We start from the raw sequence: 52,669 nt of genomic DNA, 5'->3' as shown, positions 1-52,669 counted from the left end.
ATTGTTCCTTCACATACTTGGCATACGATTGTTCCCATTTTTCATTTCCCCCTAAGTTTATGGTCCTAAAAACTTTTAGCTGTCCATTTCCTATCAATTATTGGGCTTTTGTATGCTCTGTGTGCTCACATCCGCAAGATCCACATTTCCCGTAAAGTACCGTTACTTTCTCATCCTCGAAGTGTGCAATTGTACCTTCACAATCTTGACATACGATCGTTCCCATTTTTCATTTCCCCCTAAGTTTATAATCCCAAAAACTTTTGTAACCGCTTAACTTTCTGTCTTTATTTTAATATGTTATACTTTTTACGTCAATAGGTTTTTAGTATAACACATTAAATATTTTCAATTTAAATTAGTATGCGTTATTCAAACAAAAAAACAGCCATATTTATACGTACGACTGTTTTACATTAATTATTCTTCATATTCCGCATGCAAAGAAGTAGATGGGACTAAAAATTTAAAAAACTGAGCTAACTCTGCTGCTTCCTCTTCTGATCCTAATTTAAAAACTTCCTGTATATGTTGCACATTTTCTACATCATCTCGTCCAAGTAAGGTAGACCTTCCTGTTTGCATGCAAACAATGAGCGGCTTTCCAAAAAACATATTTGTATAAATAACACCAAAATCATAACGAGTATCATATGTCATAAACCCCAAAAATCGTACCTTCACACTTTCATGCTCATCATACAATTTTTCAAACATCGGTTTCCACCTTTCTACATCACCTTTCATTAGTATATTAAACAAAAAAAGGAATACTCCTTTTAATTGTCAAAAAATTCAGTAGGATGTAAAATGATGGTATTCTACTAAGTTAGGGGGAACTTATATGCAACATGCCTTTATTACGCTTGTACCTAAATCTAATCAACAATCTGTTTCAATAGATGATATAAAACAACTTTTTCAGTACTATAAAACAGTTACTTCCAAAACTGGTGTCCAAATTAATTACGCTTATACAAATACCGCTTTTCCTTATGAAATTTTAGATACATCAGCAACAACATTAAAACTACAATCTACTCACGATCGATATGACTCCATTTATGTTGGTGTTGGTATAGAAAAGGAACAATCTTTTATTCAGATTTCTTTACCACCTAATGCAACATTCGGTGATAAAGGAAAAGCAAATGAGTTTTGCCGTTTTCTAGCGAAGAAATTAGAAGGAGAGTTACAATTATTTAATGGAAGAACAATGTATTTCTATAAACGTTAATTTAAAGAATAGAAAATATGATTAAGAAAAGTATGCAATTTGAACACGTAAGGAATAAAGCCTGCTTTCTGATGTGCAATACAAAATATGCAATCACATATGCTAAATAAAGGAATACAAAAAATAGAATAACTTTGTAATGCAACTTATCACCATTTGACAATGATAATACAACAGAAAAACCACTCCATAATAAAAAATGATAAAATATAACATGTAATATTCTCATGGAATCTTCTCCTTTGACATGCTCTATTTTATTAATATATGGAATTATGTTTGAATCAATTACATATTATACGAAAGCATATATACAGCTTTTGAATTCATATATGTTTTACCGATTCATTTAAAGTATTATATATTCATTCGACAAGTACATATAAAGACCTTGCAAGCCATTTTATTAAAATAAAAAATAGCCCATCTCTTTAAATAAGAGATGGGCTATTTTCATTACTTAAATTATTTTACAATGTGAATTGGCATTCCAAGAGCAACTTCAGCTGCTTCCATTGTGATTTCACCTAATGTTGGGTGAGCATGGATTGTTTGAGCGATATCTTCTGCAGTCATTCCTGCTTCGATAGCTAAACCAATCTCAGAGATAATATCAGAAGCGCCTGCACCTGCAACTTGAGCACCTACAAGAAGACCATCTTCTTTACGTGTTACAAGTTGTAGGAAACCGTCAGTGCTGTTTAATGATAACGCACGACCGTTAGCAGCGAATGGGAACTTAGATACAGCTACTGTCATTCCTGCTTCTTCAGCTTGTTTCTTAGTGTAACCAACAGATGCTAATTCTGGATCAGTGAAGCATACTGCAGGAATTCCGATGTAATCGATTGCTGATGCATGGCCACTAATTGCTTCAACAGCTACTTTACCTTCGTAAGAAGCTTTGTGAGCTAATGGTGGTCCAGGAACGATATCACCGATTGCATAGATGTTTGGTACGTTTGTACGACATTGCTCATCGATTTCGATGATGCCGCGGTCAGTCATTTTAACTCCAACTTGCTCAAGACCGATTTCTTGAGTGTTTGGACGACGACCTACAGTTACTAATACGTAATCTGCTTCTACAGTTTGGATTTCACCTTTAACTTCAAAGCTAACTTTTACGCCAGTTTCTGTTTCTTCAACGCCTTTAGCCATAGCTTTTGTATGGATATTTACGTTACCTTTCTTTTGAAGAGCACGTTTAACAACAGAGCTCATAGCTTTTTCGAAACCAGCTAAGATTTCGTCGCCAGCTTCTACTACAGTAACTTCTGTACCGAAGTTAGCATATGCAGTACCTAATTCCATACCGATGTAACCGCCGCCGATTACAACAAGTTTTTTAGGGATTTCAGGTAAGCTTAAAGCGCCTGTAGAGTTGATAACACGTTTAGAGTATTTGAATCCAGGAATTTCGATTGGTGTAGAACCAGTTGCAAGAACAGCATTTTTAAACGTGTAAGTTTGAGCTGCATCTTCAGTCATTACGCGTAATGTGTTAGCATCTACGAAGTAAGCTTCACCGCGAATGATTTCAACTTTGTTACCTTTAAGAAGGCCTTCAACACCGCCAGTTAATTTCTTAACTACGCCGTTTTTCCATTCTTGAACTTTTGTAAAGTCAACTTTTACGTTCTCTGCAGTGATACCCATGTCATCAGAATGCATTGCATTCTCATAACGATGACCTGCATTGATTAACGCTTTTGAAGGAATACATCCAACGTTTAAGCATACGCCACCAAGGTTAGCTTTTTCAATGATTGCTACCTTTTGACCTAATTGTGCTGCACGAATTGCCGCAACGTATCCACCAGGACCTGCACCAACAACGACTGTATCTAATTCAATTGGGAAATCTCCTACTACCATTGTTATTACGCCTCCATTACTAATAATTGTGGGTCATTCAATAGACGTTTAATTTGGTTTAATGCTTTTTGAGCAGTTGCGCCGTCAATTAAACGATGGTCAAAGCTTAGAGATAATGCTAATACTGGAGCTGCAACGATTTCACCGTTTTTCACAACTGGTTTTTCAGCGATACGGCCGATACCAAGGATTGCTACTTCTGGGTGGTTGATAACTGGAGTGAACCATTGTCCACCTGCAGAACCAATGTTTGTGATTGTGCAAGAAGCACCTTTCATTTCAGCCGGAGCTAAACGACCATCACGTGCTTTACCAGCAAGATCATTGATCTCGTTAGAAATAGTGAAGATAGACTTGCGATCTGTATCTTTAACAACTGGTACTAATAGACCTTTGTCTGTATCAGCTGCGATACCGATGTTGAAGTAATGTTTATGAACTACTTCTTGAGAAGCATCATCTAAAGAAGTGTTTAACATTGGGTATTCACGTAATGCAGATGTTAAAGCTTTAACAACGTATGGAAGGTAAGTTAATTTAATACCTTTGTCAGCTGCAACAGCTTTAAACTTCTTACGGTGAGCAACAAGCTCAGTTACATCAACTTCATCCATTAATGTTACGTGAGGAGCTGTATGCTTAGAGTTAACCATTGCTTTTGCAATCGCTTTACGGATACCACTCATTTTCTCACGAGTTTCTGGATATTCACCAGCTGGGATTGGTTGTGCTTTTGGTGCTTCTTCTTTCGCTGCTGCTGGAGTAGCTTCTACTGCTGCTGGAGCCTCAGTTGCTGCTACTGCTTGTCCACCATTTGCAAATGCATCGATGTCAGCTTTAACGATACGGCCGTTCTTACCAGAACCAGCTACTTTATGGATGTCTACGCCGTTTTCACGAGCATATTTACGAACAGACGGCATAGCGATTACGCGCTCATTTACTACTTCTGCAGTTGCTGCTGGAGTAGCTTCCGCTGCCGGAGCTTCTACTGCTGCTTCTTCAGCTTTTGGAGCTTCGTCATGATCGTCACCTTTAAATTTAAGGTTTTCGTATCCAGGAGCATCAAATTTAATTAATGTATCTCCTACAATTGCAACTGTTCCTTCTTCTACAAGTACTTCAAGTACTTTACCTTTAACAGGAGAAGGGATTTCTACTACTGCTTTATCATTTTGTACTTCAAGAAGTACATCGTCTTCGTTTACTTCATCGCCTGGTTTAATAAACCATTTTACGATTTCACCTTCGTGGATACCTTCACCGATATCTGGTAGTTTAAATTCAAATGCCACGGAATTCAGCCCCCTGATTCATTTCATTATTATGGAATATGTACAAAAGAAACCAGCATGTGCTGATTTCTTTTGCACATGAAAAGCTAAAAATTAGAAGTTCATTACTTTGTTAACAGCTTCAACAATATCTTTATGGTTTGGTAACCATACGCTCTCAGCTTGAGAGAATGGGAATACTGTATCAGCAGCTGCAACACGTACAACTGGAGCTTCTAAGTTTAAGATTGCACGGTCGTTAATTTCCGCTACAACGTTAGCTGCAATACCAGCTTGTTTTTGTGCTTCTTGAACTACAACTACGCGGCCTGTTTTTTCAACAGAAGCGATGATTGTTTCGATATCTAATGGTTGAACTGTACGTAAGTCAACAACCTCTAAAGAGATACCTTCTTTTTCAAGTTCTTCAGCAGCTTTTAATGCAGCGTGAACCATAGCACCGTAAGCGATAACAGATACATCTGTACCTTCACGTTTGATATCAGCTTTACCTAAATCAATTGTGTATTCGCCTTCTGGTACATCTTGACGGAATGAACGGTACAATTTCATATGCTCTAAGTAAATAACTGGATCGTTGTCACGAATCGCAGAGATTAAAAGACCTTTTGCATCGTATGGAGTAGATGGAATAACAACTTTTAGACCAGGTTGTTGAGCCACTAATCCTTCTAAGCTATCAGCATGTAGTTCAGGAGTATGAACACCGCCACCGAATGGAGAACGAACTGTTACTGGAGCAGTCCAACGTCCACCAGAACGGTAACGCATACGAGCTAATTGACCAGAAATTGAATCCATTACTTCAAAAACGAAACCGAAGAATTGGATTTCTGGAACTGGACGGAAACCTTCTAATGCAAGTCCAACTGCAAGTCCACCAATACCAGACTCTGCAAGTGGAGTATCCATTACACGATCTTCACCGAATTCAGCTTGTAAACCTTCAGTAGCACGGAATACACCGCCGTTTACACCAACGTCTTCACCAAACACAAGTACGTTAGGGTCATTTTTCATTTCAACGCGTAAAGCATCAGTGATTGCTTGAATCATTGTCATTTGAGCCATGGCTTACTTCGACTCCTTTTCTTTGTAAATTTCATATTGTTCAGCTAAGTTGTAAGGCATTTTTTCGTACATGATTTCCATTAAATCAGTGACTTTTTGTTTTGGAGCTTGGTCAGCCTTAGCAATTGCTTGTTTGATATCTTCTTTTGCTTCTTCGATTACTTTCTCTTCAACTTCTTGAGACCATAGGCCTTTGTTTTCTAAGAATGTACGGAAGCGTACGATTGGATCTTTTTGTTCCCATTCGTTCTCGATATCTTTTGTACGGTAACGAGTTGGGTCATCACCAGCCATTGTATGTGGACCGTAACGGAATGTTAAAGTCTCGATTAAAGTAGGGCCTTCGCCGTTTACTGCACGCTCACGAGCGAAAGCAGTTGCTGCGTATACAGCTAATGGATCCATACCGTCTACTTGAATTCCGTAAATACCTGCTGCTACTGCTTTTTGTGCTACAGTTTTAGCTGCAGATTGCTTTTCTACTGGAGTAGAGATTGCATAACGGTTGTTTTGTACAACGAAGATTGCTGGAGCTTTGAATGCACCCGCAAAGTTCATACCTTCGTAGAAGTCACCTTGTGAAGCACCACCGTCACCAGTGTAAGTAATTGCAACAGATTTTTTACCACGTAGTTTCATACCTAACGCAACACCAGCAGTTTGGATGATTTGCGCACCGATAATGATTTGTGGAGCAAGTGCATTTACATTCTCAGGCATTTGGTTACCCATGAAATGTCCACGAGAGAATAAGAATGCTTGGTATAATGGTAAACCGTGCCATACTAATTGTGGCACATCACGATATCCTGGTAAGATGAAATCTTCTGCTTCAAGTGCGAAATGACTTGCTAATTGAGAAGCCTCTTGTCCAGCTGTTGGTGCGTAGAAACCTAAACGTCCTTGACGGTTTAAAGAAATAGAACGTTGATCTAGTACGCGAGTATACACCATACGGCGCATTAATTCTTTTAATTGATCATCAGATAATTCAGGCATAGCTGCTTCATTCACAACTTCGCCTTTTTCATTTAAAATTTGTAATGTCTCAAATTGAGCTGCGATAGCTTTCATTTGCTCATCAACATTAAATAGGGTCTTTTTTGTTTTAGTACCCATTCCGTTCACCTCTTCCTCTCTTGAACCATATTCTGAAACGCTTTCACTATCTATTAGCTAGACTGAAAACGCAACAATGTAAACCAACAAATTTATCTGTCGGTTGAGAATAATTTTGTGTACCTAACAATCTGTACTAATGTTTTTTCAGAAACATATTAATACAATCTTGATCACGTTTTTTAGTTTACAACTATTCTAATTACGATGTCAATTACTTTGAATACGTTTTTTTATAAATAATCTGCAGGTTTCTTCTACACAAACGTGTTTTTATTTTTCACATCTGTATTAGTAAGCATTAACCTGCTGTTATATTATTCCCTTTTTAACTTGTTTTTTCTCTTAGAATAATATGTAAACGATTTAATTCTCTTTAGTTTTTCTCTCTTCTTAACAAAAATATACAAACTCTTCTTCCTTTTATAGGTAATTACCCATACATTTCTACTCTTCCCTCCATACATTATAGTAACCGCAATATTAGCGGGAAATGATAAAGGAGGTCATCTCATGTACGGATACTCATATTGCTATCCAACTTGTTCATATCCTTCCTACGGTTATGGAGATTCTTGTGGTGGGTCTGGACGCGGCTTCGCCTTAATCGTTGTGTTGTTTATTCTTTTAATTATCGTTGGTGCTGCTTGCATTCGCTAATGTAAAATGAAACAACTATGGAAAGAAACAGACGGCTTTGCCGTCTGTTTCTTTATTACATACATAAGTATTCTATAGTAAAACGCTTTCCAAAGCGCTTCCCTACTTGTCGATGACTTTTTTCATCTCCTTTGGTAGACTAAAGAAGAAAGGAGAGATTACATATGCTTACAATGAAAGATGTCATTCGCGAAGGAGATCCTATTTTGCGAAACGTTGCAGAAGAGGTATCAATGCCGGCGAACGAAGAAGATACAACTGCCCTTAAAGAAATGATTGAATTTGTAATCAATAGCCAAGATCCTGAAATGGCTGAAAAATATAGTTTACGCCCTGGAATCGGATTAGCTGCTCCGCAAATCGGTATTTCAAAGAAAATGATTGCGGTTCACGTAACAGATACGGACGGTACATTATATAGTCATGCATTATTCAACCCAAAAATCATTAGTCATTCTGTTGAACGTACATTTTTACAAAGTGGGGAAGGCTGTCTATCAGTAGACCGCGAAGTACCTGGTTATGTCCCTCGTTACACAAGAATTACAGTGAAAGCAACATCTATCAACGGCGAAGAAGTAAAATTACGTTTAAAAGGTTTACCAGCAATCGTATTTCAACATGAGATTGACCATTTAAATGGTGTCATGTTCTATGACCACATTAATAAAGAAAATCCATTTGCTACTCCTGATCATTCAAAACCTCTAGAGCGATAATAAAAAAAGGCGGGAGTAAATCTTCCGCCTTTTTTTATATGAAATGGGTTCCATATTCACTTATAGCAATCCAGCCCATTTTAAGCCATGATATATGCCGTCTTCACTAACATCCTTTGTCACATGATTTGCAAGTTTTTTCAAGTCTTCATGACCGTTCCCCATCACAATACCTGTCCCAACTGCTTCAATCATTTCTAAATCATTTAAGCCATCTCCAAATGCATACACTTGTTCACGGTTAAATCCTAATTTTTCAATGAATTTCTCAATTCCTTTTGCCTTCGAACCACCATTTGGAATAATATCCATTGAATATGCATGCCAGCGAATAAAATGAAAGTCTGGATACTGATTAATAAACTTTTCCTCTTCATTCACTTCACAGAAAAGAAGCGTTTGATAAATATTACGTTTCTCATAGAAATCAGGTTCATATGCCGGATGCTCAAAATTTAAGCTTCCAAAACCTTCTTTCACATAATCATGGTATTCCACTGATGCTCTCATTTCTTGATGATCAAGATATACAAGTGGATATCCTTCTTGTTTTGCAAATTGAGTAAACTTATGTAAGGCAGCTGGATGTAACGGGTTATTAAATACTACCTCATCTTCAAATACAACGTACTGTCCATTAAAGCTAACATAATTGTGTATATTGAGTTCCTCACGAATATCTTCAAACATAAATGGCGCACGTCCTGTCGCAATTGCTACATGCACACCTTTTTCTTGTAAATGTCTTACTGCATCTCGTGTAGATTGCGGAATCTTCTTATCATGATCTAATAATGTTCCATCAATATCAAAAAAGACAATTTTATCATTCATTTGTCAAAATCCTTTCTGTTACTCTATATTCCTATTTTGATTATCGCTTTTCAAATTCTAAAAAAAAGTATAACATATTAAACATCTGTGAAGAAAGCGTTCACTTTCTGACCTTTTTTATAAAACCTGCATATATATATTAGTAAAAAATGTGGATACTTGTTCGTATGAATTTTCTTTTCTATTCTTTCTCATACTATACCTATAACTAACGGCTACTAATCGTTACTATAGAATAACTTTCCCTGTATGAGAAAGGACAAGATTCAACATTCACTTTTGTCTTCTTTCTTATATCGGAGACGGAGTTTTCACTAGTAATATGCATGTTTAAAATAAGGAAAGGAAGGAGTAATCATGCTGAAGAAGCTGAAGAAAAAGCTCAAGCGTTATTTAAAAGATCTAGTCCGTAAAAAGACAATCGCTTAAATTGTGCCCATTTCGGGCTTTTTCTTCATTCTCATTCGAAAAAACATGAAAATCGTGACTGTTTGCTTTATAATAAGTAACAGATAATGCAAAACATAGACAAGGAGAGGTTTTCCAAATGATTTTTAAAGTATTTTATCAAGACAAAATGACTGAGGTTCCAGTACGTGAAAATACAAAAGTTTTATATTTAGAGGCTACGTCTGAAAAGGATGTTCGTAAGAAATTAAATAAGTTCGCATATAATATCGAGTTCGTTCAGTCTGTTACTGGTGCTCATCTTGAATATGAAAAAGAAAACGCTGATTTAACATTAGCGGAAATCGTATAGTCATATGAAATTTCTAAAGAATGATCAGGCTGCCGTTTTTGCTTTAGGTGGACTTGGTGAAATCGGTAAAAATACATATGCTGTTCAATTTCAAGATGAAATTATTATTATTGATGCTGGAATTAAATTTCCAGAAGACGAACTCCTCGGAATCGATTATGTAATACCAGATTACACTTATTTTGTGCGAAACGAAGATAAAATTAAAGGATTATTCATTACACATGGTCACGAAGATCATATCGGTGGAATTCCTTACTTATTACGTCAAGTAAATATCCCGATTTATGGCGGGAAATTAGCAATTGCGCTAATCAAAAACAAATTAGAAGAGCACGGATTACTTCGTAAAGCAAAACTTTATGAAATTCAAGAAGATGATGTTATTAAATTTAAAAAGACATCTGTTTCCTTCTTCCGTACAACTCACAGTATCCCAGATTCATACGGAGTTGTTGTGAAAACACCTCAAGGACAAGTTGTTCATACTGGTGATTTCAAATTTGATTTCACACCTGTTGGTGAACCAGCGGACTTAACAAAAATGGCTGAAATCGGAAAAGACGGTGTACTTTGTCTCTTATCTGACAGTACAAACAGTGAAGTTCCAAACTTTACAATGTCTGAGCGCCGTGTTGGTGATAGTATCCAAGATATTTTCCGCAAAGTAGAAGGTCGTATTATCTTCGCAACCTTTGCATCAAATATCCATCGTCTACAACAAGTTGTTGAAGCGGCTGTTGAAAACAATCGTAAAGTTGCTGTGTTCGGTCGCAGTATGGAAGCAGCGATTGAAATCGGACAAAACCTCGGTTATATTCGCTGTCCGAAAGATACATTCATAGATACATCTCAACTAAACCGCCTACCGGCTAATAAAGTTGTTATTTTATGTACAGGTAGTCAAGGTGAACCAATGGCAGCACTTTCACGTATTGCTAATGGTACTCATCGTCAAATTCAAATCATTCCTGGCGACACAGTTGTGTTCTCTTCTTCACCAATCCCTGGTAACACAATTAGTGTAAGCCGTACAATTAACATGTTGTATCGTGCTGGTGCTGATGTAATCCACGGAAAACTGTCAAACATTCATACGAGTGGGCACGGTGGACAAGAAGAACAAAAACTAATGCTTCGTCTAATTAAACCGAAGTATTTCATGCCAATTCATGGTGAATATCGTATGCAACGTATGCATATGAAATTAGCAAATGATTGTGGTATTCCAGAAGAAAACTGTTTCATCATGGATAATGGAGATGTTCTTGCTCTTCGTTCAGATGAAGCAAGCGTAGCTGGTAAAATACCATCTGGATCTGTCTATATTGACGGAAATGGTATTGGAGATATCGGTAATATCGTATTACGCGATCGTCGTATTCTTTCTGAAGAAGGCCTTGTTATTGTAGTTGTAAGCATTGATATGAAAGAGTTTAAAGTTGCAGCAGGACCTGATATTATCTCACGTGGTTTCGTGTATATGCGCGAAAGTAGTGATTTAATTAATGATGCTCAAACATTAATTACAACTCATTTAGAAAAAGTAATGGAGCGCAAAACAACACAATGGTCTGAAATTAAAAATGAAATTACAGACACATTAGCACCATTCCTATACGAGAAAACGAAACGTCGCCCAATGATTTTACCAATCATTATGGAAATATAAGAAAAAGGACAATACCTTCATGGTATTGTCCTTTTCTCTTATCTTAAAAAGTGTTTAAAACGATCTACTTCATCGTCATGACCAATTACAATTAATATATCTCCCGCTTGAATATTTTCCGTAGCTCGAGGAGATACAATAACTTCTTTGCCACGTTTAATTGCTACAATATTCAATCCAAACTTCGCGCGAATATCTAATTCGATTAAAGAATGACCATCAATTTTTTTATTTGCAATAATCTCTACAATACTATGCTCATCCGAAAGCTCAAGATAGTCTAACACATTACTTGATGCAATATTATTAGCAATCCTTTTTCCCATATCACGCTCTGGGTGCACAATGTGGTCTGCTCCTATTTTACTTAGCACTTTTTCATGGTAATCATTTTGAGCTTTTACAGTAATATTTTTTACACCTAACTCTTTCAGAATTAATGTTGTTAAAATACTTGAATTCAAATTATCTCCAATAGCAACGACTACATGATCAAAATTACGAATACCAAGACTTTTTAATACCATCTCATCTGTTGAATCTGCGATTACAGCATGTGAAGCTATATTTGCAAACTCATTTATTTTATCCTCATCTGAATCAATTGCCATTACTTCCATACCTAATTGAGCGAGTTCTCGGCAAATACTTCCACCAAAACGTCCAAGCCCAATAACAGCAAATTCTTTCTCTTTTTCACCCACAGGAATTCCTCCAATAACATCGAATACTATGTGTTTTTATTGTAACATACTTTAGATTTGCTACAAAAACCTGTATATCATTCTTATTTTTGTTTTTGCATATAAAAATACTGTTGTAAATAAAATGCGATACTGAAAATTAACATACCAAATACAAATATATTTCCAAATGAACTAAATGTTTCAAAAACGAATAATAACGTTTCTTGTCCAAAGAAAGCAAATAATAGTTGTGTAAATGCGAATAACAATGCCAATATATAATGATGTTGATGGAATAAATAATGCGTTGCACCTAAAAATGCGATAAACGAAATGATGAAAATCCACCAATTTTCTAAAAATAATTGCCAATCAGTAAAGTGATATCCATTTACTAATATCGCAATAATTCCTATAACCGCCATCGTTGGCACACTCCAAAATAATGCTCGTCCTCTAAAGAAGAGAGTTCCTTTCACATCACCTTTTTCATGTGCAATGTATGTTAGGACTACCGTACTTATATACAAAACTGAAAGAATTGTTAAAACGATAATAAGCCAAAAATGCAATTGATAATACTCATGCTCTATGTTTGTCACGATAGCTGCTAACATACACGGGATTAACATTCCAGTCCAACCATCTACTTTTCTTTCATTCCAAAACACCGTGTTACCAATCCGTATTCCTAACAACATAAAAATAATGATACCTAGTACAAATAATGTCGTTTTATTCCCTACTAAACTTGTTGAGAAAGCAATCAATCCAATAAATAAAAAGAGTACAAACCCATTCATAATTTCTAATACAGGTGATAAATATCTCTTCACCCATTTATATGTTTCGTCATATTCATGTTTATCTACTAAACGGTAGGCATAAAAACTTATCCCAAAATACACCGCCGCAATAATAACATACGCATATAAGACGAAACACAACATTGCACTGCTAATTTGCACGTAATTCCCCACCCTTTTTTCTATGTTTCACATTGATTTTACACACTTTCTACACGAATTGTAAACATATATAAGCTAGTTAACTAATCATCTTCTCAATAAGCGATAATGAATAATGAGCAGCGGCTTAAAACCACTGCTCATTGCTTTATCCATTTGTATGCCGATGTATATCCAAAACAAATATGAAAGATGTTTTCGTCTTGGAACTAACAAGTACCCACTTTAAATTTTTGCAAATTTGGCGAGCGAGTTTACTTTCTAGTTCCTTTCCATTTCACATATTGATCTAAAAATGCGATAGCTTTCTCAATAGCCTCTTCATCTGGTTTTAATTTTGCGTGGTGTAAACCATATTCTGAATTTACCCCAAGCCAAAACATAAATCCAGGAATCGCTTGAAGCATATAACCAAAATCTTCCCCTGTCATTGCCTCAGTACATGTAATTACATTCATATCAGTTTGTTCACTTACAAACTGCATAAACTCTCTCGTTAATACTTCATGGTTATATACTTCATGATACATCGCCCCGTAGTCAATGACCGCTTCACATTGAAAGGAAGCTTCTATCCCTGCAACAATTGCCTCAATCCTACTTTTAACACGACTCATTGATTCCACTGATAACGTTCGGATCGTTCCTTCTAACCGAGACTTTTCTGCTATGATATTTTGAACTGTACCACCTGTTATTTTTCCGATTGTAATTACTGCACTATCAAGAGGGTTCACATTACGACTAATAACAGATTGAAGTTGTGTAACAAGGTGACTTGCTGCAACAATCATATCATTTGCAGTATGCGGATAGGCTGCATGTCCACCTTTCCCCTTTAAATCAACATATAACTCTGATGTATTCGCAAATAATAGCCCCTCTTTTGTTGCAATTGTTCCTACAGCATATTCAGGTGCAATATGAAGACCAAGAATTATATTCGGCTTCCATTCTTTTAGCTCTTCACTCTCTAACATAGGAAGAGCCCCTCCTGGCCCTTCTTCAGCTGGTTGGAATAGAAACACAAGGTCATCATCTATTCGTTCTGTTACAGCTGCTGTTAGAAGTCCTAAACCAATTGTTGTATGCAAATCGTGTCCACATGCATGCATCATTCCCTCATGAGTAGAAGCAAACTCATATCCAGTTTCTTCGGTAATTGGCAAACCGTCTATATCTGCGCGATAACCAATAATTTTTTCTGGATTTTTTCCATTTACTTTAACAATGACACCCGTTTTCCATACCTTCACTTCCACATACTCATTCGAAAGCGTTCCTATGTAATCTAAAATATACTGTTGTGTTTTCCACTCTTTAAATCCAATTTCCGGTATTTTGTGTAGATCTCTACGTATTTGAATGAATTTGCTTACTGCCATTTTTACACCTCTATCTATAAAAAGCGTAAGAGCCCGTTATGCTCTTACGCTTTTTTTGTTTTTATTTCTCTGGGTTTAATTGACGAAGCTCTTGTTTAATCTCAGTTTTTGCTTTTGTCTTCTCATCAATCTCTTTAATTACACGTGCTGGAGTACCTGCAACAACTGTATATGGAGGCACATCTTCTGTTACAACAGCGCCTGCTGCTACAACTGCACCTTTACCTACTGTAACGCCTTCTAACACAACTACGTTAGCACCAATTACAACATCATCTTCAACAATAACCGGTTTTGCTGACGGCGGCTCAATAACACCTGCAAGTACTGCACCCGCACCTACGTGACAGTTCTTACCAACCGTTGCACGTCCACCAAGTACCGCGTTCATGTCGATCATAGAACCTTCACCAATTACAGCACCGATATTAATTGTTGCATTCATCATAATAACAGCATTGTCGCCGATTTCAACGTGGTCACGAATAATCGCGCCTGGCTCAATACGAGCTTTAATACCTTTTAAATCAAGCATTGGAATCGCAGAATTACGACGGTCATTTTCAACAACGTAATCAACAATGTGCTTGCTATTTGCATCAAGAATTGTCTTAACATCAGACCATTCTCCAAATAATACACCAGACTTTTTATTTACAAATGCTTGTACCGTTTCAGGGAATGTTACTTCTTTTAAATCCCCTTTTATGTATACCTTTACAGGAGTTTTCTTTTCACTTTTTTGAATAAACGAAATAATTTCGTTAGCGTCCATCATTTTCATTCTTGTTGCCTCCTAAATCCATTTATAATGTTACTCTACCAAACGATAGAGCGAGTAGCAAGATAATAATCCTATTTTTCCATTTGAATTTCTTCTATAATTTCTAAAAATGCCCGTACTTGCTTCAATTGTCTGGCCGATTCACTCGTCAATAACCATGTTTCTCTCGTTAATTGAACAGGTGTTTTATACATATTTTCCTGTACTTCTTTTAAAACAGTAGAAGGTAACAGTGCATAACCTATACCATTTAAAACGAGTTGTTTGCAAGTCTCAATTTGATCAACCACAATTGTTCTCTTAGGTGGATTAGAAAATAAACCATACCACCAATTTTGTATTTGTCCATAATAAGTCGAATCACTTTTAAATTGAATAAATGGTCTATTTGTTTCTTTTAACATCGAAATATCTTTTATTTCTTTATCCACTAAATAAAGTTCATCTTCAAATAATTGTTGTTTCTGACCTTTATATTCCTGTGTGCCTCTCAATATAGCAACATGAACGTCTCCTTCATAAAATTGCTTTTGCACTTCACTACTCCAGCCAGTAAACAGCGATATTTTCACTGAAGGGTATTTATGTACAAACTTCTTCAAAACAGGAGGAAGCCAATATTGACCAATAACCGATGCAACAGCTATTTTTAACGTTCCGTGAGTTTCTGTTCTAAAAACAGCTAGCTCACTTTTAATATCCTCTTCCTTTTGTAGCATCTCTTTTGCATAATTTGCGACTTTTTCCCCTTCAGGTGTAATTGTCAATCCTTTTTGTGAGCGAATAAAAAACTTCATTCCCCATTGTTTCTCCATAGATTGTAATCGTTGACTAAGCGCAGGTTGTGAAACAAATAAACGTTCCGCCGCTTTTCTCATATTTGATTCCTGAGCTAACACAACCATCATTTGAAAATCATCAATTTGCAACTTTCTCCCTCTTTCCTTAGCTTCCATACACCTTATCTCAATAAGCTTTTCATCCTTAATTTAACTATATACTCTTATATTTTTTATCTTTTTAAATATAATACATACACAACTGATATGCACGAAAAAAAGTGACTTCTCCGCTTCTATGAAGTCACTTTTCTCACATTATCGATTATGTTGCCTTACTTTTTTATTCAACAATTTTAAAATCGCTCGACGCGTTAAAATCCCCTCAAAATACCCCTCTTCATTGACAGCGCAAATAAAAGGATGATCAATTGTCATTTCTAAAGCTTTTGCAAATGAATCTTCTAACTTAAGAACCGGAATGTCTTCCTTCATCACCTGTTCTACTTTCATTTCGTCAAGTCGCTCAAACTCAATGCGTTCTAGCCCTAACATACCGTCTAAAATCATAGCAGTACTAATTAACCCGTGCAATTTATACATCGGGTCCAAAACAGGTATCGCCGAATATCCAGATTTCACAAGAACGAGTAATGCATGCTCTAAACCATTCCCCATTTGAACATGCGCTACTTTTTCTGATGAAATCATTAAATCTTTCACAAAAATTTGTTGAAACTCGTCTTTCGGAATACTAATCATATTACATCCCCCATTTTCCCTTTTTCCTGCTTATAATCACCGACTCTATTCACATTTTATGACAGCGTTTTCATATTATTATTTTGTCCTTACATTATTTCAATAAAAACAAAATTACACAGTTATTTTAGCATACAACACAAAAAAAAGACTACCATTGCGGTAGCGCTTAATACCCTTTATTTTTTAATCTGTAAAATAACCTTGTGATTTTTTTATATTGCATCACATCTGTCTTTTTTAAACCATTCTCAATATCTGTAAGTTCCACAGCTAAAATTTCACTTGCATAATTTTGCTGAAATAAAATATCTAGTAACAAGCTCTCCTCTTCTTCCGTTAAAACAAATTCCCTTTTCATATACCCCTCTCCTTATACTCGCATCGTTACTCTTATTATATAAAATTTCCAACCTATTTAATAGATGTAATATTCAGTTTTTAACGAAAGATATATGAAAATATTTTTTATTTCGTATATCGATTTGCATAACTAAATGCCGCATAAGCATCCGGCTTAATTTTTGCAGTTAATCCCATCGCTTGAATTTTCGCTGTCATATCTAGAATAAATTCTTTTGTTAAACCATCATTTCCGATATCTAAGTGAATTTCCATTATAAATCCAGCCCCATCTTGAGCAAATGGATGCAATAAATCCCATATTGTTTGTATATGATTTGGAGTAAATAAGCATGCGATTTCTTGACTAAACTGCGTTTCTAAATATATTTTCTCACGTAAAGTTGCTGGCTTATCTTTTACTGATTTATGGTGTAAACACCCCCAGGCTCCTTTTCCAACACGATGAATATGAATTGCCGTAATAAACCTCGTATCCTTTTGATGCGCTTGTGAGTCTGTCCCAATGGATAAGCGATATAAATTTCGTGGATCCTTTTCAATGAAACTACAAATACGGCTAAAGACCATATCAAAATTTAAATGTCTCTCTGAAACATTATAAAATGTCTGTTCACCGGCCACATAGTCACGTCCTTTCAATTAGACAGACTTTTCGTATTCTCATTGTATGGGACAAAAACAAAAATTATAACTTTCTACCCTTTATTCGTTTCAATATTCCGAATTACATACTGGCAAACTTGGCACGTATAAATTACATTTTGATTCGATTGAGCCGTTAATACATGAATAATCTCAGCAGAATTGTGACAATTAGGACAAATCACAACTGGTAAACGTTCCATACAACACACCTCCTCGTTATTTTTATCCCGCTATCCGTCCCCCCCAATTGGTGATGGCTAGTAATTAGTATAGGACGAAGAAGCCCCACTGATTACAATTTCACTTTATTACCATTGTAGGAAAAATGAAAAATCCCTATACATATAAACAAAAAAGTAATAGAACTAAAAAAGGTGTTGCCATATGGCAACACCTTTTTTATATGTATCAAGAAATGATATCGTAAATCTCAATTGCAACCATGTCGATATTATCGAATTGATACACTTGAGGTTTTTCACCTTGTTGATACACTTCTAACTCATACATTTCACTTTTATCGAAAAATTTCACGCTACATTTGCGCTCACCGTTCACTTCAAAATAGCGTTGTGCTACTTCACCGCTTTCAGCTTGTTCTTGTAGACTAACAAGTCGAGTTAAAATTCCTTGGAGTAGAGACATGAAATCTCTCCTTTCTCTGATCTTCCTACCAATAGGTTTTACAGCTATACTCATTCTATCCGTCATAACAGAAAAAATGTTCCACAGTCTAGGATAAAGGTTATTGGCCAGAAACTCAACTAAAAATTTGTCGAAATGCGAAGGAAAAAACAGAAAGTGCATCTTTTGCCTTCTTTATTGCGATTTTTATACTGGAAGAATATAATAAAACACAGAAAAAAGGAGGAATTACAATGAAAAAAATTGAGGTTTACACACAACCTGATTGTCCGCCATGTGTCATTGTGAAAGAATTTTTAAAGCATAATAACGTTGTATATGACGAATTTGACGTAAAAAAAGACGCTGCTGCACGCAATCGTCTTTTATATGACTATGATTCTTATTCAACTCCAACAGTTGTAATTGATGGAGAAGTTGTTGCTGGTTTTCAAATTGAAAAATTACAACAGCTACTCAATATAGAATAGGTAAAAACCTATTCCTATTTTTATTTCGCTATTTATCGGCCAGTAAACGCCCGATTGGTGCCGGCTAATAAGCAGTGGGATATCCCCCACTGCTTAAATTTTCACTTTATAATTGTTGTAATCTTTTTATTTCAGTTAAAAGTTCTTGGCTTTCATGATATCCGGCCAATTTCCATTTCCCTTGATCTCTTTGCAATGTTACAATTTGATATTGTCCGCTTTTCGCCCGCTCATATACATATAAAATTTTATGCTCTTCATCATATGACATTTTCGTTTCTGAATGAAAAGAAAACGGTGCTTCTTTTGCTGGAAGTAAATATTCACCACTTTGTTTATCACTTCTACTATTTTCATCTGTAAATACTTGAAGGAAATTCTCTGTAAAATACGGTGATAACATTTCTATCATCTTATTCATCGGCAAATGCTTCCCACGAATTGAAAATTGGGTTTCATAGCCTTTTTGTATCGTTGTAAACACTTCTTTCTGATCAATTTTCACTTCCTCTTTTCCTAAAACAGTTGTAACACTATAACCAACTAGAAAGGCAACGCATACAAATAGAACTAACCATATTCCATATTTCCTCATTTTTTCACCTTCCCTTTAAGAGAACTTGTCTTTGTAGTATTCATTGTAACAATGATTATGCAAAGAAAGGGCTGGTTTCGTTCGCAAAATCTTTACAACGATAGACAGCATTTTCATCACCATTTTCACTATTACCAATTTATGATAAAAACAAACAAAAAATGCACGAATCTCTTCGTGCATTAAAATAAAACATCTTCTTCATATAAATATTCATACGATAAATCTATAAATAAAAAGTTTTCATCATCAATTGGGAAAGAAAATGTTCGTACCATCTCACCGGTTTCAATATCAGCATATAAATCTGAAAGTCTTGCCTTATTCTCAAAACGCATTTTCATAATATTCTCTAGAAAATACGGACGCCAACTCCAGTTCTTCATGTAATACTCAGGCATCACAATCCATTCTCCGTCTTTTTTCATAACGTTTCCTGATTGCTGGAAACCATCTTCATTACAAATAAATATGCGAAAACTACACTGTGATACACTTTGGCTAAATTGTAATAACCAATCATTTATATCTTCATTCTTTTTCTGTTTGGTTAGAACATCACCAATTCGATCACGTAACAGTTCTGTTAAATTATAAATTTTTTGTAATTTTTTCTTCTCATGTTGAATAAATTGATGGCACTCATTACCAAGTCGTTCTTTCAAAACGTTCGTTTCAATAAAATCAGGTAAGCATTCTTTCAAATAATTCCCTTGATAGTATCTACCACCGTTTTTCCAAGCATATTGTAGTTGATAAAAAGCATCTATTTCTTCATATAACAATGTCGCACCAATTCTTCTAGCAAGTAATGATAAAGAATATAAAATATCTTGATAAGATTGTAAAAGTGCAGTTTGCCTTAAGTTTGTTAAATCTACTTTTAAAATATCCGGTGCTAACACGCTAATACGTTCTAAATTACTTGTACCTGTTCCAACTTTATTAATCGAAATTTGAATACCATATGTACGATAATACATAAGCAAATGATTAAATTGCTCTATATCTTCTTTACATTCATGTTCTGTAATTTCTAAAACAATGTGTTTCAAATTTAAACCTTGCTCTTCATACATCAATAACAGTTGAAGTAAACTTTCATCATCATCGTTCATTAATACGTTCGCATTCCGATGTATAAATAATAATAGTTTTTGATCACTTTCTAAATAACGATTTAAAGCTTTTTCTACTATAATGTTATCTGCTTCCAGTTGAAACTCACTCGGAATAGAATCATCATGAAAGAAAGAAGCTAAACTTTGTATGCCCTCTTCTGTTTGAATACGTCCTACTACTTCATATCCAATTACAGTATGCTCATCAGCACTAAAAATAGCTTGATAATAAGGAAGGACTTTATCCAAGTTACTCATTACATCTAATGCATCTATCAACGTGCTTCCCTCCCTTTACTTTTCAAAGATTATAACATGATATTTACGGAAAAATAATAAAAAATCCCTTCAGTTTTCCTGAAGGGATTAGAGGGGTAAAATGCTAAGGGGAATTAGCAATTCTACTATGAAGAAAAAAGAGGTCTTAAATATAACGTATATATAACCTCTTGTAAACACTTTTCTTTCATATGTCACAATTCCGTCACATTTAACCATAAAAGAATGAATCAAACATTCATTTTCTCATCCCTTTTAAAATGGATATTGATGTAAATGTTGTCCTCCATCCATTGTCATGCAAGTTCCATTTATGTACGCAGCTTCATCGGAACATAAATAATAAGCTAAACCTGCGATTTCTTCTGGCGTGCCCAGCCTTCCAAGCGGAACACTTTTTATTGTACGCTTAGCCATTTCTTCTGAAATCCATAACTTATCAGCACCACCCGTACGTTCAATTGGTCCTGGCGCGATAGCGTTAACCCGTATTCCATATTTACGTCCCCACTCAACAGCAAGCGTCTTCGTCATTGCTAATACTCCAGCCTTCGCTGCAGCTGAATGAATAACTCCTGGACCTGCATCCCATGCATATGTTGCTACCATGTTAATGATATTCCCTTTTATACCTTTTTCAATCCAATATTTTCCGACAGCCTGGCTACAGTAGAATGTACCATTTAACACAATATTAATGACCGAATTCCAGCCATTTACGGATAAATCTTCTGCTGGACAAATAAAGTTTCCAGCTGCATTATTTATTAAAATATCAATTCGTCCAAACTTCTCATCAATCTGTTCAATCATTTTCTGAATATCATCCGTATTCCTTACATCCATTTGTACAGGTAATATTTGTCCTGGAAATTGTTCAATTTCCAATTTTGTTTCCTCTAGTTTTTCCTTTGTACGTCCTGTAATAACAACTCGTGCCCCTTCTTTTGCAAAACGAACCGCCATTCCTTTTCCCATTCCACTTGATCCACCTGTTATAATAACTACCTTTTCTTTCACATACATCCCCTCCAAAAAATGAATACACATTCATTTTATCATTTTATTTAATAGAAATCTTTATATTTTTAAACTTTTCTGATATTTTAACGTAAAGAGGTTTCTTTTCATTCGTTTTTTTCGTAATCTATACTACTTTTTTATTATTTAAAATATATTTTAAATAAACTGAAAGGAGATTTGAGTAACCTGTAAATATAACGAACACATATGATATAAGTCAAATAGGTATACTCATATTTTTATGAAGAAAATTACAAGAAGAGATTTTTTAAAAGTTGGCATGCGCACTTGTCTATATTCATTTATAACCACTAGCATCGGATACTACTACGCTAAATATATTGAGCCTCATTTACTATCTTTGACAGAGCATACACTTACATCACAACTCATACCTAAAAGTTTTCATGGTATGAAAATTCTTCAATTTAGCGATTTACATCTCGGATACTATTTCTCTCTCCAACATTTAGCACAAATCGTTTCTAAAATTAACGCTGTAAAACCCGACATTGTTCTTTTTACTGGTGATCTCATTGATAATTATCAAACATATACCGACACTCCTTTCGTTGCATCCATTTTAAAAAATATACAAGCGCCCTTCGGTAAATTTTCTATTTATGGTAACCATGATCACGGCGGATATGGAACGGAATACTACGAACACATCATGCGCGAATCTGGATTTGAATTATTACTAAATAGCGAAAAGAAAATACGTCTACTGGATAATAGTGAAATTTCAATTTTCGGTCTTGATGATATACTCCTAGGCAAACCCAAAATAGAGGAGACACTACAGCAAGCAAAGGAAAACACTTATAACATCGTTCTTGTTCACGAGCCAGATATTGCACCTCTGATTGCTACATATCCAGTTAACTTGCAACTTTCTGGTCATAGCCATGGCGGACAAGTACAAATTCCTTTTGTAGGCGCTATTATTACCCCATCACTTGCTAAAAACTATGTTGAAGGCTTCTATACGATTCAAGACTTAGCTCTCTATGTCAATCGAGGCCTTGGAAGAACACGTGTCCCATTCAGATTTATGTCAAAACCTGAAATTACGATTTTCACGCTCCAACATTCGCAATAATTCGCCTATTTTCTTACATATCCTTTCTTGTACGCGCTCATCCACGTTTCATTTACCATATGATAAAAGTGAGTCCAATAAAGGAGGTTTGTTCATGTATCCATATTATCAACCAATCCCAGTCCGTTCAGCACCTATTGGTCCAGTAGGCGACTCACGCTTCTTTCCGTTTTTTGGCGTTCCATTTCTAGCTGGCATTGCTGGTGGACTGCTCGGCGGAGCATTGGCTTTCGGTCCTAGACCGTATTATCCACCATATCCACCACCTTTCCCACCGCCAACACCTTATCCTTGTTATGGTGGACCTTGTCAACAACCATACTATTATTAACGTACTGTAACAATTCTACCAATGTTATTCCCTCTCTTGACCAATCTATGATCTATTAACATGCTTACAATAAAAACTATTCTCTCTACAGATTCTTCTATATTAGAGAACGTATAATAAGTAGAGAACAAAGTAAAAAACCTCTTAAAAAAAGAGGTTTTTTACTTTGTTCTCATTATTCAGCATCCGTGTTTTGATACGCCATTTTAAACAACTTCACTTGGCTATCAATTTCTTCTGTACTACTATTAATAACATAATAATAGTCACCAGTTTTATTTTGTTCACGCGTTTTCACATTATCAGCTAATGTAAGCTGTAAAATCGCCTTAATTCTCGCCTTCATTTCAATATCTAATATCGGGAAAGATATTTCTACTCGCTTTTCCATATTTCGCGTCATCCAATCAGCCGAAGATAAATATATCTTTTCCTCTCCATTATGATGGAAATAATAAATTCGGCTATGCTCTAAGTATCTCCCGACAACACTAACTACCCGAATATTTTCACTTACATTTGGAATACCAGGCCTTAAACAACATGTTCCTCGAACGATAAGCTCTACCTTTACTCCAGCTTGCGATGCTTCATACATTTTTTTTATTAGTGGTTTATCTGTTAATGAATTCATCTTAGCAATAATATATCCATTTCCATATTGTCTATGATAACGGATTTCTTCATCTATTAAATCCATAAATTGCTCTCTTATATCAAATGGCGCAACCGATAAATGATGAAAATGTGGCTTTGTTGTATAACCACTCAAATAATTAAAGAAATTTGTTGCATCGACTCCAAAGTCTTTTCGTGATGTAATATACCCGAAATCAGTATATAACTTTGCTGTTGCGTCATTATAATTTCCAGTCCCAAGATGTACGAACCTTTCGATTTTTCCGTTTTTTCTTCTTACAACTAGCGTAATTTTACTATGTGTTTTCAAATGACTTACACCGTAAATAACGTGACAACCTGCCTTTTCTAATTCTTTAGCCCAATGCACATTATTTTCTTCATCAAATCTTGCCTTTAACTCAACTAATACCGTCACTTGCTTTCCTTTTTCAGCCGCTACCTTTAGCGCCTGAATAATCGGCGAATCTCCGCTTACTCGATATAATGTTTGTTTGATCGCAAGTACATTCGGATCGTCTGCCGCATCACGGACAAAATCAACTACTGGCTGAAACGATTCAAAAGGATGATGTAATAAAATATCATGCTCAATTGCTTTTTCAAATACATCTTCTGCATCACCTAAGTCTTGAGGCCGTTGCGGAATAAGAGCCGGATATACTAAATGTTCATATAAAGGAGCTAGTTTTTTATATAAAGAAAATAGACATGTTAAATCTAGCGGTCCATCCATTATATACACATCTTCATCTTTTACTTCCAACACCTCATATAATAATGCTAATACTCTTTCATCAATATGCTCTTTGCCAACTTCTAAACGTACAGCAGCTCCCCACTTACGCTTCTTTAATTCTTTTTCAATTACCTTTAATAAATCCCTCGCACCTTCTTCATGAATTGTTAAATCCGCATTGCGTGTAATGCGGAAACGAGTAACTGATGATACATTATATCCTGTAAATAATTTATGAGTAAAACCACTAATTACATCTTCTAATAAAATAAATTTATGCTTTTGCCCTTCACTCGGTAAAAATATGAAACGTTCGAGTAATGAAGGAACTTGTACAATTCCTAGCTTCGTGCGGTTTTCTTCTTCCACTTGTTTTTCATCATATAAAAGAGTAGCCAAATTCAAGCTTTTATTTAATAACATTGGAAATGGACGATATGCATCGATAGCTACAGGTGTTAAGACTGGGAAAATTTGCTCATCAAAATACTCTTCTATAAATTCTCTCTGTTCTTTCGTCAAATCATGGAATGTTAAACGCTCAATTCCTTCTAGCTCCAGCGCTGGCAACACATAATTTTTAAACGTATTATATTGTACAGTCATTAATTCATGGGCCTTTATCGCAATTTTGTTTAATTGCTTTTTTGGTGTTAAGCCAGCCTTATTTTCTGGTTGGTTAAACCCCGCACTCACTTGATCCTTCAATCCTGCCACGCGTACCATAAAGAATTCATCTAAATTCGAGCTGAAAATGCTAATAAACTTTAATCTTTCCAAGAGCGGATTCGTTTCATCCTGTGCTTCTTGCAGTACACGTTCATTAAATGCTAACCAACTTAATTCTCGATTATTGTAATAAGCTGTATCATTTAAATTAACTATATTCCCCTTCAACATTTCCATCCTCTTCACACTTCCCTTGAAACTTTTTTACTATAATTTAGTTACTTTCATTTTAGCAAATTACAATATTCCAAAGTGTTAATTTTTTGTAAAGACATCCGTACAACTTAACAGTTTGATTCGAAGGATAAGTGAATAGTCGTTTTCAACACTCTTTCCAGCTGCTTTTTTTGCTTTTCAGCTTGCACTTTTTCCGCTAATGCCGATTGCTCACATACAATTTTAAATGTTAATCCGTCTTTACTATCCGTTATAGATATCGATTCAACAAGTGATCTTTGTCTTATATTTAGAGCTGCTGAAAATTGTAAAACAGCCCCTAATAGACGGATTTTTTTTTGTTCATTTTTATCGAACCATCCTTCAAATGGGGACAAGTGTTGTTTGAATAACATTTTTGATTTATAAGACGCAATAAGCGCTAATCTAACGCGCTCTTTATGCATCATACCATCAATTGTTTTATTCGCTAATAAATAAAACGTATGTAAGCGGCTCGCTTCTTCGTCTATATATTTACCTATATTAAATACTTTCGCCGCTTGATGGAATACTTCCCAGTCTTTTGCTGACATAGAAATTAGCCCTGTTTCCTCAAGCTGTTGACAAATCAATCTTCCATGTTTAATAAGCTGAATTACAAATTCCATATCCATTTCATATTCATGTGATAATAAATGCAAGCTTTCTTCGACTACGTTCGGATAATATGAAATCCCCAAATCTTTTGTCAACTCTTCATAGAAAACACCTTCTCGTAACCCTTTTCTACTTAATACAAATGCTGGTGCCTCTATAACGTTAACAAGTGTATGAAAAACTTCGACTGCTGGAATAATTGTATCTGCTCGATCTTTTGCCAATCCTTCCAATTTTTGAAGTTCTATGAACGACAATGCTTCCAATTCTTCTTTCACATTTTTAATATCTGCTTCTTTCATTTTATATAAATGTACTCCTGCTATAGGATAACAAATTAAATTTTGATGGATTTTCACTAAGTTCCTCGCACTACCACCAATTGCAATAAGAGGCAATTTCTTATCAATTAACCATGGTAATGTTCGAAATTGATATTCTAAGTACGTTTGAATCTTTTCTAACTCGTCTTCAGTAGGTATATCCTCTTTAATAAATTGTTGCTTTAAAGAAAGTGCTCCAAAAGGAAAGCTATGGTACTCTAAAATTTCTCTATTTCGAAAGTATGTAACTTCCGTACTTCCTCCACCAATATCTACTGTAATTCCTTCAGAGAACGAAGTTGAATTCATAACTGCTAAATAGCCGTAACGCGCTTCCTCATATTCTGATAATACTCTAAGAGTAAAGTCTGTTTGTCCTTCAACAAGCTTTATAATAGCCTCTTGATTCTCAGCCTGTCTAATTGTTGCTGTTGCAACACAAAGTACATGATGCAACTGGTGGAATCGTGTACTTTCTTGAAATTGAAATAATGTTTGTAACAATACATCTATTCCTTCTTCAATCAACACACCATCGATTAAGTAATTCCTTAACCGAGCAACTACTTTCGTATTTTCAATTTCCTTATAAAAACCTCCGTTTTGCTTTTCATAAATAACTAAACGCATTGTATTAGATCCAATATCTATAATGGCATATTGCTGTTTTAATATTTCTTTCAAACTTCTCACTCTTTCATTATCAAATTTCTAAAGCACATTCTATTACTATTATACAAAATAGTTGTTTTTTGTAACAATATTGCTTTAATATTGAAAATATATACAATCACTTTTTGCATATAATAAAAATCTATTTTATTTATGTTATAATAATGAAAAATTGAAAGGAGATTCCATATGAAACCTTCACAACCACAATCTCAATTACAAAACCAACATTCTATTAATCGACTAGCTCAATCTATTTTCGTTGTGAATCGTCATGCTAAAGCTGCAACTAATCCGAAGTATTTATATTGGTTAAAAAAGACGGCTTTAGAACGCTTAATTGCTGAAAAAAAAGCTATTAAAGAAGGATTACATTTTTCTAGAAACCCACGTTTTAGCCAACAACAATCCGATGTTCTTATACGTTTAGGTGATTATTTTTTCCATATTCCTCCTACAAAAGAAGATTTTCGAATCCTACCACATCTTGGTCACCTTGAATCCTCCTATCGAAATCCGAAAACAAACTTATCTTTAACAGTAGCAAAAAAGACACTTCAAGATTATATTGGTCCTGAAGCACTGAAACAAGAGAAAAAATTAAGTGAACCTGTCCCATGGTATAGTCGTACTTATACAAAAAAATAAAACAGTTTGGCCAATTGTAGGCCAAACTGTTCTATTTTTTCTCTTCTTTAATTTTAATATTTGCTTGTTTATAAAAGGCTATTTTTTCGGTATTATACGATTTCGTAAATTCATTAAACTTGTCTTTTTCTGATTCAATATCTTTATAAGATTGATTTACTACTTTTACTTTTTCACTAATATCTTTTAATTTAGTACCTTTATCTTGTAACATTGTATATAGTTCTTTTTCTTGTTTTAACGATTTACTATAGCTATCATACATTTTGTTAAATGAGTCATGTCGTTTCTCATATGTGCTTTTCACTTTATCCGCTTGATCTTTCAATTTCTTATCTTCAATTTTCTTCACATATTTATCTGCTGATTTCACTTCTTCTTGTGCCTTATTTAAAGATTCTTTTTCTTTTGTAAGCACTTTTTCTCGTTCATCTGTATTTTTTACTGCTTGATTCAGTTTTTCCTTAACAGTTTGATTATTATCTTTTCCCTCTTGAACAATCTGGCTATATAATTCTTGTCCCTCTTTCTCTAAAGTTTCAAGTTTTTTTGCATCTTCAAACATTGTTTTTTCTTGTTTTGCAGCATTTTCAAACGCAACATATAATTCCTCTTCTGGTTTCGGCCCGAAACAACCGGCTAATAAAATCATTGATAATGCAGTTACAATTGCTAATTTACTATACTTCAACATCTTTTCCTCCTACTTATATACGATCATCGTGTAAAAAGCTATGAAAATTATATATCCTTCTATAAACTCCACACTCGCACCTTTTTTACGAAAATCATTGATATTGTTTATAATGCTTGTACAAATTGTATTACTTGAAATTACAATTTACGTTTTGAACTCAATAGCAGTTTCGTATCCATCTTTACATATACTTTTACTTGCCACCTTTAACTTGTTCATACTATGTATGACATAAAAGTACAACGGAATTCATCACAGCCATAATATTTGAAGAACAGCAGTAATAGTTCACCTGATAAAAGATGTTCGTTGTTCTCTCACGTCTATCATTCTATCATTCCCTTTCCGGTTTCTATCAAATAATTTCTTTGTTCATTTTACACAGTTTAAATGCTACCTTGCAACAACTTACAATTACTCTTGTCATTCCCTAAAAAGGAAAAGTGTAGAGCATGCTTTCCTCTACACTTTTAAAATGAAACACATTGTGCAAAATGCATTGACACATCCATCATAATTATATGCTTATTCCATATGTTTTTAAAGACTTTTATTACAAAAAAAGTTCTTTTTGTAATAAAAGTCAAAAAAATGTTACATTAAAAAATTCTTCATATCATATTTCTTTAAATCAAAGTTTTACTTATTTCCTTACAAATTCCTATGCTGGTACAATTGATTTTGTGCCTTTCTTAACAATTCTTCAAAAGTTTTTCCTTCTACCGGATAACTAGCAGCTCCAAATAATAGAGTCATACTTAACAAACCATTTTCTATTTCGCTTTCAATATTTTTCATTAATCGGTTTGTTATTGTCGATTTTTCATGTCCGTTATCAATTGCCACAATAACATACTTATTTTCGTCCCACTTAGTAACGACATCCCCTTTACGAATTGTCTTTACAATCGTACTCTCCAATTTTTGTACTAACACCTCCAATTTTTTTTCTTGCACTGTTTCTTTTAGTCCTTTCCATTCTTTCACAGAAAGAATGTACACTGTAATATTATGAGAATCTCGCTCTGATAAAGCAGCTACTTTCTCAAAGAAATCAACTACAAAATCATTACTTGCCATTCCTCCTACTTCCGTATCCAGACGCCCACTCGCTCTTTTATCATACCAATGTCCAAAATAATAGCTCAGTATCATTTGCAATATATAAATAATAAAGACGGTATAAAATGATCGCGAATCCAGTTTTGTAATTACATCCTGAAGCGCAATCCATTCTGTAACTGCCACTGTATTCCCAAGTAATAATCCACTAATTTTCCCTTTATGTTTCATACTTCCCCTCCCTTCTATACCAATATATGTTTCTATAGCAATTATGTTTTTCTACAAAATAAAAAATGTACATATTGGATGTACATTTTCGCTTAAACTTGTCTACCATTTCTATTCTATTTCATATATATACTATATATCGTTTTAGAAAGAGGTGATCTATATGCTACAAAAAGAAAATCTATCAGATATTATACGTTTACTAGCAGGCTTTCTGTTATCGTTAAAATTATTATGTAATTCTTTCGGAGTGAACTTTATTACAAATGATCAAATTGATGCTATTGTAAATGTTGCTTCCTTTCTTTTCATTTTATATTTTGGTTATAAAAATAATTATGTGGGAAAAAAAGGAATCGAGCAAAAAAAAGTACTCAAAAAACACAACCTCCAATAAAAAAGGAACCTTTCGTACAGGTTCCTTTTTATCATTGGCGCACTACAACTTCATTTGTTTGCAGTGGACCATGTGATACTCCTTTATATTGGAATGTATATGTAGCCTGAAATAATGCGTTTTTAAGTGCTTTATCTTTATTGGCTTTTATTTTACAAATTAGTTCTACTTTCTCATTCGGTAATAAATTATCAATCCGCCACCTTACAAGCTGAAACAAAAACTCACTCATCCCCTTATCAGCCTTTAATGAGTTTGGAATATAGGCAAAATAATCTCGAATCATATGGCTTACTACAACTCGTGAAATCATTTCCATTCCTTTATTTTCAACTTCCATTCGAATAATAAGTATGTCATTTACATCATAGGTCAGTTCATATGAAAATTTTTCTTTATACATACTACGGATTTGCAATGTAACTGCTACATTAGGACATTCGGTCTCCTTTTTTGAGCCATCAATCCATAACACTGGTTGTAGCGGTATTGAACGCCTTCCTTGATCCGAAATTCGTTTCCATATTTTCATAATAATATTCACCCCATTTCAGATGCATCATATCCATACGACCTTATTCTGCCTCTCTACACCATATTAATAAAGCTTGTTACAAACGATATATAGTTATTACTCTTCCTTTTATCCTATTCGACAATGTAAAGAAAAAACCATTTTTCCTCTGTTCACAGACGGTATTCTTACTGAAATATTTTTTTACAATTTCCTTCATTGACTTTATACCAATATTAAGTATTACTCACTCTTTCACAGTCCATACAACAGAATATTTTGACGGAAGAAAAAGTTTGCCTTTTAGTCAAATTTGACTATAATATTCTTTATGGCTTGTGCACTTGTGTAAGTTGATTTGAAAGAACTATACTTTACATTTTTATGCGCTGCACTCAAAACTTCATATAGTTTACTTATTATTAAAGGAGGGTTATATTTGGAATCTCAATTATCAAAAAAAGACTCCAACAATACAAAATTTGTTGTTGCAGGTTTATTACTTGGTATTTTAATGGCGGCAATGGATAATACAATCGTTGCAACAGCAATGGCAACGATTGTTGGAGACCTAGGAGGATTTGACAAGTTCGTTTGGGTCACGTCTGCATATATGGTAGCAACAATGGCAGGGATGCCTATCTTCGGAAAACTTTCTGATATGTACGGACGGAAACGCTTTTATATTGGTGGTCTCATTCTTTTCTTATTCGGTTCTGCACTTTGCGGAACAGCATCTAGTATTGAGCAACTAAGTATTTATAGAGCAATTCAAGGAATCGGTGGCGGTGCTCTTATGCCTATCGCCTTCACAATTATGTACGATATATTCCCACCAGAAAAGCGCGGAAAAATGACAGGGCTATTCGGTGCGGTTTTCGGAACATCTAGTGTATTTGGTCCTTTATTAGGTGCTTATATTACAGACTATATAAGTTGGCATTGGGTCTTCTATATTAATATTCCATTAGGACTTATCTCCTTCTTCTTCATTACTAAATACTACAGTGAATCTCTAGAATTTAGAAAACAAAAAATCGATTGGGCTGGCGCTATTACACTTGTTATTAGTATCGTGTGCTTAATGTTTGCCTTAGAACTTGGCGGTAAAGAATATGCATGGAATTCCACTGTAATTATCGGTTTATTTACAACAGTTGTTATTATGCTTATTATTTTCTTCTTCGTAGAACGAAAAGCAACTGAACCTATCATTTCTTTCCATCTATTTAAAAAACCTTTATTCGCAGCTAGCCAAGGCGTTGCCTTTTTCTATGGTGCCGCTTTTATTATCTGTACAGTTTATATCCCAATCTTCGTTCAAGGTGTTCTCGGCGGTTCAGCCTCAAATGCTGGATTAATTTTAACACCTATGATGGTTGGATCTGTAATTGGAAGTCAAACAGGTGGACAGTTAGCTTCTCGAACAAGTTATCGTAACATCATGATGGTATCTGGTGTCTTCTTCGTAATTGGTATTTATTTACTAAGCACGTTAACAATGGATACACCTCGTCTACTTGTAACGCTATTTATGGTTCTCACTGGACTTGGAGTTGGTTTCTCGTTCTCAGTTTTAAGTATGTCTTCTATCCACAAGTTAGAAATGCGAGACCGTGGTTCTGCTACATCAACAAACTCATTCTTCCGTTCACTCGGTATGACTCTTGGTGTAACAATTTTTGGTACCATTCAAAATCATACTTTTACGGATAAACTAAACACTGTATTCCCTCCTGAACTAGCAAAATTAGCTCCAAAAGGTGGAGACACAAGTTTCTTATTATCACAAGGTGCTACCGAGAAAATTCCAGCTGAAATATTAACTGGTATTAAAGAGGCTCTAGCAACATCTATTGCCAGCACATTCTTCTGGGCACTTATCCCGGCTGTACTAAGTATTATTTGTATTTTACTTATGGGAAATGAACGCCTCTTTACAGGTCCAAAAACGAAACAAAAACAAAAGCAAGTAAGTTAGTATAGAAAAAAGAAACGGCATAACCTTTATGAAAAAGGGTATGCCGTTTATAATATGTATAAAGTTTTTATTTATAGGAGTTGAGATAGCATGAGCATGAAATTAGTCATTCTCGGCTTGCTACTCGAAGGAGATAAACATCCATATGAAGTGCAACACATCATGAAAGAAAGACAAATGGATTGTTATATTAAATATGCAAAAGGATCACTTTACTACGCCTTCGAGCAATTAGAAAAGCAAGGTGCAATTCGTATTACAACTATTGTTCGAGATACGAATAGACCAGATAAAACAATCTTTCATATAACAGAAGAAGGTAAACAATTATTTCACAAGTTACTATTAAAACAATTCGAAGCAAAAAATCAAATATATAAACCAATTTATTCGGCACTCTCTTTCGCTCATTTTGGTGATGACCAAGAGTTAGTTCCGATTTTAGAAAAAAAGAAAAATGATACCGTTCAATATTTACATAAAATGCAAACTATTTATGATTGTAGCAAAGGACAAATCCCACGTGCACAACTATATATTTTACAAAGTGTTATTGAACATATTACAGTTGAATTGCAATGGTTAAATACCCTCCTTACAGATGCAGTTGCAGGACGCCTTTCAGAAATTGATAAAAATGAAGGTTGAGGTTATAAAGAAGCAACTGTAAAAGATAATAAAGTTATTTCATTTTATAATCTAAAACAAGCATAGCCCCGTTCTAATTTAGGACGGGTTATGCTTGTTTAATTTTGGTTATAAGATACTTCACTGCGCTCAAAAATATAACAAGGATTTCTTCATCACCATAGTCCCATAATGGAAGATTATTTCTTAAAACTCTATATAAAAAGGTTGTCGATTTTCATCCAAGCTATATTCAATTCTTTGTCTGAAATTCATAAAATTCACCATCTCTAACGCCTGCTCAATAGGATAAAACCCTACTTCCAAACTTTCTGGTGTAGTCGTTAATTTACCTCCAACTGGTCTAGCTAAAAACAATGTGTTACATATTGAATGGTTCACATTTTGAAATACTCCACAAAATTTTAAAACCTCAATATCAATACCCGTTTCCTCTTTCGTTTCCCTTATTGCAGCATCTTTCAAAGACTCCCCTTCTTCAACTTGTCCGCCTGGCATTTCCCACCCTCTTCTAGGTCCCTTAATTAATAGGATTTCTTTTTGTTCATTCATTACAATTGTCGCTGCTGAAACTATATGTTTTGGCGGTAAATAAATATTTTGTTTACTTTGTTCCAATTGAAATTCCCCCATTTCTATAAACTTAGTTTATGTATCTTTATACAGGAACCTTGTTCTGTCTTGTGATAAACTTACTATTTCAAAATGAGCCATCCAATTCCCTCCCTCATTCCAAAATATGGACGGATTTTCAAATAACATAACTAGCATCTTATCTCTGTACAAGTACATTTTCTTTGTATGTTTAACCGCGATTCACCCCCTAAAAAAATTAGAATAATCCGAATAATAAAAATAAAAAACTTTAGAATTTTCTTATTTTAAAACAGTAGACAAAATTCCAAAAATTGTGTTAGAATTTGTTTCAATATCATATCGCTTGTTAAATTCCTTTCAAAAGGAAAATAGGTACACGAAAATTTCGTTTCGTGTTTAAAAGGGAAGATTGGTGAAAATCCAACACGGTCCCGCCACTGTAAATGCTGAGATTTCTTTTTAGTGCCACTGTGAAAACGGGAAGGTGAAAGAAATTATATGAAGCATAAGTCAGGAGACCTGCCTGTTTTAACAACACTGATAGATTCACGGATGATGATGAGGTGTTAAAACAAAAAGGAAGGCTTATTTTCTATGCCTTTATACTTTTTGTTATAGGTATTTCCTAGTAAACGGAAATGCTTACTTTCAATTAGGGAGGAATTTGAAATGGCAATTCAAACAAGTAATTTAGGTTATCCACGTATCGGACTACAACGAGAGTGGAAAAAAACATTGGAAGCTTTTTGGTCCACTAAAATCGATGAAGAACAATTTTTAACAACGATGAAAGAAATTCGCCTTCAACACGTTAAAGTACAGCAAGAAAAAGGGATTGAACTCATTCCAGTTGGCGACTTTACATATTATGATCACGTTTTGGATACTGCTTATATGCTAGGATTTATCCCATCACGTTTTTCTGAGTTTACATCTTACCTTGATGTATATTTCGCAATGGCACGTGGCTCTAAAGATCACGTAGCTTCCGAAATGACAAAATGGTTTAACACAAACTATCATTATATCGTTCCTGAATATGAAGAGGGATTACAAATCTCTTTAAAAGATAATCGTCCACTTCGCTTATACGAAGAGGCAAAACAAGAATTAGGAGTAGATGGAAAGCCTGTTATTTTAGGACCATATACTTTCTTGAAGTTAGCTAAAGGTTATACACAAGAACAATTCGCTACTATTTTAAAACAATTAGTTGCACCATACGTACAACTGCTTTCAGAACTACATGCAGCTGGTGCACAAGTCATTCAAATTGATGAACCGATTTTCGCTTCTTTAACGAAAGAAGAAGTGCAACAAGCAAAAGAAATTTATGAAGCTATTCGTAAAGATGTTCCAAATGCGACTCTTCTTTTGCAAACATATTTTGATAGTGTAGAAGAAAACTATGAAGAAATTATTACATTCCCTGTATCCGGTATTGGATTAGATTTCGTTCATGGTAAAGAAGGTAATCTAAATGCTATTTCAAAATACGGATTCCCAGCTGATAAAACTTTAGCTGTCGGTTGTATAGATGGCCGTAACATTTGGAGAGCTGACCTTGATGAAGTTCTTACGTTATTTACAACGTTACAAAAACAAGTCCAAACGAAAGATTTCATCGTTCAGCCTTCTTGTAGCTTATTGCATACACCAATCGATAAAACAGAAGAAACTCACTTATCGACTGAGCTATTTGATGCGTTAGCATTTGCAAATCAAAAATTAGAAGAGTTAGTTCTTATTCATTCCGCTCTGACTCAAGGTACAGAAAGCATTAGTAATGAGCTGGAAACATACCGAAATGTACATCATACAATTCGTTCGTCTGCTGCACGTAACCGAGAAGATGTGAAAGCAGCACGTACAGCACTAAAAGAAGAAGATTTTTCACGTCCTCTTCCATTTGAAAAGCGCTATGAATTACAACAAGTTGCCCTGGAGTTACCATTGTTACCAACAACGACTATCGGTAGCTTCCCGCAAACAACTGAAGTTCGTCAAACGCGAAAAGAATGGCGTAACGGTGTTATTTCAAATGAACAATATGAACAATTTATTGAAAAAGAGACAGAAAAATGGATTCGTTACCAAGAAGAAATTGGTCTTGATGTCCTTGTACATGGTGAATTTGAAAGAACTGACATGGTCGAATATTTCGGTGAGCGTCTTGCTGGTTTCTCATTCACTAAAAACGGTTGGGTACAATCATACGGTTCCCGCTGCGTAAAACCACCTGTTATTTATGGTGATGTAGCCTTTATTAACGGAATGACTATTAAGGAAACTGTTTATGCACAAAGCTTAACAGAGAAAGTTGTAAAAGGAATGTTAACTGGACCTGTTACAATTTTAAATTGGTCCTTCGTTCGAAATGACATTCCAAGAAAAGAAGTTTCGTATCAAATTGCATTAGCTCTTCGTCACGAAATTGAATTACTTGAGTCTTCCGGAATTCGAGTAATCCAAGTCGATGAGCCAGCACTTCGTGAAGGAATGCCACTAAAAGAAAAAGATTGGGACGCTTATATTACATGGGCAGTACAATCCTTCCTTTTAGCAACTTCTTCTGTAGCAAATGAAACACAAATTCATACTCATATGTGTTACAGTAACTTCGAAGATATTGTTGACGCAATTCGTGCATTAGATGCAGATGTGATTTCTATCGAAACTTCAAGAAGTCACGGTGAATTTATTGATACATTAAAACATACAACATATGAAAAAGGCATCGGTCTAGGTGTATATGATATTCATAGCCCACGTGTACCGAGTAAAGATGAAATGTATAAAATCGTAGAACAATCTTTAGAAGTATGCGACCCTAAATATTTCTGGATTAATCCTGATTGTGGTTTAAAAACGAGAAGAACAGAAGAAGTTATTCCAGCTTTAGAGCACATGGTGCAAGCAGCAAAAGATGCTCGCTCCCTACTAAAAACAAACGCATAACAAAAATGGGTTATCCTCAAAAAGGATAACCCATTTTCTATTCTTTACTTTCAAAAAAGAATTCATATTGTATTCTATATAATTCATCATCCGTTGGTTCTTCAAGAGGAGTTGCTTGTAATACAACTGTATACTCACCATTTGGAATAGGGATTTGAAATTTATTTGAAAGAATACTTGTTACAACGATACATTCATTTTCAACTGTGAAAGGAACTGTAACCGTTCTAATCACTTCTTCTTTCTCAATATGTTTCCCTGGGGTCACTTTTACTTCACAAGTATAATCAGAGAGTGCTTCAAAAATAACAGTTCCATCCGCCTTCGCATAACCTCTTTCAAAATCTTCATCTGTCCAGTCAACGTAAGGCTGCTCACCGTCATAGTTCATCAACATTAATTGCGAATACGAAATTGTTAACTCCATCGTTCCCCTTCTCCTTCATTATGAAATATGCAACTACTACTTTACGTCAAATTTCACACGCGTACCATCTGGGTATTTATCTAACTTATTTCCTACCCAAGACCCTGCCCCGCGGTTATCTGCCGGACTTATATATTCAATATGTGCTCCTTTTCCACCTTCTTTACACATCGCCATTGGCCATTCATCACGATCATACCCTTTTTTTGATGGGTATGGAGCTAACGATAATTTTCTTCTATCCGCAGCACCGCCACGGTCGATTGTACAAACTTCTGAATGTCCTTCTTTTATAGCATCCGTAATATGTTTCCCTGTCTCTGGATATCGCTCTTTCGGAAATTCTAGAACTTGATCATACGCATTTGTTTTTTTGATACTTGTTTCCTCTGGAACAAGTACTTCATAAACCGCTACTACAATAGAAAGAATTGCAATAATTGAAATGATAATACCTTTTAATTGCTTCATGTATACCTCCATGATTCTACCAGTTTCTTTTCCTCAGTTATTATAACAAACTTCTCCTGTATATGTTTTCAGACATTATTTTAGCTCTTCTTCGTCATTCCGCCAAAAACTCTCATTTTTTCTTCATCTTTTCACTAATGCTGTAGAAAACTAATAACCTTCCGACATTCTTTTTCAAAGGAAGTCCTCGTAAAAGATTGAAATGATATATACGATACTTTTTGGGGAGGAAATATTATGGAAGCTACCTATAAAACGAAAGATGTCACGAATAAAACAGGCATCCCAAAACATATAGTTCGCAAATATAGTCAACTGTTAGAGGAACATGGTTATATGATTTCCAAAACAGCTGATGCTCGTATTTATAAATTGGATGATTTAAAACTATTGAAATCCATACATGAAAGAGCTGCTACATTGCAAGAAGACATTTCAGAAACGATACCCATTATTTTAAAAGAAAAAGAAGCCCCACCTGTACCAGTTATACAAGAAAAGCAAGAAATACAATCGAAAGAAAAAGAAGATGGGCGTAACTTTGAGGAATTCATGTTAAAGCTTGAAATGCTCGCTCAATTAAATGAAGCAATTATTCATCAAAATTCTACTCTTATTACCCAAAATCGTTTAAAAGATGAAAAGCTAGATGAATTGATGCAACAAGTCTATGTAAAAGAAGGCTCTCAAGAAAAAATGCTACAAGAGTTAGTAGATCATGCCGCTCAAACAGATGCCCTGCAAAAAGAAAAGATGGACTTATTAATGAATCATATGTATAAACGAGAATCTAAGCAAGAAGAAAAAATGAACAAACTCGTAAATCAAATTTATAATAAAGACAGCAACCGCGATGCACAGCTTATGCAAGTGATTCGTGAAATTCAAGAAACAAAAAGAATGGTTGCTGCTTCAAAAGAGCAAGGATTCTTGCAATCATTTAAAAGTTTATTTAGCCGAGCAAAACAAGAAAAAACAAATGAATAAACAATATAAAATAAAAAGTTACCTTCCATCGGTAACTTTTATTCCTTATTTCGTACAGCTGGCAATATAATAATCGCTTCAGTCCCTTTCCCACTTTCGCTTTTATATTCCAGCGTACCATTATGCGCTTGTAAAATACTAAATGTTACCATAAGCCCTAATCCTGTCCCTTTTTCTTTTAAAGAATAATATGGTTGTCCTAGCCTTGCTAACTGTTCTTTCGTCATTCCAACACCACTATCTTTAACCCTTATTACAATCGTTTCATCTTTTTGCATAGCCGTTACTTTTAAATACCCTTTATTTCCTTGAATTGCTTCAATACCATTTTTAACAACATTCATAATAGCTTGTTTCAATTTCGTCTTATCGCCAATCGTATAAAGACTTTCAGAAATCTCAACTTGCAAATATACACCTTGCATCGCTGCAAATGATGACATAAGAGTTGTCATTTCTATTAATTGAGCGGATAAGCAAATGTGTTCTTTTTTCTCAATTTGTGGCCTTGCTAAATTTAAATAATCTGAAATAATTTGTTCTGCCCGGTCCAATTCGGCTAATACGAGACGCATATAATCCTTATTCTTCACATCTTCCGTACTTTCTAGCAATTGAATAAAGCCACGAACAACAGTGAGCGGATTTCGAACCTCATGTGCAACACTTGCTGCCAACTCACTTACAATATTAAGCTTTTCTGACTTTTGCATCTCTGTACGTAGTATTGCATTTTCATTTAAATATTCTGTTAAGTACACCTGAAATACCATTGTCATAACCATAATAAGCGAAGCAAATATATATCCGCTATATATGTGCGAAATATACGGTGTAAACCCCGTTTCTAACAGAACAGTAATCATGCCAATCACTAAAGAAACAAGTACGTACAATGATGAAATCATAAATGCTAAGATTAGCTTCTTATCCCTTGAAAATAGAGACCATTTCTTTGATAAAAATAATGGAACGATTAATAGAAATATTACTTCTATCACTGGAAGAAGGCTCATTCCCTTTAGCGTCCATTCATATGCAACAAAAATAATGGCCGGGATTAAACCAACAATCCCACCATATAAAAAACCACTAACAATTGGGATTGGGTGAAAGTTATACCCACAAATGTCACCAAAACAAATAGAGTATGTCATGGAGAGAACGAGTGTAATGCTAGATAAAAACATAATAAAGTAGCGGTTCGGCTTCGGAGGCATTTCTTGATAACGATTTAAACGAATCGCTTCATATAAAAATAATGGCAAAATAATGATGGCAATTTGGATCATTAAATCACGGATAAGCTCCATAGCCTCTCATCCCCTATATGTATTTTGATATGATTATATCATTTTACGGGTTTATTTGTTTTAAAATTTTGATTTTTCTTAACATATTTGTTAATTCTTTGTTAACACCACATAATAATTGTTACAGATTTTCGAAATGAATGTAAACCCTGTACCAAATTTCTGCCTGACAGTATACAATGAATACGGATTACAAAGAAAATAAAAAATACTTCATGAGACGGACAACTATAGCAAAATACAGCATATAATCCATACTATCTATGTTTACAAATAAGTGATCATTATTTTAGTAGGAGGAAGATAAATATGGCGGGTACTACGCTTGTTTTAAAAGAAGAAAATTTGGTCGTTCTAGAAAATGTTGAAAAATCAGTATATGAAGAGTTACAACATAAAACAGGAGATGAAGATTGCACATGTGCTGTGAATGAATCAATTGTTCACCTAGGAAAAGTATCCTCTGTACTATGGAATGAAGATGAAATAGATTGGGAGTACGGATATTAAAAAGTCGCTTACAGCGGCTTTTTTTCTATTCCCTCTCTCTTTCTACATAACATATACGCAAGCGAAATCATAGAAAATATGTTAAAATGAACTTAATTTTCAAACGGAAGAAAGGGAGATACAATGGAACAATTCATTAACCCTAGAGTGAAGGACATCCAAATTTCTGGAATCCGTCAATTCTCTAACATGATTCAAAACTATAATAATCTTATCTCTTTAACAATTGGACAACCCGATTTCCCTACACCTTCTCTCGTAAAAGAAGCGGCAAAACGGGCTATTACAGAAAATTACACGAGCTATACACATAACGCCGGTTTATTAGAATTACGCAAGGCAGCTTGTAACTTTGTAAAAGATAACTACGATTTACAGTATTCACCTGAAAACGAAACCATCGTTACAATCGGTGCTAGTGAAGCAATTGATGTTGCATTCCGAACGATTTTAGAGCCAGGAACAGAAGTCATTTTACCTGCCCCTATTTATCCAGGATACGAACCAATTATTCGATTATGCGGCGCAACACCTATTTTTATCGACGTTCGTGAAACTGGCTTCCGTTTAACAGCCGAAGCACTAAAAAATGCCATTACAGAAAACACAAGATGCGTCGTTTTGCCTTATCCTTCTAATCCAACTGGTGTAACTTTATCAAAAGAAGAACTACAAGATATTGTAGATGTTTTAAAAGATAAAAATATTTTCGTCCTTTCTGATGAAATTTATAGCGAACTTGTATATGAACAAAAACATACGTCTATCGCTCATTTCCCAGAAATGCGTGAAAAAACTATCGTCATTAACGGTTTATCAAAATCTCATTCTATGACTGGCTGGCGTATCGGTCTATTATTCGCACCAAGCTATTTAGCAGGACATATACTAAAAGTTCATCAGTACAACGTAACGTGCGCTACTTCAATCGCTCAGTACGCTGCAATTGAAGCATTAACAGCTGCTAAAGATGCACCAAAAATGATGCGTCATCAATACAAAAAGCGCCGTGATTACGTATATAATAGACTGATTCAAATGGGCTTAACAGTTGAACAGCCAACAGGTGCATTTTACTTATTCCCATATGTGGGTCATTTAACATCTTCATCATTTGATTTTGCACTTGACCTTGTAAAAGAAGCTGGATTAGCTGTCGTTCCTGGAACAGCATTTTCTGAATATGGTGAAGGCTATCTTCGCTTATCCTATGCGTATAGTATTGAAACTTTAAAAGAAGGCTGTGATCGATTAGAGGCCTTTCTACAACAAAAAGCTAAGAGTTAAACTCTTAGCTTTTTTTATGCATAATGATCGCAAGTTTGGCGCTTCAGTAATTTATGAGGAATAATAATACACTTTGCAGTAGACTCCGCATTCTCTACTTTATCCACTAAAGCTTTTGCTGCCTCATACCCTAGTTGATATATATTTACATCAACTGTCGAAAGTGGCGGACTCGCAATTTCTGATAATAAAGCATTATTAAAGCTTACAATAGAAACATCCTTCGGTACAACGAATCCTTTTTTAGAAAGCGCACTTAACACACCCAGTCCAATTAAATCATCCGTTGCCACAATTGCTGTCGGTGGTCGCTTCAGCCCCATTAACTCCTCAACGGCTTGTTGACCACTTTCCCTTGAAAAATCAAAATGTAAAATATACTCTTTTGGTAATACAATGTCTGCTAATTTTAAAGCATCACTCATACCAGCCAAACGATCTCTCGTTACAAGTAAATCTGATCCACCGCCGATGAACGCGATTTGTTTATGACCTAATGAAATCAAATATTCTGCTACTTCTCTTGCAGCTGTATAATTGTCATTATCTACATATGTAATTTCATCTTTTCGATCATACGGTTTCCCAATTAAAACAAACGGGAAATTTTGTTCATGCAAATATTGAATAATCCGATCATTCTCTCTTGAATATAAAAGAATAATGCCACCAATTTGGCGTCCCTGTACCATCTTTACAACACCATTAAAAATTTCATCTTCCGTTTCACCTGTCGACATATAAAGCGCATACCCTTCCACATGTGCAAATGAACTAATCCCCCTTATAACTTCTGGGAAAAACGGATTTTGAAAAGCTTTACTTGCAGAACTTGGCATAACAAGTCCAAGTGTTTTCGTTGTTTGGTTAGCTAGATTTCTTGCGTTTAAATTGGGATGATACCCTAGTTCACTCATTACTTTCCGAACACGACGCTTTGTTTTTTCACTTATACTTGGATTATCAGCAATTACACGAGAAACGGTAGATGGTGCTACATTCGCCTTCTTCGCCACATCTTTAATTGTAACTGTCATAAAAATCCCCCTCCTCTCACTTCTCTGTCATTTTTTATATTTTAATCTTGCACCCGTTGCAAGTAATAGGAGAAGTCATTAACTTTCATTGATTCTATCTTGTAAAACCTATCATATTCTCCCTCTCCATGTATTGTAAGGGATATAGCTCTTTTTTCCTATACTATAATATACTATTTATTTCACTTCTTTTCATATGTGATGTCAAATCTCTTTTCATCGCCCTATAAAATTTTTTATAGGGCGATGAAAAGAAAAATGGGACGTAACGTCCCATTTTTCATCCTTTCGTACCTCCAGCAGTTAAACCAGAGATAAAGTATTTTTGTAGTGATAGGAATAAAATTGAAATTGGGATTGCAATCAATACTGAACCCGCTGCGAACGTTGTAAATTCATTACCAAATTTCTTCGCTACCATTTCATATAAGCCAACTGCTAACGTATAATTTTCTGGTGTGCGCAAAATAACACTCGCTAAAATGAAATCTGTAAATGGACCGATGAAAGTAAATAACGCCACAACCGCTACGATTGGCTTTGCAAGTGGCATAATGATTTGCCAAAAAATACGGAAATGTCCTGCCCCATCCATACGAGCTGACTCATCCAATTCTTTCGGAATCGTATCAAAATATCCTTTCATAAGCCATGTATTCATTGGAATTGCCCCACCTACATAAATTAAAATTAATGCAAGGTGCGTATCGATTAATCCTGTTAACTGTGCTAATACGTATAGAGCGATTAGCGCCGCAAAGTTCGGAATCATTTGTAGAATTAAAAATGTTAATAAACCATTTTTTCTTCCAACAAAACGGTATCTTGAAAATGCATAAGCAGTAAAACTAATTGCTAACACTGAGAAGATCATCGTTATAACACTTACTTTTAATGTGTTTTTATACCATAGTAAATAATTACTATTCTCTAAATCTAATAACTTACGATAATGATCTAACGTTGCATTTTGTGGAATAATACTTGATCCAGATAAACTATCACCTGGATTAAACGATGAGCCAATAATCCATAATAACGGATAGAAAATGATGGCACACATTACGAAAATAACAAAATAACTTAATGAGAGACGTAACATCTTTTGTCTTTTAATATTCATTTACATCATATCCTCTTCTTGGAATGATTTTGTTCTCTTAAATTGCCATAACGCAACTGTAATAACGATTAACGATAATATCATTGTAAGAGCTGCTGCTTTCCCGTACTGCGCTGAAGTCATCGTTAACTTATAAATCCATGAAATTAAAATATCCGTTCCACCTGCGTCTTGTCCAGCTACAGCAGGACCTCCGCCGTTAAATAGATAGATGATACTAAAGTTATTAAAGTTAAACGTATATTGCGTAATTAATATTGGTGCTGTTGCATATAGAACAAGTGGCAATGTAATTTTACGAAACTGTTGCCAAGCTGTAGCTCCATCTACTGTAGCAGCTTCATATAACTCCCCTGGAATCGATTGCAGTATACCTGTTGTCATTGCAAAGACGAACGGGAATCCAAGCCACGTTTGAATCATAATTAAAGCAATCTTCGCCCAAAACGGATCTGTCATCCAAGCAATCTTTTCGATTCCGAATAACGCCAATACTTGATTGTTAATCGCTCCAAATGTTTCATTAAACATACCAGAGAAAACAAGAATAGATACGAATGCTGGGACCGCCCACGGTAAAATGAAGATTGTTCGAATAATTGCCTTCCCTTTAATACCAGGCTGATTTACGATAATCGCTAAGAAAATACCAAGCGCAACTTGTAATGTCGTTGCAACGAATGTCCAAATGACAGTCCAAGAAAATACGCTTAAAAATGTCTCTCTCCACATAGGTAATGTAAAGATATCAATAAAGTTTTTGAAGCCCACCCAATCTACTAATTTAGCTGGAGGAGAGTGGTATAAATCATAATTCGTAAATCCAATTAAAATTACGAAGATGATTGGAAATACAACTACAAAGATAAGTAATAGAAAACCTGGTGAAACCATTAAATACGGAAAACCTTGATCTAGTAAATTACGGTATTGCTCTTTTACAGAGTTTAATGGGGTTCCTATATCACGTTTCTTCCCGTTTTGGTATGCATCATATAAATTAAATGCATATATTCCGAGTCCAAACACGATGACAATGAGTGCCAAGATTCCTTCTACTAATAGAAAGACAGAATGGTCACGTGGAACTTCTGTACCAAGCGTTACAATTCCCCATAATCCCATATTTAATAAATCAGCAAATGCTACAATAAATGAACCTGTTAATACTAGAAAAATAAGACCTTTTACAAATTGTTTATTATACATTTGGCCCATGCCTGGAATGATTGATAACATGGTTGCCATTTTCCTATGTTTTGAACCGTTTAAGCCGTTTGCTGGTTCCAATGTTTGCATGTTCCTTCCCCCTTTTTTCTGGGAGAGAATTCGTGCCTCTCATATTAGAGGCACGAATTTCACCTTATTTTTGCTTACTATGATTTGCCTCAATATTACCTTTAATTTGCTTCACTGCATTATCAAGTGCTGCTTTTGGTGCCTCTTTCTCCGTAACAACTAATTGAAGCGCATCTCCAGCTGGTTTCCATACTTCTTGCATTTCTGGAATGTTTGGCATTGGAATTCCATTTTCAGATTGCGTTGCAACTGCTTTTGCAGCTTCATTATCTTTAATAATTGGATCTTCCATTACTGATTTTACTGGAGGAATTTCTTTTGTTTTCTCAAATCGAATTTTTGCGTTTTCTTCATTCGTTACCCATTCAGTGAACTTTGTAGCTAAATCATTTTGTTTAGAGAAACTTGTTACATGCCATCCTTTAACCCCAACAAACGTTTTCATTGGTTGACCATTTGGTAATTTAGGCATTGGAGCAACACCATAATCAATTCCGTTCTTTTCCATTGCTTGGAACGCCCAAGGTCCGTTCATGATAGATGCTGCTTTTCCTTCGTTAAATAGTCCATCAGCAGCAGGTCCACCAGATTCACCGATAATACCTTTCGGGAATAACTTTTCTTTGTACCATTTTTGAAGGTATTCCGCACCTTGTACTGCTCCGCTATTATTTAATCCAACATCACTTGCATTTGGCTTTCCATCTTTTTCACCAAACACATAGCCACCCATACCTGCCATGAATGCATTAGCAAAGTAGAAGTTATCTCCTAGTGTTAAAAATCCGTACTTGCCATCCTTCGTAAATTCTTTCGAGAAGTTAAACAGCTCGTCCATCGTTTCTGGTGCTTTTGGCATTAATTTTTTATTGTAAATAAAGATTGGTGTCTCAATTGCTTTTGGTAAACCATATAATTTCCCGTTATATGTCTGTGCTGCTATTGATGAATCAGTAAATTTACTCTTTACAGCATCATCAGCTTTCACTTCCGAAAGTAAACCTTCTGTTACTGCGTTTCCAATTTGATCATGTGGCAATGTTACAACATCTGGTCCAGTCCCCGCTGGTCCATCAAGGCGTAACTTCTTCACTTGATCTGTCATTTGCATTTCAACAACTTTTACTTTTACTTTATATTTTTCCTCAAAGCTTTTCACGGCCGGTTCTAAAGCAACACCTTTTTTATCATCTTCCCAAACGAGAAGATCGTAATCTTTCTTTGCTTTACTTTCTTCTTTCTTCCCTGAATCTTTCGGTCCACATGCAGATAACATACCAATTGATAATGCTGAAATCGTTAATAATGATAATGCTTTCTTCATCCCAAAAACCTCCCTAAGTTGTATATGTACCCTACTAATTGAAAACGTTTGCATTGAATAGTTTAATAGAAGCGCAAACAATATCTCAATCTATGAAAACGTTTGCGCTATTTGTCTATCATTATACATTCTTTTATTCATTTTGCAAATATTAATTTTTAAAATATTATTACTATACTCCTTATACATTGACTTTATATGAAATGAATACTACTCTTATAAGCAATATTAAAGCTATGTAAAAGGCAATCGTTTGCAACATATACTTTATTATTATACTTAAGGGAACAATATGTATGGAGATATTAAAGGGGGATTTTCTATATGCTTAAAGAAGCCATTTATCATAGGCCAAAAGATAATTTCGCATACGCTTACGATGAAAAAACGATTCACATCCGAATACGTACTCAAAGAGACGATGTTCAAAGCGCCACTCTTATTTACGGTGATCCTTATGACTGGAAAGACGGGAAATGGATTACATCAAATACACCGATGAAAAAAACTGGTTCTACCGCATTGTTTGATTATTGGTCCATTTCTATCGAACCGAAATTTAAGCGCTTACGTTATGGATTCGAATTAAAAAATGATACAGAAACGCTTATTTATGCAGAACGCGGATTTTTCTCTACCATTCCAAATGATGACGTTGGTAACTTTTTCTGTTTTCCATTTATTCATGCAAATGATGTATTCAAAGCACCTTCTTGGATTAAAGACACCGTTTGGTATCAAATTTTCCCAGAACGGTTCGCGAATGGTGATCGTGCACTAAATCCAGAAAACACTCTTCCTTGGGGCAGCGCTGAGCCAACTCCAACTAATTTTTTCGGTGGAGATTTTGCTGGTATTATTCAAAACCTTGATTACCTTGTGAAGCTTGGAATTTCAGGGATATACTTCACACCTATTTTCAAAGCACATTCAAACCATAAATATGACACAATTGACTACATGGAAATCGATCCGCAATTTGGGACGAAAGAAACGTTCAAAGAACTCGTTCAGGCATGTCATACACACGGTATAAAAGTAATGCTCGATGCCGTGTTTAATCATAGTGGATACTTTTTCGATAAATTCCAAGACGTGCTAGAAAACGGCGAGAAGTCTACTTATAAAGAGTGGTTCCATATTCATGAATTTCCAATTAGAACTGAGCCACTTCCGAATTATGATACTTTCGCGTTTACACCGTATATGCCTAAATTAAATACAGCACACCCGGATGTAAAAGAATACTTACTTGAAGTTGGGCGTTACTGGGTAAGAGAATTCAATATAGACGGTTGGCGCCTTGATGTAGCAAATGAAGTCGATCACAGCTTTTGGAGAGAATTCCGAAGTGAGATAAAGACATTAAATCCTGAAGTATATATTTTAGGAGAAATTTGGCACGATGCACTTCCATGGCTACAAGGAGATCAATTTGATGCTGTAATGAGCTATCCTGTTACAAACGCTCTACTGTCTTACTTTGCTAACGATTCCATTAAAGCAAATGAATTTATGAAACAAATTACGGAATCTCTCCATTCCTACTCTATGAACGTAAATGAAGCAGCCTTTCATTTATTAGACAGCCATGATACACCAAGAATATTGACAACATGTAACGGAGATAAAAATAAGTTAAAGTTACTTTATGTATTCCACCTTTCTTTCATCGGCTCTCCTTGTATTTATTATGGAGACGAAATTGGTATGGACGGCGGTGTGGATCCAGCTTGCCGCAAATGTATGATTTGGGATACGAAAGAACAAGATCATCTATTATTTACACATGTACAAACATTAATTTCATTACGAAAGCAATATAAAGCATTTGGAGGACATGGTACTTTCCAATTTATCGAAGCAAATGATGAACATAATTATATTTCTTATACGAAAACATATGATGATGAAACTATCTTTTTCGTTTTAAATCCGACTGATAGTGAAATTACCGCTTCCCTCCCTCTCCATGTTACTGGAAAGAAAATCATTAACATTTATACAAACGAAGAATTTTCAGCGGAAGCAAGTGTATTACAAGTTACACTTCCTCCATATGGATTCTCAATCTTAAAATGGTAATCAAAAAAGCCTTATACCAAGTGGTATAAGGCTTTTTCCTATTTCAATTTAAATACCATCGCTTCATACGGACGTAATGTCATATTATCTATCGATCCATTCTCTACGTCGTAATTGTGTATGAATAACTCTGCTTCACTATAATTAATGTCCTCAGGCAATTCAAATAAACATTCTTCCGCCGTAAAGTTTGCAATGACAAGAAGTTTTTCTTCTCCATATGTTCTTACATATGCAAAAATAGAAGGGTTATTCTCTAATATTAAATCATATGATCCATACACAATAATCTCATTATTTTTACGTAACTCAATTAATTTTTTATAGTAATAAAAAATTGAATCTTTATTTTGGATCGCTTGTTTCACATTGATTTCTTTATAGTTAGGGTTTACCGTAATCCAAGGCTCACCTGTTGTGAATCCAGCATGATTCTGATCGTCCCATTGCATCGGTGTTCTAGCATTATCTCGGCCTTTTATATAAATAGACTGCATCACTTTATCTATATCTTCACCGCGCTCTATCACTTTTTCCTTATACATATTTAATGTTTCAATATCTCGATATTCATCAATCGATTCAAATCGAACGTTTGTCATTCCGATTTCTTCTCCTTGATAAATATACGGTGTTCCTTTCATCATATGAAGTACCGTCGCTAACATTTTCGCAGATTCAATGCGATACATTTCATCATTACCAAAACGAGATACAACGCGAGGCTGATCATGGTTATTCCAATATAGGCTATTCCATCCAGTATGCTCTAACGCTTTTTGCCATTTCGTTAAATTCTCTTTTAAAGTAAGGAGTGAACATGGTTTTACATCCCATTTCCCGCCTTCTCCTGAATCTAAATCCATATGTTCAAATTGGAATACCATCTGCAGTTCTTTTCGTTCTTCCCCAGTATACATTTTCGCCTCTTCTGTCGTTACACCAGGCATTTCACCAACCGTCATAATATCATAATGAGACAATACTTCTTCATTCATTTCATGTAAATATTTATGAATGTTTGGACCGTTCATAAAATGCTTATGACCTGAAACATATCCCTCTTCTTCTGTTTCAACAGCTGGTAAGCCCTCTTCTTTAGAAATAAAATTAATAACATCCATACGGAAGCCATCAATTCCTTTTTCTAACCAAAACTTCATCATTTCATAAACATCTTGTCTTACCTTTTCATTATCCCAATTTAAATCTGGCTGTTTTTTAGAAAACAGGTGTAAATAATATTCATCTGTCATTTCATCATACTTCCATGCTGATCCACTAAAAGCTGCTCCCCAGTTGTTCGGCTCTTTTCCTTCTTTTCCAGGACGCCATATATAGTAATCTCTATATTTATTATCTTTTGATTTACGTGATTCAATAAACCAATTATGTTCATCAGAAGTATGGTTAACAACTAAGTCCATCATAAGTTTCATATTACGTTCATGCATTTCATGTAGTAGCTCATCCCAATCTTCCATCGTTCCGAACTCATTCATAATTTTACAATAATCACTTATATCATAACCATTATCATCATTTGGAGATTCATAGACTGGCGATAACCAAATGACATCAATCCCTAATTCTTTTAAGTAATCTAGCTTTGAAATAATACCACGAAGATCCCCAATACCATCACCGTTACTATCCATAAAGCTACGAGGGTAAATTTGATATACCACACTTTCTTTCCACCATTGTTTTTCCATTATGCTACCCCATTTCATTAATAATTCGATTTTCTCTTTTTTAAGGCGCAAACGTTTTCATTAATGAATGATAACAGATTCTATCTTAATTTAAAATAGCGCTTACAACTTTTGTTCTTATTTTTCTAAGAAAATATATGAAAATTACTAATATCCCTCTAATAAATGAAAACGTTTTATTTTTTTGTTTATTTTTTAAATCTATTAGTTTATAATGAACTCAAAGAAAACGTTTGCATAATTATTTCTAGGGGGAAATACCATGGCAGAACTGAAATTAGAAAACATTTATAAAATATATGATAATAACGTAACAGCTGTAACAGACTTCAATTTACACATTCAAGATAAAGAGTTTATCGTATTTGTCGGTCCTTCTGGATGTGGAAAATCTACAACATTACGAATGGTGGCTGGGCTTGAAGATATTTCAAAAGGAGAGTTTTCAATTGATGGTAAGCTAATGAATGATGTCCCTCCAAAAGATCGCGATATCGCAATGGTCTTCCAAAACTATGCCCTATATCCACATATGAGTGTGTATGATAATATGGCATTTGGATTAAAACTTAGAAAAATACCAAAAGATGAAATCGATCGTCGTGTGAAAGATGCAGCAAAAATTTTAGGACTGGAACAATATTTAGATAGAAAACCGAAAGCGTTATCTGGTGGACAACGTCAACGTGTTGCGTTAGGTAGAGCAATTGTTCGAGACGCGAAAGTTTTCTTAATGGATGAGCCTTTATCTAACTTAGACGCGAAATTACGTGTTGCAATGCGCTCAGAAATTTCTAAATTACACCACCGTCTTGGAACGACAACAATTTACGTAACACATGATCAAACAGAAGCAATGACAATGGCTTCACGTCTTGTTGTTATGAAAGATGGAAAGATTCAACAAATCGGAACGCCAAAAGAAGTATATGAAACACCTGAAAATATTTTCGTTGGTGGATTTATCGGCTCTCCAGCGATGAATTTCTTCCGTGGTAAATTAACTGAAAACGATTTCGTTATAGACAACACAATAAAGGTCAAAGTATCTGAAGGAAAAATGAAGATGTTACGTGAACAAGGCTATGTAAATAAGGAAATTGTTTTAGGCATTCGTCCTGAAGACATTCATGATGAACTTTTATTTTTAGAAGCTTCACAATCTACTGCTTTCAAAATAAAAATCGAAGTTGCTGAGTTACTAGGTGCTGAGTCTATTTTATATATGAAACTTGGAGATCAAGATTTTGCAGCACGTGTTGATGCAAGACATACATTTTCACCTGGTGACGAAATTAAACTAGCATTGGATATGAATAAAGCGCATTTCTTTGATAGCCAAACTGAACAACGTATTCGTTAAAAAGTAATTTTCTGCTATATAACATACAAAAAAACCGTCCACATATTTTGAGGGCGGTTTTCATTATTATACGAGGGCTTCTACTGTATGAAATGATTGTCCTTTCGTGCCAATAATACCGAAAATCGGTAAGTCACTCAGCACCACTTCTTCTTGCTGTTTCATAAAAGATGACGTTAATTGTTTTATCTCTATCCAAACGTCATTAATACAAAGTACATTGGAATCGTTCTCTTGTTGGCGAGAAAAAATAGAATCTATTTTATATAAACCAGCATTTTGAAAAAGCATATCAATGCGACTGAATGCATTCAAAGTAACACTGATAACGCGTTGCCAATCTCCTTGCTTTTCCATATCATAGGATACAAAAAGTGCTTCTCCGCCTAGATTCGTAATTTCTTCCACTGTTGCTTGTCCACTTTCTTGATCAATGTCCGTCACAATTACTTTTGCGCCTTGTTTAGCCAACAAAAGAGCTGTATTACGTCCAATACCGATGCCACCGCCAGTTACGATAGCAACTTTTCCTGCAAGCTTCATTTTCATTACCCCTTCTATAAGTCTTACCGTTATTCAGTATACTGCTTTATGAGATTAGTCTGCAAGCAAGAAAAGTTGCTTATTTAATTGTAAGCGATTACTTTTTTGTTCCTTCTTTTTTCTTACTATTACGCTGATCGAAAACTAAACCGATGAAAATTAAAATCCCCCAAAAGATTACACTACCTCCAGTCATTTCAATTTCCCCCTTATTATATAAAGTGAAACTTTAATCAGTGGGGGTTTTGTTCATCCTCCACTGATTATTAGCCCCCACCAATCGGACGTTTACGGACAGTTGATCTCCCACCTAACTTCTTTGCTTCAACTGAATTTTGAGGTGGGAGT

At 34.9% G+C, this 52,669-nt stretch carries 54 protein-coding genes, 1 pseudogene and 1 riboswitch; of the genes and pseudogenes, 18 read left to right on the top strand and 37 right to left on the bottom strand.

What is annotated here, in order from left to right:
• Window positions 1–97: 97 nt before the first annotated feature.
• Together MR113_RS14855 and MR113_RS14850 are read right to left on the bottom strand one after the other, a co-directional pair.
• Entirely contained in the window at window positions 98–226 is a 129-nt protein-coding gene (locus MR113_RS14855; RefSeq protein ID WP_002111499.1) for a GapA-binding peptide SR1P, read from the bottom strand.
• 194 nt (window positions 227–420) lie between these two features.
• The gene (locus MR113_RS14850) at window positions 421–717 is read right to left on the bottom strand and encodes a DUF3055 domain-containing protein (RefSeq protein WP_048546469.1); all 297 of its coding nucleotides are present in this window, start codon (window positions 715–717) and stop codon (window positions 421–423) included.
• Window positions 718–844: 127 nt separating this feature from the next.
• On the opposite strand from MR113_RS14850, the gene MR113_RS14845 reads away from it, so the two are divergent.
• Window positions 845–1,237 carry a DUF1885 family protein gene (locus MR113_RS14845; protein WP_242255164.1) on the top strand — a complete coding sequence of 131 codons (393 nt, stop codon included), beginning with the start codon at window positions 845–847 and terminating at the stop codon, window positions 1,235–1,237.
• 1 nt (window position 1,238) lies between these two features.
• On the opposite strand, the gene MR113_RS14840 is transcribed toward MR113_RS14845, so the two are convergent.
• The 5 genes from MR113_RS14840 to pdhA form a co-directional block, all read right to left on the bottom strand.
• Window positions 1,239–1,466 carry a hypothetical protein gene (locus MR113_RS14840; RefSeq protein ID WP_242255162.1) on the bottom strand — a complete coding sequence of 76 codons (228 nt, stop codon included), beginning with the start codon at window positions 1,464–1,466 and terminating at the stop codon, window positions 1,239–1,241.
• Between the two features lie 236 nt (window positions 1,467–1,702).
• Complete coding sequence (gene lpdA, locus MR113_RS14835) at window positions 1,703–3,115, bottom strand: dihydrolipoyl dehydrogenase (RefSeq protein WP_061678278.1); 1,413 nt, start codon at window positions 3,113–3,115, stop codon at window positions 1,703–1,705.
• 5 nt (window positions 3,116–3,120) lie between these two features.
• Complete coding sequence (gene pdhC, locus MR113_RS14830) at window positions 3,121–4,410, bottom strand: pyruvate dehydrogenase complex dihydrolipoyllysine-residue acetyltransferase (RefSeq protein WP_071713168.1); 1,290 nt, start codon at window positions 4,408–4,410, stop codon at window positions 3,121–3,123.
• 93 nt (window positions 4,411–4,503) lie between these two features.
• The gene (gene pdhB / locus MR113_RS14825) at window positions 4,504–5,481 is read right to left on the bottom strand and encodes a pyruvate dehydrogenase complex E1 component subunit beta (RefSeq protein WP_000068163.1); all 978 of its coding nucleotides are present in this window, start codon (window positions 5,479–5,481) and stop codon (window positions 4,504–4,506) included.
• Window positions 5,482–5,484: 3 nt separating this feature from the next.
• Window positions 5,485–6,600, bottom strand: a complete 1,116-nt coding sequence (pdhA, locus tag MR113_RS14820; protein WP_097904475.1) for a pyruvate dehydrogenase E1 component subunit alpha — start codon at window positions 6,598–6,600, stop codon at window positions 5,485–5,487.
• Between the two features lie 579 nt (window positions 6,601–7,179).
• On the opposite strand from pdhA, the pseudogene MR113_RS28595 reads away from it, so the two are divergent.
• Window positions 7,180–7,260, top strand: a pseudogene (locus MR113_RS28595) (YjcZ family sporulation protein); the annotation flags it as partial.
• A 164-nt stretch (window positions 7,261–7,424) separates the two neighbouring features.
• Window positions 7,425–7,979 (top strand): peptide deformylase, encoded by a 555-nt coding sequence (gene def, locus MR113_RS14810; protein WP_242255160.1) that lies wholly within the window; start codon window positions 7,425–7,427, stop codon window positions 7,977–7,979.
• A 60-nt stretch (window positions 7,980–8,039) separates the two neighbouring features.
• Here def and MR113_RS14805 read toward each other — a convergent pair whose 3' ends face one another.
• The gene (locus MR113_RS14805; protein ID WP_061678282.1) at window positions 8,040–8,813 is read right to left on the bottom strand and encodes a Cof-type HAD-IIB family hydrolase; all 774 of its coding nucleotides are present in this window, start codon (window positions 8,811–8,813) and stop codon (window positions 8,040–8,042) included.
• Between the two features lie 547 nt (window positions 8,814–9,360).
• Here MR113_RS14805 and MR113_RS14800 point away from each other — a divergent pair.
• Together MR113_RS14800 and rnjA are read left to right on the top strand one after the other, a co-directional pair.
• Window positions 9,361–9,573: a DNA-dependent RNA polymerase subunit epsilon gene (locus tag MR113_RS14800; RefSeq protein ID WP_000576434.1), complete on the top strand. Its 213-nt coding sequence runs from the start codon at window positions 9,361–9,363 to the stop codon at window positions 9,571–9,573.
• A gap of 4 nt (window positions 9,574–9,577) precedes the next feature.
• Window positions 9,578–11,245, top strand: coding sequence for a ribonuclease J1 (gene rnjA, locus MR113_RS14795; RefSeq protein WP_000670372.1), 1,668 nt, complete (start codon window positions 9,578–9,580; stop codon window positions 11,243–11,245).
• 38 nt (window positions 11,246–11,283) lie between these two features.
• Here rnjA and MR113_RS14790 read toward each other — a convergent pair whose 3' ends face one another.
• The 10 genes from MR113_RS14790 to MR113_RS14745 all read right to left on the bottom strand — a co-directional run bounded on the left by MR113_RS14790 (window position 11,284) and on the right by MR113_RS14745 (window position 18,265).
• Window positions 11,284–11,949, bottom strand: a complete 666-nt coding sequence (locus MR113_RS14790; protein ID WP_000504032.1) for a potassium channel family protein — start codon at window positions 11,947–11,949, stop codon at window positions 11,284–11,286.
• 83 nt (window positions 11,950–12,032) lie between these two features.
• Window positions 12,033–12,899 carry a cytochrome C oxidase assembly protein gene (locus MR113_RS14785; RefSeq protein ID WP_242255158.1) on the bottom strand — a complete coding sequence of 289 codons (867 nt, stop codon included), beginning with the start codon at window positions 12,897–12,899 and terminating at the stop codon, window positions 12,033–12,035.
• Between the two features lie 254 nt (window positions 12,900–13,153).
• Window positions 13,154–14,284 carry an N-acetyldiaminopimelate deacetylase gene (locus MR113_RS14780; protein WP_242255156.1) on the bottom strand — a complete coding sequence of 377 codons (1,131 nt, stop codon included), beginning with the start codon at window positions 14,282–14,284 and terminating at the stop codon, window positions 13,154–13,156.
• 61 nt (window positions 14,285–14,345) lie between these two features.
• Entirely contained in the window at window positions 14,346–15,068 is a 723-nt protein-coding gene (dapD, locus tag MR113_RS14775) for a 2,3,4,5-tetrahydropyridine-2,6-dicarboxylate N-acetyltransferase (RefSeq protein WP_242255153.1), read from the bottom strand.
• A gap of 71 nt (window positions 15,069–15,139) precedes the next feature.
• Window positions 15,140–16,024: a LysR family transcriptional regulator gene (locus tag MR113_RS14770; protein ID WP_061678286.1), complete on the bottom strand. Its 885-nt coding sequence runs from the start codon at window positions 16,022–16,024 to the stop codon at window positions 15,140–15,142.
• Window positions 16,025–16,165: 141 nt separating this feature from the next.
• A complete protein-coding gene (gene cbpB / locus MR113_RS14765; protein WP_016086509.1) occupies window positions 16,166–16,609 on the bottom strand; it encodes a cyclic-di-AMP-binding protein CbpB in 444 nt (147 codons plus the stop codon).
• A 169-nt stretch (window positions 16,610–16,778) separates the two neighbouring features.
• On the bottom strand, window positions 16,779–16,970 hold the full coding sequence (gene abbA / locus MR113_RS14760; RefSeq protein ID WP_000817794.1) for an antirepressor AbbA: 192 nt from the start codon (window positions 16,968–16,970) through the stop codon (window positions 16,779–16,781).
• Window positions 16,971–17,077: 107 nt separating this feature from the next.
• Window positions 17,078–17,542: a ribonuclease H-like YkuK family protein gene (locus MR113_RS14755; protein WP_242255166.1), complete on the bottom strand. Its 465-nt coding sequence runs from the start codon at window positions 17,540–17,542 to the stop codon at window positions 17,078–17,080.
• 128 nt (window positions 17,543–17,670) lie between these two features.
• Window positions 17,671–17,820 carry a hypothetical protein gene (locus MR113_RS14750; protein WP_000440538.1) on the bottom strand — a complete coding sequence of 50 codons (150 nt, stop codon included), beginning with the start codon at window positions 17,818–17,820 and terminating at the stop codon, window positions 17,671–17,673.
• Between the two features lie 208 nt (window positions 17,821–18,028).
• A complete protein-coding gene (locus tag MR113_RS14745) occupies window positions 18,029–18,265 on the bottom strand; it encodes a YkuJ family protein (RefSeq protein WP_000055151.1) in 237 nt (78 codons plus the stop codon).
• 233 nt (window positions 18,266–18,498) lie between these two features.
• On the opposite strand from MR113_RS14745, the gene MR113_RS14740 reads away from it, so the two are divergent.
• Window positions 18,499–18,735: a glutaredoxin family protein gene (locus MR113_RS14740; protein ID WP_242255151.1), complete on the top strand. Its 237-nt coding sequence runs from the start codon at window positions 18,499–18,501 to the stop codon at window positions 18,733–18,735.
• Between the two features lie 106 nt (window positions 18,736–18,841).
• Here the strand turns inward: MR113_RS14740 and MR113_RS14735 are convergent, their stop codons facing one another.
• From MR113_RS14735 to fadH, 3 genes are all read right to left on the bottom strand, one after another.
• A complete protein-coding gene (locus MR113_RS14735; protein WP_242255149.1) occupies window positions 18,842–19,330 on the bottom strand; it encodes a DUF3993 domain-containing protein in 489 nt (162 codons plus the stop codon).
• 182 nt (window positions 19,331–19,512) lie between these two features.
• Complete coding sequence (locus MR113_RS14730; protein ID WP_242255146.1) at window positions 19,513–20,730, bottom strand: EAL domain-containing protein; 1,218 nt, start codon at window positions 20,728–20,730, stop codon at window positions 19,513–19,515.
• 255 nt (window positions 20,731–20,985) lie between these two features.
• The gene (gene fadH, locus MR113_RS14725; RefSeq protein WP_242255144.1) at window positions 20,986–21,750 is read right to left on the bottom strand and encodes a 2,4-dienoyl-CoA reductase; all 765 of its coding nucleotides are present in this window, start codon (window positions 21,748–21,750) and stop codon (window positions 20,986–20,988) included.
• Window positions 21,751–21,994: 244 nt separating this feature from the next.
• Here fadH and MR113_RS14720 point away from each other — a divergent pair, with 244 nt between their 5' ends.
• Entirely contained in the window at window positions 21,995–22,855 is an 861-nt protein-coding gene (locus MR113_RS14720) for a metallophosphoesterase (RefSeq protein ID WP_242255142.1), read from the top strand.
• A gap of 94 nt (window positions 22,856–22,949) precedes the next feature.
• Window positions 22,950–23,186, top strand: coding sequence for a hypothetical protein (locus MR113_RS14715; protein ID WP_048563234.1), 237 nt, complete (start codon window positions 22,950–22,952; stop codon window positions 23,184–23,186).
• Between the two features lie 175 nt (window positions 23,187–23,361).
• Here MR113_RS14715 and MR113_RS14710 read toward each other — a convergent pair whose 3' ends face one another.
• Both MR113_RS14710 and ppx read right to left on the bottom strand, forming a co-directional pair.
• Entirely contained in the window at window positions 23,362–25,470 is a 2,109-nt protein-coding gene (locus tag MR113_RS14710; protein WP_097816912.1) for a polyphosphate kinase, read from the bottom strand.
• 107 nt (window positions 25,471–25,577) lie between these two features.
• Complete coding sequence (ppx, locus tag MR113_RS14705) at window positions 25,578–27,116, bottom strand: exopolyphosphatase (protein ID WP_242255138.1); 1,539 nt, start codon at window positions 27,114–27,116, stop codon at window positions 25,578–25,580.
• 177 nt (window positions 27,117–27,293) lie between these two features.
• On the opposite strand from ppx, the gene MR113_RS14700 reads away from it, so the two are divergent.
• The gene (locus MR113_RS14700; RefSeq protein ID WP_000804861.1) at window positions 27,294–27,752 is read left to right on the top strand and encodes a YkyB family protein; all 459 of its coding nucleotides are present in this window, start codon (window positions 27,294–27,296) and stop codon (window positions 27,750–27,752) included.
• Between the two features lie 31 nt (window positions 27,753–27,783).
• On the opposite strand, the gene MR113_RS14695 is transcribed toward MR113_RS14700, so the two are convergent.
• Together MR113_RS14695 and MR113_RS14690 are read right to left on the bottom strand one after the other, a co-directional pair.
• Complete coding sequence (locus MR113_RS14695) at window positions 27,784–28,446, bottom strand: YkyA family protein (RefSeq protein ID WP_242255135.1); 663 nt, start codon at window positions 28,444–28,446, stop codon at window positions 27,784–27,786.
• 654 nt (window positions 28,447–29,100) lie between these two features.
• Window positions 29,101–29,742, bottom strand: coding sequence for a diguanylate cyclase domain-containing protein (locus MR113_RS14690; protein ID WP_242255133.1), 642 nt, complete (start codon window positions 29,740–29,742; stop codon window positions 29,101–29,103).
• Between the two features lie 163 nt (window positions 29,743–29,905).
• Between MR113_RS14690 and MR113_RS14685 the strand changes: the two genes are divergently transcribed.
• The gene (locus MR113_RS14685; protein ID WP_242255131.1) at window positions 29,906–30,139 is read left to right on the top strand and encodes an SPP1 phage holin family protein; all 234 of its coding nucleotides are present in this window, start codon (window positions 29,906–29,908) and stop codon (window positions 30,137–30,139) included.
• 31 nt (window positions 30,140–30,170) lie between these two features.
• Here MR113_RS14685 and MR113_RS14680 read toward each other — a convergent pair whose 3' ends face one another.
• Window positions 30,171–30,671, bottom strand: a complete 501-nt coding sequence (locus MR113_RS14680; RefSeq protein ID WP_242255128.1) for a hypothetical protein — start codon at window positions 30,669–30,671, stop codon at window positions 30,171–30,173.
• Between the two features lie 421 nt (window positions 30,672–31,092).
• On the opposite strand from MR113_RS14680, the gene MR113_RS14675 reads away from it, so the two are divergent.
• Both MR113_RS14675 and MR113_RS14670 read left to right on the top strand, forming a co-directional pair.
• On the top strand, window positions 31,093–32,634 hold the full coding sequence (locus MR113_RS14675; protein ID WP_242255126.1) for an MDR family MFS transporter: 1,542 nt from the start codon (window positions 31,093–31,095) through the stop codon (window positions 32,632–32,634).
• 90 nt (window positions 32,635–32,724) lie between these two features.
• Window positions 32,725–33,282, top strand: coding sequence for a PadR family transcriptional regulator (locus MR113_RS14670; RefSeq protein WP_097816919.1), 558 nt, complete (start codon window positions 32,725–32,727; stop codon window positions 33,280–33,282).
• Window positions 33,283–33,468: 186 nt separating this feature from the next.
• On the opposite strand, the gene MR113_RS14665 is transcribed toward MR113_RS14670, so the two are convergent.
• The gene (locus MR113_RS14665) at window positions 33,469–33,900 is read right to left on the bottom strand and encodes an NUDIX hydrolase (protein ID WP_242255123.1); all 432 of its coding nucleotides are present in this window, start codon (window positions 33,898–33,900) and stop codon (window positions 33,469–33,471) included.
• 332 nt (window positions 33,901–34,232) lie between these two features.
• Window positions 34,233–34,420, top strand: a riboswitch (cobalamin riboswitch).
• A gap of 128 nt (window positions 34,421–34,548) precedes the next feature.
• On the opposite strand from MR113_RS14665, the gene metE reads away from it, so the two are divergent.
• Window positions 34,549–36,837 carry a 5-methyltetrahydropteroyltriglutamate--homocysteine S-methyltransferase gene (gene metE / locus MR113_RS14660; protein ID WP_242255121.1) on the top strand — a complete coding sequence of 763 codons (2,289 nt, stop codon included), beginning with the start codon at window positions 34,549–34,551 and terminating at the stop codon, window positions 36,835–36,837.
• Window positions 36,838–36,874: 37 nt separating this feature from the next.
• Here the strand turns inward: metE and comJ are convergent, their stop codons facing one another.
• The gene (gene comJ, locus MR113_RS14655; RefSeq protein WP_242255119.1) at window positions 36,875–37,264 is read right to left on the bottom strand and encodes a competence protein ComJ; all 390 of its coding nucleotides are present in this window, start codon (window positions 37,262–37,264) and stop codon (window positions 36,875–36,877) included.
• A 36-nt stretch (window positions 37,265–37,300) separates the two neighbouring features.
• Window positions 37,301–37,735 carry a DNA-entry nuclease gene (gene nucA / locus MR113_RS14650; protein ID WP_000811502.1) on the bottom strand — a complete coding sequence of 145 codons (435 nt, stop codon included), beginning with the start codon at window positions 37,733–37,735 and terminating at the stop codon, window positions 37,301–37,303.
• A gap of 237 nt (window positions 37,736–37,972) precedes the next feature.
• Between nucA and MR113_RS14645 the strand changes: the two genes are divergently transcribed.
• The gene (locus MR113_RS14645) at window positions 37,973–38,722 is read left to right on the top strand and encodes a DUF3967 domain-containing protein (protein WP_242255117.1); all 750 of its coding nucleotides are present in this window, start codon (window positions 37,973–37,975) and stop codon (window positions 38,720–38,722) included.
• Window positions 38,723–38,760: 38 nt separating this feature from the next.
• On the opposite strand, the gene kinB is transcribed toward MR113_RS14645, so the two are convergent.
• A complete protein-coding gene (gene kinB / locus MR113_RS14640; protein ID WP_242255114.1) occupies window positions 38,761–40,035 on the bottom strand; it encodes a sporulation sensor histidine kinase KinB in 1,275 nt (424 codons plus the stop codon).
• Between the two features lie 309 nt (window positions 40,036–40,344).
• Here kinB and MR113_RS14635 point away from each other — a divergent pair, with 309 nt between their 5' ends.
• Complete coding sequence (locus MR113_RS14635) at window positions 40,345–40,545, top strand: hypothetical protein (RefSeq protein WP_242255112.1); 201 nt, start codon at window positions 40,345–40,347, stop codon at window positions 40,543–40,545.
• 123 nt (window positions 40,546–40,668) lie between these two features.
• The gene (locus tag MR113_RS14630; RefSeq protein ID WP_242255110.1) at window positions 40,669–41,832 is read left to right on the top strand and encodes an aminotransferase A; all 1,164 of its coding nucleotides are present in this window, start codon (window positions 40,669–40,671) and stop codon (window positions 41,830–41,832) included.
• A 14-nt stretch (window positions 41,833–41,846) separates the two neighbouring features.
• On the opposite strand, the gene malR is transcribed toward MR113_RS14630, so the two are convergent.
• The 4 genes from malR to MR113_RS14610 all read right to left on the bottom strand — a co-directional run bounded on the left by malR (window position 41,847) and on the right by MR113_RS14610 (window position 46,615).
• On the bottom strand, window positions 41,847–42,869 hold the full coding sequence (gene malR / locus MR113_RS14625) for a maltose operon transcriptional repressor MalR (protein WP_242255108.1): 1,023 nt from the start codon (window positions 42,867–42,869) through the stop codon (window positions 41,847–41,849).
• Window positions 42,870–43,149: 280 nt separating this feature from the next.
• Window positions 43,150–43,992: a maltosaccharide ABC transporter permease MalD gene (gene malD, locus MR113_RS14620; protein ID WP_001022594.1), complete on the bottom strand. Its 843-nt coding sequence runs from the start codon at window positions 43,990–43,992 to the stop codon at window positions 43,150–43,152.
• Entirely contained in the window at window positions 43,993–45,291 is a 1,299-nt protein-coding gene (gene malC / locus MR113_RS14615; RefSeq protein WP_071721312.1) for a maltosaccharide ABC transporter permease MalC, read from the bottom strand.
• Between the two features lie 64 nt (window positions 45,292–45,355).
• The gene (locus tag MR113_RS14610) at window positions 45,356–46,615 is read right to left on the bottom strand and encodes an extracellular solute-binding protein (protein ID WP_063260482.1); all 1,260 of its coding nucleotides are present in this window, start codon (window positions 46,613–46,615) and stop codon (window positions 45,356–45,358) included.
• 324 nt (window positions 46,616–46,939) lie between these two features.
• Here MR113_RS14610 and MR113_RS14605 point away from each other — a divergent pair, with 324 nt between their 5' ends.
• Window positions 46,940–48,700, top strand: a complete 1,761-nt coding sequence (locus tag MR113_RS14605; protein WP_242255106.1) for an alpha-glycosidase — start codon at window positions 46,940–46,942, stop codon at window positions 48,698–48,700.
• Between the two features lie 38 nt (window positions 48,701–48,738).
• Here the strand turns inward: MR113_RS14605 and malL are convergent, their stop codons facing one another.
• Window positions 48,739–50,415, bottom strand: coding sequence for an oligo-1,6-glucosidase (gene malL, locus MR113_RS14600; protein WP_242255104.1), 1,677 nt, complete (start codon window positions 50,413–50,415; stop codon window positions 48,739–48,741).
• A 262-nt stretch (window positions 50,416–50,677) separates the two neighbouring features.
• Between malL and MR113_RS14595 the strand changes: the two genes are divergently transcribed.
• Complete coding sequence (locus MR113_RS14595) at window positions 50,678–51,778, top strand: ABC transporter ATP-binding protein (RefSeq protein ID WP_242255103.1); 1,101 nt, start codon at window positions 50,678–50,680, stop codon at window positions 51,776–51,778.
• A gap of 66 nt (window positions 51,779–51,844) precedes the next feature.
• Here the strand turns inward: MR113_RS14595 and MR113_RS14590 are convergent, their stop codons facing one another.
• Both MR113_RS14590 and MR113_RS14585 read right to left on the bottom strand, forming a co-directional pair.
• A complete protein-coding gene (locus tag MR113_RS14590; RefSeq protein ID WP_000218421.1) occupies window positions 51,845–52,354 on the bottom strand; it encodes an SDR family NAD(P)-dependent oxidoreductase in 510 nt (169 codons plus the stop codon).
• Between the two features lie 64 nt (window positions 52,355–52,418).
• On the bottom strand, window positions 52,419–52,517 hold the full coding sequence (locus tag MR113_RS14585) for a hypothetical protein (RefSeq protein WP_063263319.1): 99 nt from the start codon (window positions 52,515–52,517) through the stop codon (window positions 52,419–52,421).
• Window positions 52,518–52,669 lie beyond the last annotated feature (152 nt).

It is taken from the genome of Bacillus cereus group sp. BfR-BA-01379 (genome assembly GCF_022663605.1).
Classification (GTDB): domain Bacteria; phylum Bacillota; class Bacilli; order Bacillales; family Bacillaceae_G; genus Bacillus_A; species Bacillus_A mobilis.
This window is presented reverse-complemented; position numbering and strand designations above follow the sequence as displayed.

What these genes read in the sequence shown, in the direction of transcription:
- MR113_RS14680 (WP_242255128.1), bottom strand. Translation starts at nt 30,671, where the DNA reads ATGAAAATATGGAAACGAATTTCGGATCAAGGAAGGCGTTCAATACCG.
- dapD (WP_242255153.1), bottom strand. Translation starts at nt 15,068, where the DNA reads ATGAAAATGATGGACGCTAACGAAATTATTTCGTTTATTCAAAAAAGT.
- rnjA (WP_000670372.1), top strand. Translation starts at nt 9,578, where the DNA reads ATGAAATTTCTAAAGAATGATCAGGCTGCCGTTTTTGCTTTAGGTGGA.
- MR113_RS14635 (WP_242255112.1), top strand. Translation starts at nt 40,345, where the DNA reads ATGGCGGGTACTACGCTTGTTTTAAAAGAAGAAAATTTGGTCGTTCTA.
- MR113_RS14850 (WP_048546469.1), bottom strand. Translation starts at nt 717, where the DNA reads ATGTTTGAAAAATTGTATGATGAGCATGAAAGTGTGAAGGTACGATTT.
- MR113_RS14800 (WP_000576434.1), top strand. Translation starts at nt 9,361, where the DNA reads ATGATTTTTAAAGTATTTTATCAAGACAAAATGACTGAGGTTCCAGTA.
- metE (WP_242255121.1), top strand. Translation starts at nt 34,549, where the DNA reads ATGGCAATTCAAACAAGTAATTTAGGTTATCCACGTATCGGACTACAA.
- MR113_RS14745 (WP_000055151.1), bottom strand. Translation starts at nt 18,265, where the DNA reads ATGTCTCTACTCCAAGGAATTTTAACTCGACTTGTTAGTCTACAAGAA.
- MR113_RS14670 (WP_097816919.1), top strand. Translation starts at nt 32,725, where the DNA reads ATGAGCATGAAATTAGTCATTCTCGGCTTGCTACTCGAAGGAGATAAA.
- malC (WP_071721312.1), bottom strand. Translation starts at nt 45,291, where the DNA reads ATGCAAACATTGGAACCAGCAAACGGCTTAAACGGTTCAAAACATAGG.
- MR113_RS14690 (WP_242255133.1), bottom strand. Translation starts at nt 29,742, where the DNA reads ATGAAACATAAAGGGAAAATTAGTGGATTATTACTTGGGAATACAGTG.
- MR113_RS14805 (WP_061678282.1), bottom strand. Translation starts at nt 8,813, where the DNA reads ATGAATGATAAAATTGTCTTTTTTGATATTGATGGAACATTATTAGAT.
- MR113_RS14685 (WP_242255131.1), top strand. Translation starts at nt 29,906, where the DNA reads ATGCTACAAAAAGAAAATCTATCAGATATTATACGTTTACTAGCAGGC.
- MR113_RS14855 (WP_002111499.1), bottom strand. Translation starts at nt 226, where the DNA reads ATGGGAACGATCGTATGTCAAGATTGTGAAGGTACAATTGCACACTTC.
- MR113_RS14715 (WP_048563234.1), top strand. Translation starts at nt 22,950, where the DNA reads ATGTATCCATATTATCAACCAATCCCAGTCCGTTCAGCACCTATTGGT.
- MR113_RS14840 (WP_242255162.1), bottom strand. Translation starts at nt 1,466, where the DNA reads ATGAGAATATTACATGTTATATTTTATCATTTTTTATTATGGAGTGGT.
- MR113_RS14695 (WP_242255135.1), bottom strand. Translation starts at nt 28,446, where the DNA reads ATGTTGAAGTATAGTAAATTAGCAATTGTAACTGCATTATCAATGATT.
- MR113_RS14720 (WP_242255142.1), top strand. Translation starts at nt 21,995, where the DNA reads ATGAAGAAAATTACAAGAAGAGATTTTTTAAAAGTTGGCATGCGCACT.
- MR113_RS14735 (WP_242255149.1), bottom strand. Translation starts at nt 19,330, where the DNA reads ATGAGGAAATATGGAATATGGTTAGTTCTATTTGTATGCGTTGCCTTT.
- MR113_RS14780 (WP_242255156.1), bottom strand. Translation starts at nt 14,284, where the DNA reads ATGGCAGTAAGCAAATTCATTCAAATACGTAGAGATCTACACAAAATA.
- comJ (WP_242255119.1), bottom strand. Translation starts at nt 37,264, where the DNA reads ATGGAGTTAACAATTTCGTATTCGCAATTAATGTTGATGAACTATGAC.
- MR113_RS14585 (WP_063263319.1), bottom strand. Translation starts at nt 52,517, where the DNA reads ATGACTGGAGGTAGTGTAATCTTTTGGGGGATTTTAATTTTCATCGGT.
- malL (WP_242255104.1), bottom strand. Translation starts at nt 50,415, where the DNA reads ATGGAAAAACAATGGTGGAAAGAAAGTGTGGTATATCAAATTTACCCT.
- MR113_RS14630 (WP_242255110.1), top strand. Translation starts at nt 40,669, where the DNA reads ATGGAACAATTCATTAACCCTAGAGTGAAGGACATCCAAATTTCTGGA.
- MR113_RS14710 (WP_097816912.1), bottom strand. Translation starts at nt 25,470, where the DNA reads ATGGAAATGTTGAAGGGGAATATAGTTAATTTAAATGATACAGCTTAT.
- abbA (WP_000817794.1), bottom strand. Translation starts at nt 16,970, where the DNA reads ATGAAAAGGGAATTTGTTTTAACGGAAGAAGAGGAGAGCTTGTTACTA.
- kinB (WP_242255114.1), bottom strand. Translation starts at nt 40,035, where the DNA reads ATGGAGCTTATCCGTGATTTAATGATCCAAATTGCCATCATTATTTTG.
- pdhB (WP_000068163.1), bottom strand. Translation starts at nt 5,481, where the DNA reads ATGGCTCAAATGACAATGATTCAAGCAATCACTGATGCTTTACGCGTT.
- MR113_RS14610 (WP_063260482.1), bottom strand. Translation starts at nt 46,615, where the DNA reads ATGAAGAAAGCATTATCATTATTAACGATTTCAGCATTATCAATTGGT.
- MR113_RS14595 (WP_242255103.1), top strand. Translation starts at nt 50,678, where the DNA reads ATGGCAGAACTGAAATTAGAAAACATTTATAAAATATATGATAATAAC.
- MR113_RS14755 (WP_242255166.1), bottom strand. Translation starts at nt 17,542, where the DNA reads ATGGTCTTTAGCCGTATTTGTAGTTTCATTGAAAAGGATCCACGAAAT.
- nucA (WP_000811502.1), bottom strand. Translation starts at nt 37,735, where the DNA reads ATGAAGCAATTAAAAGGTATTATCATTTCAATTATTGCAATTCTTTCT.
- MR113_RS14740 (WP_242255151.1), top strand. Translation starts at nt 18,499, where the DNA reads ATGAAAAAAATTGAGGTTTACACACAACCTGATTGTCCGCCATGTGTC.
- malR (WP_242255108.1), bottom strand. Translation starts at nt 42,869, where the DNA reads ATGACAGTTACAATTAAAGATGTGGCGAAGAAGGCGAATGTAGCACCA.
- MR113_RS14750 (WP_000440538.1), bottom strand. Translation starts at nt 17,820, where the DNA reads ATGGAACGTTTACCAGTTGTGATTTGTCCTAATTGTCACAATTCTGCT.
- MR113_RS14645 (WP_242255117.1), top strand. Translation starts at nt 37,973, where the DNA reads ATGGAAGCTACCTATAAAACGAAAGATGTCACGAATAAAACAGGCATC.
- MR113_RS14770 (WP_061678286.1), bottom strand. Translation starts at nt 16,024, where the DNA reads ATGGAAGCTAAGGAAAGAGGGAGAAAGTTGCAAATTGATGATTTTCAA.
- MR113_RS14845 (WP_242255164.1), top strand. Translation starts at nt 845, where the DNA reads ATGCAACATGCCTTTATTACGCTTGTACCTAAATCTAATCAACAATCT.
- lpdA (WP_061678278.1), bottom strand. Translation starts at nt 3,115, where the DNA reads ATGGTAGTAGGAGATTTCCCAATTGAATTAGATACAGTCGTTGTTGGT.
- MR113_RS14700 (WP_000804861.1), top strand. Translation starts at nt 27,294, where the DNA reads ATGAAACCTTCACAACCACAATCTCAATTACAAAACCAACATTCTATT.
- cbpB (WP_016086509.1), bottom strand. Translation starts at nt 16,609, where the DNA reads ATGATTAGTATTCCGAAAGACGAGTTTCAACAAATTTTTGTGAAAGAT.
- def (WP_242255160.1), top strand. Translation starts at nt 7,425, where the DNA reads ATGCTTACAATGAAAGATGTCATTCGCGAAGGAGATCCTATTTTGCGA.
- malD (WP_001022594.1), bottom strand. Translation starts at nt 43,992, where the DNA reads ATGAATATTAAAAGACAAAAGATGTTACGTCTCTCATTAAGTTATTTT.
- pdhA (WP_097904475.1), bottom strand. Translation starts at nt 6,600, where the DNA reads ATGGGTACTAAAACAAAAAAGACCCTATTTAATGTTGATGAGCAAATG.
- MR113_RS14605 (WP_242255106.1), top strand. Translation starts at nt 46,940, where the DNA reads ATGCTTAAAGAAGCCATTTATCATAGGCCAAAAGATAATTTCGCATAC.